The sequence below is a fragment of the Microbacterium sp. CCNWLW41 genome (genome assembly GCF_037083505.1).
The window spans coordinates 509505-566213 of the sequence record NZ_JBAOJP010000004.1; the positions used below are offsets into that span (position 1 = coordinate 509505).

Consider the following 56709-nt stretch of genomic DNA (forward strand, 5'->3'; position numbering starts at 1 on the left):
ACTCGGCACGCCCGATCGCGGCGAGCCAGGCGTGCTCCGGTCCGACGCCCGGGTAGTCGAGGCCGGCGGAGATCGAGTGGGACTCGATGGTCTGGCCGTCCTCGTCCTGGAGGACGAAGGTCCGTGCGCCGTGGAGGACGCCGGGGCGTCCGCGCTCGATGGACGCCGCGTGCTTGTCGGTGTCGACGCCGTCGCCGGCTGCCTCGACCCCGTAGAGCCGGACGCTCTCGTCGTCGAGGAAGGCGTCGAACATGCCGATCGCGTTGGATCCGCCGCCGACGCAGGCGACCACCGCATCCGGAAGGCGCCCCGCCTCCTCGACGAGCTGTGCTCGGGCCTCTTCGCCGATGATCTTCTGGAAGTCGCGGACCATGGCCGGGAACGGGTGGGGACCTGCGGCGGTGCCGAAGATGTAGTTCGTCGTCTCGACGCTGGCCACCCAGTCCCGGTAGGCGTCGTTGATGGCGTCCTTGAGGGTCCGCGAGCCGGTCGTGACCGGCACCACCTCGGCGCCCAGCAGCCGCATCCGCGCGACGTTCAACGCCTGTCGCTCGGTGTCCACCTCGCCCATGTAGATCGTGCAGTCCAGGCCGAACAGCGCGGCCGCCGTGGCCGTCGCCACGCCGTGCTGGCCGGCTCCGGTCTCCGCGATCACGCGCGTCTTGCCGAGGCGCTTGGTCAGGAGCGCCTGGCCGAGCACGTTGTTGATCTTGTGGGACCCCGTGTGGTTGAGATCCTCGCGCTTGAGGAACACCCGGGCGCCACCGGCGTGCTCCGCGAAGCGCGGCACCTCCGTGATCGGCGACGGGCGTCCGGCGTACGAGTGCAGCAGCGCCGTGAGCTCCGCCTGGAAGGCGGGGTCGGCGACGGCCTGTTCGTATGCCTCGGTGAGCTCGTCGATCGCGGCGATAAGCGATTCGGGCATGTATCGCCCGCCGAAGTCGCCGAAAAGGGGTCCGGGCTGGTCGCGCAGGCTCACGCCGTCGCCTCCGTCCGTGTCGCGCGGCGCCTCATGCGTCGCTCGGTCCGTGGTGCGCCCGCCCCTCGCCGGCGGCGAGGAAGGACGCCAGGGTGGCCACCGGGTCCCCGGTGACGAGGGCCTCGCCGATGAGCACGACGTCGGCGCCGGCCTGCCGGTAGTGCCGGACGTCGTCGGGCGTCAGGACCGCGGACTCGGCGATCTTGACCGCGGAGTCCGGGATGCGGTCCACGAGCCGGCCGAACAGGTCTCGGTCCAGCTCGAGCGTGGTGAGGTCGCGAGCGTTGACGCCGATGAGATCGGCGCCGAGGTCGATGGCGATCTCGAGCTCCTCGGCGGAGTGCGTCTCCACGAGCGGCGTCATGCCGAGCTCGCGGATCAGGGCGTAGAGCTCCGCGAGGACGCGGCGGTCGAGCCCGGCGACGATGAGCAGCGCGAGATCGGCGCCCGCCGCCCGCGCCTCGAGCACCTGGTACGGCGTGGCGATGAAGTCCTTGCGGAGAACGGGCAGCGACACCGCCGCCGTGACCGCCTCCAGGTCGGCGAGGCTGCCGCCGAATCGACGCTCCTCGGTGAGGACGCTGATGGCCGAGGCGCCCCCGCGCTCATAGAGCGCGGCCTGCGCCGCCGGGTCCGGGATCTCGGCGAGCCGGCCCCGCGAGGGGCTCGCGCGCTTGACCTCGGCGATGATCTTGACGCGATCGGCCGGAGCGAGGGCCGCGCGCACGTCCGCGGCCGCAGGACGCGCGAGGGCATCGCGCTCCACGACCGCGAGCGGACGCTCCCGCTCGCGTCGGACCGCGTCCTCGACTGCGCCGGCCGTGAGGTCGGCGAGCACCATCAGTGCGCCTTCGGCGAGTACTTCGGGCCCTTCACGCCGTAACCGGCCTTGGCGAGGATCCAGCCCACGATCAGGCCGACGACGATGAGTCCGGCCGAGGCCCAGACGACGGCGGGGATGTCCAGGAAGAACGCGACGGTGCCGATCGTGAAGCCGAGCAGCATGATGACCACGGCGGTCCAGGCGGCAGGCGAGTGTCCGTGGCCGGGATCGGCGATGGGGTTGGTCATGTTCTCCTCCGAACGTGCTCTGGGATCCGGTCCAGTCTATCGGGATCGGCGGGCGGAGCCGTTCGCCCTGCCGGACGCGGGGATCGACCCCGCGGTCAACGGGTCGGGTCGCTCCCGTGGCTGAGCTCGTCCCAGGACTCGACCGCGTCGACGGGACCGTCCGCGGGCCGCGGACTCGTCTCGAAGCGCCGCCCCCCGGTGCGCCAACGCCGCGACGTCAGGAGCACGAGCACGGCCGCGACCGCCAGCAGCGCCCAGGCGAGGCCGGCGAGCCACGGCCAGACCGTCGGGGCGATCCCCTCGACCACGGGACCGAGAGCGGCGTCGCCGGCGAGTCCCGTGACCTCGGTCAGCGCCGGCGCGACCGCCGACAACGGGCGCCGGATCACGATGGTCAGCGTCAGCACCTCGAGGACGATGGCGACGAGCAGACCGATCGCTGCGAACACGTAGCGCAGCACCGGGCCGACGAGGGCGATGGCCGCGCCGAGAGCGAGAACGGTGAGGCTCAGCGGCGCCAGCACCGGCACCGCCGTGGCGCCGGCCACGGGGACCTCCGCCCCGCCGTCCGCGCGAGCGACCGAGAGCCACGTCTGGGTCGACGAGATGATGCCGATGCCGCCGGCGAGGACGATCAGCAGGATGCTGACGGTCTTGCCGGATCGCGACGTCGCGGCGCTCATCCGGCCTCGCCTCCGATACGGGGATGCAGGTCCGTCGAATCGAAGCACGTGCGGGTGCCGGTGTGGCAGGCGACGCCCACCTGATCCACCGCGAGCAGGACCGTGTCGCCGTCGCAGTCGAGTCGCGCGCCCCGGACGTGCTGCACGTGCCCGGACGTGTCGCCCTTGCGCCAGTACTCCCGGCGCGAGCGCGACCAATAGGTGGCACGGCCGGTGGTCAGCGTGCGACGCAGCGCCTCCTCGTCCATCCACGCGAGCATGAGGACCTCGAGGCTGTCCCACTGCTGGACGACCACGGGGACCAGGCCGTCCTCGTTCCAGCGGACCGCCGCGGCGGATTCCGTCTCGACGTTCTCCTCGTCGGTCATCGCACCGTCACCCCCGCCTCGCGCAGCGCCTGCTTCACGTCGCCGACGGTGAGAGCCCCGGAGTGGAACACGCTCGCCGCGAGAACCGCGTCCGCCCCTGCGGCGATCGCCGGGGGGAAGTCCGTCACGACACCGGCGCCGCCGGAGGCGATCACCGGGACGCTGGAGATCTCCCGCATCAGAGCGACGAGCTCCAGATCGAATCCGTCCTTGGTGCCGTCCGCGTCGATCGAGTTGACGAGCAGCTCCCCCGCGCCGCGCTCGATCGCCTCGCGGGCCCACGCCGCCGCGTCGAGGTCGGTCTCGGTCCGTCCGCCGTGGGTGGTGACGACGAAGCCCGAAGGCGTGCGATCGCTGCGCTTGACGTCGAGGGAGAGCACGAGCACCTGCGCGCCGAACCGGTCGGCGATCTCGCCGACGAGCTCCGGGCGCGCGATCGCCGCCGAGTTCACGCCGATCTTGTCGGCGCCGACGGACAGCAGGCGCGCGACGTCCTCCGTCGTGCGCACTCCCCCGCCCACCGTCAGCGGGACGAACACCTGCTCGGCGGTGCGGCGCACCACGTCGTGGGTCGTCGCCCGGCCGTCTACCGTCGCGGTGACGTCGAGGAAGGTGATCTCGTCGGCGCCCTGCGCGGCGTAGTGGCGCGCGAGCTCGACGGGATCGCCCATGTCTCGGAGGTTCTCGAAGTTCACGCCCTTGACCACGCGGCCGTCCGCGACGTCGAGGCAGGGGATCACCCGGGCGGCGAGGCTCATCAGAGCCTCGCCGCGTGGATGGCGGTCACGAGGATCGCGCGGGCGCCGAGCGCGTACAGCTCGTCCATGACCTGGTTCATCCCGGCGCGCGGGATCATGACCCGGACGGCCACCCAGGCGGGATCGCGCAGCGGCGACACCGTGGGCGACTCTCGACCCGAGGCGATCTCGGTCGCCTGGTCGACGAGGTCGGCGGGCAGGTCATAGTCCAGCAGCACGTAGCGACGCGCGACCATCACGCCGCGCAGCCGTCGCAGCAGGGTGTCGGTGCCCTCGACCTCGCCAGGCCGGCTGATGAGCACGGCCTCGGACTCGATGATCACCGGCCCGAAGATCTCGAGTCCGGCCTGGCGGAGCGTGGTGCCGGTCTCCACGACGTCGGCGATCACATCGGCGACGCCGAGGCGGACCGCGGACTCGACGGCGCCGTCGAGCGGGACGAGCTCCGCCTCGACCCCGTGGCCGCGGAGGAAGTCGTCGACGAGACCGGGGTACGCCGAGGCCACGCGCACGCCCGCGAGCTGCTCGATCGAGCGGTAGACCCCGGGGGGCCCGGCGAACCGGAACGTGGAACGGGCGAAACCGAGCTGTTCGATCTCGCGCGCGTCCTCCTGCCGGACGTCGCGGAGCAGATCGCGTCCGGTGATACCCACGTCCAGGGCGCCGGAGGCGACGTACGTGGCGATGTCCCGGGGGCGGAGGAAGAAGAACTCGACACCGTTGTCGGCGTCGACGACGTGCAGGGTCTTGGAGTCCCGCCGACCGGCGTAGCCGGCCTCGGCGAGCATCTCGGCGGCGGTCTCGGACAGCGATCCCTTGTTGGGGACGGCGATGCGGAGCATTCTGGGGTCTTTCCTTCGGAGCGGATCGGGCGGGATCGGCTCAGAGATGTCGGTACACGTCCTCGGTGCTCAGCCCCTTCGCGATCATCAGCACCTGAAGGTGGTAGAGCAGCTGCGAGATCTCCTCGGCAGCGGCGTCGTCGCTCTCGTATTCGGCGGCCATCCAGACCTCGGCCGCCTCCTCGACGATCTTCTTGCCGATCGCATGGACGCCCGCGTCGAGTTCGCGGACGGTGCCGGAACCCTCGGGGCGCTCCGCAGCCTTCCGGCTGAGCTCGGCGAAAAGGTCGTCGAAGGTCTTCACCCGTCCAGGCTACCGGCTCGTGCGAGCTCCCGGAGCCGCGTGACGGCAGCCTCGACGTCCTTCTGCCCGTAGACGGCGGAGCCCGCCACGAAGGTGTCGGCGCCCGCGGCCGCGGCCTGTGCGATGGTGGCGTCGGAGATGCCCCCGTCCACCTGGAACCAGACGTCCGAGCCCCGCCGCCGCGCCTCGGCGACGAGGGCGGCGAGCTTCGGCATCGTCTCGGGCATGAAGCCCTGGCCGCCGAATCCGGGCTCGACGGTCATCACGAGGATCTGATCGAACTCGTCCAGGATGCCGTAGAGCGGCTCCCCCGCGGTGCCGGGCTTGATCGCCACGCCCGCGCGCGCGCCGATCCCCCGCAGCGTCCGGGCGAGGGCGACCGGATCCTGCGCGGCCTCGAGGTGGAACGTGACGCTCGCGGCGCCCAGCTCCGCGTATCCCGGTGCCCAGCGGTCCGGATCCGTGATCATCAGATGGACGTCCAGCGGGATCGGGCTCGTCGCCTGGATCCGCTCGACCATCTGCGGACCGAAGGTGAGGTTCGGGACGAAGTGGTTGTCCATCACGTCGACGTGGGCGAAGTCCGCGGTCGCGATCCTGGCGAGCTCCGCCTGCATGTTGACGAAGTCGGCGGCGAGGATGCTCGGGTTGATCCGCGGAGCGGCGGGCAGGTCGGACGCGTCGATCGGAGAGGCCATGCCCCCATTATCCGGGTGGACGCTCCCCCGATCCGCCGCCGCGCACGCCATCGCGCGTCAGGCGCGCTTGCGCAGGAGCGCCAGGAACATCGCGTCCGTGCCGTGACGGTGGGGCCAGAGCTGGACGTGCCCCCGGCCGGACGCGGGCTCGGGCAGGTCGATCGGCGACCGGGACACCGCGCGCACGACCGCGCGCGCGTCGAGCTCGTCGATGTCCTCGCGTCGGCGCAGGATCTCGTCGACGACGCCGGCGGTCTCGGCGAGGTGCGGCGAGCACGTCACGTACGCGACGATCCCGCCCGGGACGAGCGCGTCCAGCGCCGACGACAGCAGTTCCGCCTGCAGGTCCACGAGCTCCCCGACGTCGGCGGGCGTCTTCCGCCAGCGCGCCTCCGGCCGGCGGCGCAGCGCGCCGAGGCCCGTGCACGGCGCGTCGACGAGGATCCGGTCGTAGGCCCCCGGGCGGTGCGCGGCGAGGACGCGGCCGTCCTCCTCCGCGACGGGGATCTCCGCGGGGATGGGCCGCAGCGCGCGGCGGACCAGGCCCGCGCGGGCGGGGACCACCTCGTTGGCCTCGAGCGAGGCGCCGCGGCGGAGGGCCTCCGCCGCGAGCAGGGCCGTCTTGCCGCCGGGACCGGCGCACAGGTCGAGCCAGCGCTCCCCCGTCCGCACCGGCGCTGCTTCGACGAGAGCCAGGGCGACGAGCTGAGACCCCTCGTCCTGCACGCGGACGCGCCCCTCATGCTCCTGGACCACGGACGCGGGATCGCCGCCCGGGGAGGCGAACGCGGTCGGGGCGTACGGGCGCCGCGGCTCCTGCGGTTCGGCGAGCCCGGGCAGGGCCACCAGCGTCACCTCCGGCGCGGCGTTGTCCGCGTCCAGGAGAGCCGGCAGCTCCTGTGCCCGTCCTTCCGCCGCCAGCGCGCGGCGCAACGCCCGGATGATCCACACCGGGTGGGCGCTGCGCAGTCCCAGGCGCTCGTCGTCGGAGCGTGCGGTGCGATCCAACTCCGTCTCCCACTCCGCCGCGTCGCGTCCGCCGATGCGCCGCAGCACGGCGTTGGCGAACCCCGCTGCTCCGCGCCCGGCCGCGCCCGCGACGAGGGTGACCGACTCGTTCACCGCCGCATGCCGGGCCACCCGCGTCCCGAGGAGCTGGTGGGCGCCCAGGCGCAGCGCGTCGAGCACGGCGGGGTCGATCTCGGTGACGGGCCGATCCGCCGCGTGCGCGATGACCGCGTCGTACGTCCCCCGGCGGCGGAGGGTCCCGTAGGCCAGTTCCGTGGCCAGGCCCGCGTCCTGCGCGGACAGGCCCGCCTCGCGGATCGCGGCGGGAAGCAGCAGGTTGGCGTACGCGTCCGAGTCGCTCACGGCCCTCAGCACGTCGTACGCGACGCGGCGGGCCGGCTGGACATCCCGCGCCTGCTCCCTGCGCGGGTTTCGTCCCGCGCTCGTGCGTCCGGCCGGCGTCGCGCCGGCCGGACGGGCCGAGTCCCGGGCTCGCGAGCGGCGGGAGGAGCGTCCGTCGCGGTCGCTCACGCGCCGGCCCTCGCATCCGTGCGCAGACCGCGGAACCAGTCCGGCGCGGCCATCGCGGCCTTGCCCGCAGGCTGGACGCGCGTCAGCAGGAGCGGATCGGTGGCGGTCCCGACGAGGACGCCGTCCTTGCGGAGGAGGAGCGCTCCGGGCTCCAGCCGGTCGGCGCCCGCCGCACGGCGCAGTTCGCGGACCTTCACCGGCACGCCCGCCACGAGCGTGTGCGCTCCGGGCTCGGAGGTCACGCCCCGGTAGCGGGCGAACACCTCCTCGGCCGGGCGCGTCCAGTCGAGCAGGCCGTCCGAGAGATCGAGCTTGGCGGCTGTCGTCGGCTCCCCCTGCTGCGCCTCCGCCTTCGCTGATCCGTCGGCGATCGAGGTCACCACCTCGCTGACCAGACCTGCGCCGTCGCGCGCGAGCGACGCCAATGCCTCGTCGGCCGTCGCGTCCGGCGGGACCGGGAAGGTCCGCGCCGCGAAAATGTCCCCCGCATCCAGGGCCGGGACCAGCTGGAACACGCTGGCACCGAGCTCCGGGTCGCCGGCGATGAGCGCGCGCTGCACCGGCGCCGCGCCGCGCCAGCGCGGAAGGATCGAGAAATGCAGGTTGATCCATCCCGCCGTCGGCGTCGAGAGCAGGGGCTCGCGCACGAGGCCGCCGTACGCGACGATCACGCCGAGTTCCGGAGCCAGACCCGCGATGCGCGCCGTCGCCTCGTCGTCGAGCCTCGCCGCCCTGATCACGGGGAGGCCGAGCTCCTCCGCGGCCGCCGCGACCGGTGACGGCGTGAGGACGCGCTTGCGCCCGAGCGGTGCGTCCGGGCGCGTGACGACCGCGACCACCTCGTGCTCGCCCGCCAGGCGTCGCAGGGTCGGCACGGCCGCTTCGGGTGTTCCGGCGAAGACGAGACGCATCAGAGGTTCCTTCCGGAAGGGACGAGGGAATCCGGCGAGCGGACGACGGCGGAGGCGGCGCTCACAGGTCGGGCTCCGTGATGTCGAGCCTGATCGAGAGCGTAGTCCGCGGCGTCCGCCCTCGCCCGCGGCGTCGCCCGGTCGCCTCGGCGACCACCGCGGCCCGCAGGGTCGTCGCGACCCGACTGCCGTCGGCGTACGGGAAACGCACGAGGGCGCGCTCGCGGTCCGTCTCGCCGTCCTCCTCGACGGGAACGGGGCCGAGGACCGCGTCGGGCGGGAGCCCGAGCGTCGCGATCTCCTCGAGCGCCCGGCGCATGCCCGCCGGCGACCCCTCGACCTGGGCGACGCGCACCGTCGGCGGCATCCGCAGCGGCGCCCGCTCGCGCAGCTCGGCGCGTGCGTACCCGGCGTGGCTCCAGGTCGCCAGCGCCCGCGCGACCGGCCCGTCGACGCCCACGAGGTGCACCGGCGCCCCGGGGGCCGCCAGCGCCGCGGCGTTCGACCACCACCGCAGACACGACTCGCCGATGCGCAGCTCCGGGGCCTGGAGCATCCGGCTTCCGTCGAGGAGCACGACCGCTCGGTACCCGCCCTCCGCGATCGGCTCGGCGCCCCGGGTGGCGACGACGAGGGCAGGGCGGTCATCCACACGGGCCACCGGATGCGCGCCGTCCGCGACGATCACCCGGACCCCGGGGAAGGCACGCCCCAGCTCCTCGGCGGTCCTCTCGCTCCCCGAGGCCGCGAGGCGGACCGACTCGTTGCCGCACGAGCCGCACGACCAGGACCGCGCGCCGCGCCCGCACCACCCGCAGACCGGCAGCGCGCCGCGGTGCGCGGCGCCGAGGGGACCGCCGCAGTGCGTGCAGCGCGCCGGCGCCCGGCACCCGGCGCACACGAGACTGGGCGAGAATCCGGGACGCGCCACCTGGATCAGCACGGGTCCCGACGCCGTCGCCTCCCGGGCGGTCAGGAAGGCGCGGGACGGCAGCCGGTGCCCCCGCCGATCCAGGTCCTCGACCGAGTCCAGCACCACGCGCGGGGTGATCCGCCGGGTGGCCGTGATCGCCCGAACCCATCCGGACTCCACCAGGCGCTCGACGTCCGTCGTCCGGGTGTGCCCCACGAACAGCAGCGCGCTCTCCTCGCGCTCCTGCCGCTGCAGCGCCGCGTCCCGCGCGTGCACGTAGGGCGCCAGCGGCTCGGCGAGGAGCGGGTCGCCATCGTCCCAGAGCGCGACGAGCCCCGCCCGTACCGGCGCGTAGACGGCCGAGCGGTTGCCGAGCACGATGCACGGCGCCTCCTGCAGGGTGCGCAGATACGCCCGGTAGCGCTCCGGTCCGCTCTGCCGCGCGTCGAGCCGCGCGACCGCATCTCCCGGGACGCGATCCCGGAGGGCCAGCGCGACCAGATCCAGGTCCCGATGGTCGGGGACCACGAGGACCGCCGACGAGCCGCGGACGACCGTGCGGACCGCCGCGGCCGCGAGGAGCCGGGCCCATTCGGACACGCCGTCCTCATGCACCCGCGGAATCGCCTCGACGGCGGCCCGCCCGCCGTCCTCCAACAGGGCGGTGAGCTCGTCGTAGTCCGCGAGGACCTCCGTCGCAGCATCGGCGGACCCGGGCGCGAACTCCTCCCCGCCTGGCGCCGCCTCGGCCCCCGCGGCCAGCCACGCCTTCTCGACGCGGACCTGGCGCTTGGGCACGACCAGGCGCAGGACGTCCGAGGCGCTCCCCGCGGCGCGGTCGGCGACCCGGCGGGCGAGGGCGTAGAGCCGCTCGGGAAGCACGGCGGCCGCCGACACGACGGCGTCCACCTCGGCGAGGGTCCGCGCATCGTCCTCTTCGACGTCGACCTCCACGACATAGGCGTCGAGGAGCCGCCCTGCGGACCGCAGAGGCACGCGCACGCGGACCCCGGGAGCGACCTCGTCGCGCAGCTCCGGCGGGACCGCATAGTCGAACAGGCGATCCAGCTGCGGCAGGGGCGAGTCCAGCACGACCCGGACGATCGGGCGCGTCAACGCCGTCTCCCCCGGTCACCCGCCGAGCGGCGGCGGCCGACCGGGCCCCTGGCGTGCGTCAGCCGGTGCACCACCCCGCGCTCACAGCCCGGCCGCGCGGCGGAGCTCCTCGGCCCGCGTCGTCTGCTCCCAGGTGAAGTCCGGGAGCTCTCGGCCGAAGTGCCCGTACGCCGCGGTCTGGGCGTAGATCGGGCGGAGCAGGTCGAGGTCCTCGATGATCGCCTGCGGCCGCAGATCGAACACGGACTCGATCGCCCGGGTGATGACGTCGTCCGCCACCCGGCCCGTGCCGAACGTCTCCACGTACAGCCCGACCGGCTGGGCGACGCCGATGGCGTAGGCCACCTGGACCTCGAGACGGTCCGCGAGTCCCGCCGCGACAGCGTTCTTGGCCACCCAGCGCATCGCGTAGGCCCCGGAGCGGTCGACCTTCGACGGATCCTTGCCGCTGAACGCCCCGCCGCCGTGACGGGCGGCGCCGCCGTAGGTGTCGATGATGATCTTGCGGCCGGTGAGGCCGGCGTCGCCCTTCGGGCCGCCCGTGACGAACGGGCCCGCCGGGTTGATGTAGTAGGTGACGTCGTCGAGGTCCAGCCCGGTCGTGGCGAGCACCGGGTCGATGACGTGCTCGCGCACCTGCGCCTTGAGCTCGTCCTGGGAGACGTCCGGGTTGTGCTGCGTCGAGAGCACGACCGCGTCCACCGTCTTCGGCGCGAAGCCGTCGTAGCCGAGCGTCACCTGGGTCTTCCCGTCCGGACGGAGGAACGGGAGCACGCCCGAGCGGCGCACCTCCGTGAGGCGTTCGGCGATGCGGTGGGCGGTCCAGGCGGCCATGGGCATGAGCTGCGGGGTCTCGGTGGTCGCGAACCCGAACATGATGCCCTGGTCGCCGGCGCCGAGCAGGTCCCGCGGGTCCGCCGAACCGCCTTCGCGATGCTCGTGCGCCTTGTCCACGCCGTTCGCGATGTCTCCGGACTGCTCCCCCACCGACACGCTCACCCCGCACGACGAGCCGTCGAAGCCCGTGTCGCTCGACGTGTAGCCGATGCCGTTCACGACGTCGCGCACGATCGTCGGGATGTCCGCGTACGCCTCGGTCCGGATCTCGCCGGCGACGTGCACGAGACCGGTCGTGACCAGGGTCTCCACGGCGACGCGCGAGCCGGTGTCCTGGGCGATGAGACCGTCCAGGATGCTGTCCGAGATCTGGTCGCAGATCTTGTCGGGGTGGCCCTCGGTGACGGACTCGGACGTGAAAAGGCGCAGTGCGCTCATCGATGCTCCATCGGTAGCGGGCGGGAGGGCTCGGACCGGGCGCCGGTGGGCGCGATCCGGACGGGCTCCTCCCAGTATGACCGGAGCCGTCGACATCCGCTGCGGGATGACGACGGCTCCGGGACGGACGATCACTCCGCGTGACGGATGCGGAGCTTGTCCTCGTTGATCTCGTGCAGCGCGATCGTCAGGGGCTTGTCCTCGACCGACGAGTCGACCAGCGGCCCGACGTTGTCGAAGAGGTTCCCCTCGTGCAGGTCGGAGTAGTAGTCGTTGATCTGACGCGCGCGCTTGGCCGCGTAGATCACCAGCTCGTACTTCGACTCGACGCGCTCGAGCAGGTTGTCGATGGGCGGATCGATGATGCCCTGGTTGTGGCCGGCCATGGAGGACCTCCTGGTTCAGGCGGCGGGTCGCCGCGGAGAAGACGGTGGGGCGCGCACCCCCTCACAAGCTCGGGGGACGGTTCAGCGCGCAGAGTCCGAGGTCAATTCTACGACCTCTCGGGCAGCGGAGGCGACGTCCTCGTTCACGACACGGTGATCGAACTCGCCCTGTGCCGCCAGCTCGACCTTCGCGGTGCGCAGTCGCCGGGTCCGCTCCGCCTCGTCCTCGGTCCCGCGTCCGACGAGGCGGTGGACCAGCTCGTCCCACGACGGCGGCAGCAGGAACACGAGGGTGGCGGAGGGGTCGGCGGCGCGCACCTGGCGCGCGCCCTGCAGATCGATCTCGAGGAGCACGGTCTTCCCCTCGGCCAGGGCGCGCTCGATCGGCGCCCGCGGCGTGCCGTAGCGGAACCGGTTGTGCACGGTCGCGTGCTCGAGCAGCTCCCCCTCCGCGATCATCCGGTCGAACTCGGCGTCGTCCACGAAGTAGTAGTGCACGCCGTCCTGCTCACCGGGGCGCGGTGCCCGTGTCGTGGCGGAGACGGACAGGTGGATCTCCGGGTGGTGGTCGCGGATGTGGGCCGCGACCGTGCCCTTGCCGACCGCCGTCGGGCCCGCGAGCACGAGCAGGCGGCTGCGGTTCGCACGGGGACGGGGCACGGGGAAGCGGGCGTCGAGCCAGTCCTGCAGCGCTCGACGCTGGCGGACGCCGAGGCCGCCCAGGCGCTTGACCGGGGAGATCTGGAGCTCCGTCATCACGCGGTCGCGCTTGCCGGCCCCGATCGCCGGGAGCGCGGTCAGGAAGTCCGGCACCCGGAGCGTTCCCGCGGTCGAGTCCGGATCCTCGAACGCGCGGGCGACGACGTCCTGCGGGGACACCACGCGCATGGCCAGGTCGCGCTTCAGAGACGCCCGCGCCCGACGGCGCTCCACCGCACGCCGCGCGGCGGCCGCACGGTCGACCTCCGGCACCTCTCGTCTGACGACCTCACTCACCCTGTGCCTCCCGGTACTGTGCGACGCGTTCCTCGATCCTTTTCGCGATCCCCGTGGGCCCTGCCGACAGGATGCTGCGGCTCTCGCTGGCGAGCACGTTCCGCGCCAGCGCTCCGAAGCGGCGTCGGAGATCGGCGGGCTCCGCCCCCTGCGCCCCGAACCCCGGCGCCAGCAGCGGTGCACCGGAGAGCAGTGCGTCGTCGAGCCCGAAGCGCGCTCGGTCGACCGTGGCGCCGACGACCAGACCGATGGCGCCGAGACCGCCCGAGCGGTCGTCGATCGCCGCGGTGTCCTGCGCCACCCGCGCGGCCACGGACACGTCCGAACCTGCGGCGGACGCCGTGCGGGCCCGCTGCACGACCTCGCCGTCCGGATTGCTGGTGGCGGCGAGCACGAAGACGCCCTTGCCTGCGGACACCGCGTGCGTCATCAGATCCCGCAGGGAGTCCGGGCCGAGATAGGGGCTCACCGTCACCGCGTCCGCCTCCAAGGGCGACCCCGCACCGAGCCAGGCAGCCGCATAGCCGTCCATCGTCGAACCGATGTCGCCGCGTTTGGCGTCGGCCACCACGAGGAGCCCGGCCGCACGCGCCTGGGACATCACGTCCTCCAGCGCCGCGAAGCCCCGCGCCCCGAAGCGCTCGAAGAACGACACCTGCGGCTTCACCACCCCGACCCGTCCGGCCGCGGCCTCCACGACGGCGCGCCCGAAGGCGCGCACGCCGTCCGCGTCCTGCGGGAGGCCCCACGCGTCCAGGAGCGCCGCGTGCGGGTCGATGCCCACGCACAGCGGTCCCTTCGCGTCGAGGGCCGCGCGCAGCCGCGTGCCGAAGGCCTCCGTCATCGGGCCGCCGCCATCCGCGCCGCACGGTCGTCGGCGTACTCCTGGAGACTCCGGACCCGGAACCCGTCGTCGATCGCGTCCATCCCGCTCACCGCGGCGCCGAGCGTCGCGATGGTGGTGAACAGCGCCTTGTCGGCGGCGACCGCGGCGGCACGGATCTCGTAGCCGTCCGCACGCGCGGCTCCCCCGCTCGGCGTGTTCACGACGATGTCGATCGAGCCGGCGTTGATGAGGTCGACGATGTTCTCGGCCCCGGACTCCTGGGTCTCGCTGTACTTGTCGACGACCGTGACGGCGATGCCGTTGCGCGAGAGGATCTCCGCGGTGCCCTCGGTGGCCACGATCGTGAAGCCGAGCTGCTGGAGTCGATGGGCGGGCAGGATCACCGCACGCTTGTCCGCGTCCGCGACCGAGATGAACACCGTGCCGGAGGTCGGCATCCCGCCGTACGCGGCGGCCTGGCTCTTGGCGAAGGCCGTCGGGAAGTCGCGGTCGATTCCCATGACCTCGCCCGTCGATCGCATCTCGGGACCCAGCACGGAGTCGACGATCTTGCCGGAGTGGGTCCGGAACCGCTTGAACGGCAGGACCGCCTCCTTCACCGAGACCGGGGAGTCCAGCGGCACACGCGAGCCGTCCTGGGCGGGCAGCAGCCCCTCGGCACGGAGCTCGGCGATGGTGGAGCCGGTCATGATGCGGCTGGCGGCCTTGGCCATCGGGATCCCCAGCGCCTTCGAGACGAACGGCACGGTCCGGCTGGCACGCGGGTTGGCCTCGATCACATAGAGGACGCCGGCGCTGATGGCGAACTGCACGTTGAGCAGCCCGCGCACGCCCACGCCCTCGGCGATCGCCAGGGTCGCCTCACGGACGCGGTCCACGTCGGTGCGCCCGAGCGAGACCGGCGGAAGGGTGCAGCTGGAGTCGCCGGAGTGGATGCCCGCCTCCTCCAGGTGCTCCATCACGCCCCCGATGTACAGCTCGGTGCCGTCGAACAGCGCGTCCACGTCCAGCTCGATGGCGTCGTCCAGGAACCGGTCCACCAGGAGCGGCTTGCCTTCCTCGATGACGACCTCGTCGGCGGTGCGCACGAAGTAGTCGCGCAGCGCCGCGGTGTCGTAGACGATCTCCATCCCGCGCCCGCCGAGGACGAAGCTCGGCCGCACCAGGACCGGGTAGCCGATCTCCTCGGCGATGCGCACGGCGCCCTCGACGTCGATCGCGGTGCCGTTGCGCGGCGCGACGAGTCCGGCGACGTCGAGCAGCCGGGAGAAGAGCTCCCGCTCCTCGGCGAGGTCGATTGCGGCCGGGCTGGTGCCGAGCACGCGGTAGCCCGCCGCCTCGATGCCCTTGGCGAGGCCGAGCGGCGTCTGGCCGCCGAGCTGGCACACCACTCCCAGGATCTCGCCGCTGGCCGATTCGGCGTACAGCACCTCGAGGACGTCTTCGAGCGTCAGCGGCTCGAAGTACAGACGGTCCGAGGTGTCGTAGTCCGTCGACACGGTCTCCGGGTTGCAGTTCACCATGACGGTCTCGAACCCTGCGTCCGACAGCGCGAAGGAGGCGTGCACGCAGGAGTAGTCGAACTCCACGCCCTGTCCGATGCGGTTCGGGCCGGATCCGATGATCACGACCTTGGTGCGGTCGGAGGGCGCGACCTCGGTCTCCAGGTCGTAGCTGGAGTAGTGGTACGGGGTGAGCGCCGGGAACTCCCCCGCGCAGGTGTCGACGGTCTTGTAGACCGGGCGGATGTCCATGCCGTGGCGGACGCCGCGCACCTCCTCCTCGGTGAGGCCGCGCAGCTGGGCGATCTGCGCGTCGGAGAAGCCGTGCTCCTTCGCCTCCCGCAGCACATCGGCGTCGAGCTCGCCCGCGGTCCGCACGAGCTCCGCGACCTCGTTGATGAGCACGATCTGGTCCAGGAACCACGGGTCGATCGCCGTGGCGTCGAAGGCCTGCGCGATCGTCGCGCCCTTGCGCAGCGCCTGCTGCAGCGTCACGATCCGACCGTCGGTCGGCGTCTTCGCGATCTCGAGGAGCTCCTCGACGGAGCGCGGCTCGTCGCCCCAGTGGAAGCTCGATCCCCGCTTCTCCAGGGAGCGCAGCGCCTTCTGCAGCGCCGTCGCGTAGTTGCGCCCGATGGCCATGGCCTCGCCGACGGACTTCATGGTCGTCGTGAGCGTGGCGTCGGCGGCGGGGAACTTCTCGAACGCGAACCGCGGCACCTTCACCACCACGTAGTCGAGCGTGGGCTCGAAGCTCGCGGGCGTGACGCCCGTGATGTCGTTCGGGATCTCGTCCAGCCGGTAGCCGAGGGCCAGCTTCGCGGCGAGCTTCGCGATCGGGAACCCGGTGGCCTTCGAGGCCAGGGCCGAGGAGCGCGATACTCGCGGGTTCATCTCGATGACGATGATGCGCCCGTTCTCCGGATTGACGGCGAACTGGATGTTGCAGCCGCCCGTGTCCACCCCCACTGCACGGATGATGTCGATGCCGATGTCGCGGAGCCGCTGGTACTCGCGGTCCGTCAGGGTCAGGGCCGGCGCGACCGTGATCGAGTCGCCGGTGTGCACACCGACCGGGTCCACGTTCTCGATCGAGCAGACCACCACCGTGTTGTCGGCGGTGTCGCGCATGAGCTCAAGCTCGTACTCCTTCCAGCCGAGGATCGACTCCTCCAGAAGCACCTCGTTGGTGGGCGAGTCGTGCAGGCCCGCCCCGGCGATCCGGCGCAGGTCCTCCTCGTCGTACGCGAAGCCGGAGCCGAGGCCGCCCATCGTGAACGAGGGCCGCACCACGAGCGGGTAGCCGAGCTCCTCCGCCGCCGCGAGCACCTCGTCCATCGAGTGCGCGATGCGGCTGGCGGCCACGTCGGCGCCGGCCTCGATGACGAGCTCCTTGAAGATCTGGCGGTCCTCGCCCTTCTGGATCGCCTCGACCTTGGCGCCGATCAGCTCCACGCCGTACTTGTCGAGGATCCCCTGCTCGTGCAGCGCCATGGCGGCGTTGAGCGCCGTCTGGCCGCCCAGGGTCGGGAGGATCGCGTCGGGCTTCTCCTTGGCGATGATCGTCTCGATCACGGCAGGTGTGATCGGCTCGATGTAGGTGGCGTCCGCGAAGTCCGGATCGGTCATGATCGTCGCCGGGTTCGAGTTGACGAGGATGACGCGCACGCCCTCCTCGCGCAGCACCCGGCAGGCCTGCGTGCCCGAGTAGTCGAACTCGCACGCCTGCCCGATGACGATCGGGCCGGAGCCGATGACGAGGACCGAGGTGATGTCGTCGCGCTTGGGCATTACTGGGCGTCCTTCTCAGAGATGGTCGCGACGACGAGATCGCGGAAGCGGTCGAAGAGGTAGTTGGCGTCGTGCGGTCCCGCGGCGGCCTCCGGGTGGTACTGCACCGAGAACGCGGGGATGTCGAGGGCGCGCAGCCCCTCCACCACGCGGTCGTTGAGACCGACGTGGCTCACCTCCACACGGCCGTAGCCGTTCGGGCTGTCGAACGCGCCGTCCAGCGGCGCCTCTACGGCGAACCCGTGGTTGTGCGCGGTGATCTCGACGCGGCCGGTGGCCTTGTCCAGGACGGGCTGATTGATCCCGCGGTGCCCGAAGGGGAGCTTGTACGTCCCCAGGCCCAGAGCGCGCCCCAGAAGCTGGTTGCCGAAGCAGATCCCGAAGAAGGGCAGCCCCTCGTCGAGCACCTCGCGCAGCACGGCCACGTGGCCGTCCGACGCGGCGGGGTCCCCGGGGCCGTTCGAGTAGAACACCGCGACCGGGGCGACCGCGCGGATGTCGTCGATCGTCGCCGTCTGCGGCAGGACGTGGACGTCGAACCCGCGTGCGGCGAGGTTGTCCAGCGTCGCCTGCTTCACCCCGAGGTCGAGGACCGCGAGGTTCCCGATCCGTGCCACGCCCTCCGCGGCCGGGGTGACCTGGGTCTCGGCGACCGAGACCTCGGCAGACAGGTTGCGTCCGGACATCTCCGGGGCCTCGGTGACGAGGCGCAGCTGCTCCTCGGGGTCGCGCTCGGCGTCCGCGCCGGAGAAGATCCCGCCGCGCATCGAGCCGGCGGCACGGATGTGCCGGGTGACGGCACGCGTGTCGATGCCGCGGATGCCGACGATCCCGTCACGCACCAGCAGGTCGTCGAGCGAGCTGTTCGCCCGCCAGTTCGAGACGACGCGCGAGGGGTCGCGCACGATGTACCCGGACACCCAGATGCGCCGGGACTCCGGGTCCTCCTCGTTCATGCCCGTGTTGCCGATGTGCGGGGCGGTCTGCAGGACGATCTGCCCGGCGTAGGACGGGTCGGTGAGGGTCTCCTGGTAGCCGGACATCCCAGTGGAGAACACCACCTCGCCGAGGGTGACGCCTTCGGCGCCGTAGGGGCGGCCGACGTGGCGGGTGCCGTCCTCCAGGACGAGCACGGCGCGGGCCGGGCCGGGAGTGGTCGGTGCGGGTGTGAGGGTCATTCGTTCGCTCCCTGGTCGGGTGCAGCGCTCTGGCGCTGAAGTTCGGTGATCACGGCGGCCGGGTCGCCGATGAATCGGAGATAGCTGTCCACGATCGTCTCGTCGTCGATACGCCAGGCGACGCGGACGAGGCCTCCCGGTTCGACGACGCGGTCGATCGTGACGGTCGCGCGGTCGACCGCGACGAGGCGGCGAGACGCGAGGAACACGGTCGGGGCGCCGTCGAGGCTGAGCGCGAGACCGCGGTCTGTGACGACCGCCTCGCCGCGCGCCCGATAGACGAGGGGCTTCACCGCCAGACGCTCGAGCGGCTCGTCGTGCCGTGTCGTGGCCACGTAGAGGACCTCGTGGCGACTCGTCACCTCGGCGTGCTCGGGGACGCCGAGCGGCGCCGTTAGCCCGGCGTCACGTCGGAGCCGTGCCCGCCACGCGACCACCATGCTCACGAGGATCAGGGCGGTGACGGCGAGGGTGATGATGAGCGCGAGCTCCCGCGTCATACGTCCAGCTCCTCGACCACCGCGCCGTCCGCCAGCGTCTCGTAGCCGCGGTGCACCGTCCAGCGCACCGACCCGGGAAGGTCGCGGCCGAGGTACGGCGAGTTGACGCTCTGCCCGCGCAGGTCCGCGGTCGTGAACTCTCCCCCGGCGTCGGCGTCGTACAGGGTGAACTCCGCGGGCTCCCCGACCGCGATCGGGGTGCCGTGCCCGGCGAGGGACCCGATGCGCGCGGGGGCCGTGCTCAGCACGCGCGCGACGTCGGTCCAGTCCAGCAGGCCCGTGGCGACCATCGACTGGTGCACCACGCGCAGAGCGCTCTCCAGGCCCACCATCCCGTTCGCAGCCGCCTGCCACTCGCAGGCCTTGCTCTCGTCCGGGTGCGGCGCATGATCGGTGGCGACGATGTCGATCGTCCCGTCGGCGAGCCCCTCGCGGACGGCGAGCACGTCCTCCTCGCGGCGAAGCGGCGGGTTCACCTTGAAACGCGCGTCGTAGCCGCGCACGAGCTCGTCGGTCAGCAGCAGGTGGTGCGGCGTGACCTCCGCCGTGACGGCGATGCCGCGCTTCTTGGCCCACCGGATGATGTCGACCGACCCCGCGGTGGAGAGGTGGCAGACATGCAGCCGGGAGCCGACGTGCTCGGCGAGGAGCACGTCGCGGGCGATGATGGACTCCTCGGCCACCGCCGGCCAGCCGGCGAGCCCCAGCTCCGCGGAGACCACGCCCTCGTTCATCTGCGCGCCCTCGGTGAGCCGCGGGTCCTGCGCGTGCTGGGCGATCACCCCGCCGAACGCCTTCACGTATTCGAGCGCGCGGCGCATGATGAGCGGATCCCAGACGCAGAAGCCGTCGTCGCTGAACACACGGACGTTCGCGCGCGAGGAGGCCATCGCCCCGAGCTCCGCGAGGCGCTCGCCCTTCTGGCCGACCGTGACGGCGCCGATGGGCTGGACCGTGGCGTAGCCGGCGGCTTCGCCGAGCGCGAGCTCCTGCTCGACGACGCCCGCGGAATCGGCCACCGGCGAGGTGTTGGGCATGGCGAAGACCGCGGTGAACCCGCCCGCCGCCGCGGCGCGCGTGCCGGACAGGACCGTCTCCGACGCCTCGTACCCGGGCTCGCGCAGATGCGTGTGCAGATCGACGAGGCCGGGAAGGGCGATGAGGCCCGCCGCGTCCACGATGCGCGCGCCCGCACTGCTCACCCCGGCGCCCACCTCGGCGATGAGACCGTCCCGGACGAGGATGTCCGCGTTCTCGCCTCCGGTGATGCGTGCGCCGCGGTAGATGACATCCGCGCTCATCGGGTCCGCTCCGTCCCGGCCTCGACCATCGCGTCTTCCATCCGTTCTCCCGCCAGCAGCAGGTACAGCACCGCCATTCGCACCGACACTCCGTTCGCGACCTGCTCGAGCACGGTGGATCGCGGGGAATCCGCCGCGGCGGAGGAGATCTCCAGGCCTCGGTTCATCGGGCCCGGGTGCAGCACAATGCTATCGCCCGCGAGTCGCTCCAGCCGCGCCGGGTCCAGTCCCCACCGTCGCGAATACTCCCGCTCACTCGGGAAAAAGGCGGCATTCATCCGTTCCAGCTGGATGCGCAGCATCATCACGGCGTCCGGCTCGTCCGCCAGCGCGACGTCCAGGTCGTAGACGACGCGCACGGGCCACGCGGAGACGTCCTGCGGGATGAGCGTCGGCGGGGTCACCAGGGTCACGTCCGCGCCGAGGGCGGCGAGGAGCCAGACGTTCGACCGGGCGACGCGCGAGTGCAGCACGTCGCCCACGATCACGACCCGCACTCCGGAGAGGTCGCGCCCCCGACTGTCCGCACCGAAGCGGCGCTTGCGGATCGTGAAGGCGTCGAGCAGTGCCTGGGTGGGGTGCTCGTGCGTGCCGTCTCCGGCGTTGACGACGCCGGCCGAGATCCAGCCGCTCGTCGCGAGCGTCTGCGGCGCTCCGGAGGCGGAGTGCCGGATGACGACGGCGTCGGCGCCCATCGCCTGGAGGGTCTGGGCGGTGTCCTTCAGGCTCTCGCCCTTGGACACGCTCGAGCCCTTCGCCGCGAAGTTGATGACGTCGGCGGACAGGCGCTTCGCCGCCGCCTCGAAGGAGATGCGCGTGCGGGTGGAGTCCTCGAAGAAGAGGTTGACGACCGTCTTGCCGCGCAGCGTCGGGAGCTTCTTGACCTCGCGGGACTGGGTGTCGGCCATGTCCTCCGCGACGTCGAGGATCCGCAGGGCGTCCGTGCGCGCGAGCGAGCGCGTGTCCAGGAGGTGCCTCATGCGCGCGCCGCCGGGTCGTCGATGCTCACGTACTCCTCGCCGTCGTCCTCGCGCAGCCGCACATTCACCCGTTCGGTGCGCGCGGACGGGATGTTTTTCCCGATGAAGTCGGGGCGGATCGGGAGTTCCCGGTGTCCGCGGTCGACGAGGATCGCCAGCCGGACGATCGCCGGGCGGCCGATCGACTGCAACGCGTCGAGAGCGGCGCGGATGCTGCGGCCCGAGAACAGGACGTCGTCGACGAGGACGACGGTGCGCCCGTCGATCCCTCCGGCGGGGATCTCCGTCCGCTGCGGGGACCGTGTCGGATGCTTCGCCAGGTCGTCCCGGTAGAGCGTCACGTCGAGGGATCCGACCGGCACGTCCGTCTGGGCGATGCTGCTGATGAGCTGGCCCAGACGCTCGGCGAGGGCGACCCCACGGGTCGGGATCCCCAGGAGGACGAGGTTCTCGGCGCCCCGGTTCGACTCGAGGATCTCGTGGGCGATACGGGTCAGAGCCCGGCGTATGTCGGCTTCCTGCAGCACGATGCGTGCGCTCATCCGCCACTCCCTTCTCCGCCTCACAGGACGGTGTTAAAGGTTGCTGATGCCTCCAGTCTAGCGTCCCGCCCCGGCGCGACCCGCCGCGCCGGCTCAGGCGATCGCGCGAGTTCAGGCCTCCGCGGCGGCGGGGTGCCTGGACTCGCGCGTTCGCCTGTTCTCGCGCGCGGGCTCGCGGAGGCTGCGGCGATCAGGCGCCGATGCGGAGCGCTTCCTCGGTGACCTCGTCCACCTTCGCGGCGCGGATCGGGTGGCCGCTCGTGGAGAGGCAGCGGCCAGTCTTCAGGTCCCACTTCCAGTCGTGCATGGAGCAGGTGAGCACGCCGTCCTCGTCGATCTTCCCGGTGCGGGTCAGGTCGGCGCGCAGGTGCGGGCAGCGGCGCTGCACGACCCAGTCGCCGATCTCGGCGTCCTCGGTCTGGTCCGTCTGCTCCTGGTACCAGTTCTCCACGTACTCGATCCGGTCGGTGGAGAGGCACTTGAGGAACGTGGTCAGGAACTCGTTGAACTTGCCGCTGCGCCCGACGGAGAACTGCATCGACAGGAAGATCGAGTTCGACCAGTCGATCTCGTGATCGCGGATGTTGGTGGAGACGAGGTCTGCGGGGATCGTGTACCAGTAGATGCACTCCTCCCCCGCGTATTCCCGGACCTTCGCCCGCGGGAAGTCCACCACCATGTCCAGCTCGCCGATGCGGAATCGGACGTTGCCCCCGACCCCGAGCCGGATCGTCCGGGACTTCTTCAGCAGCGGCTCCCACCACTCCTTGATGGCCTGGAGCATCTCGGCCGGCGGGATCACGTCGGCGCGCGTCGCCTCCTCGTCGCGCAGCTCCTGCTGACGCGACGCCCGCTGCTCCTCCAGGTAGTCCCACTTCTCGTCGAAGATGTGCCGGATCTCCTCCTCGGAGTACAGCGTCTGCGTCACCGTGAGCTCGCCGCGGTCCATCTCGACGAGCGTGCCGGGGAGGAAGAGGTGCCCGTCGTACTGCGGCGCGAGCTCCTTCATGTGGGCGAGGAACTCCTTCTGATCGGTGAAGATCGCCTCGCCGTTGCGACCGGTGCCGTTGAACTCGAAGAGGTCGTCACGCAGGAACATGGGCGGGCCGGCCATCGGGAACACATGCGGCGCGTCCACCTTCTCGATGTAGTACATCGCGCGCTTGTTCTGCGCCTCCCGCTTCAGCCGGGCGAAGTTCTGCTTCGCGTCCATGGGGAGGTCGTAGACCATCGGCCACCAGATCGCGCCGGACACCTGGGTGAAGTAGGCCTCGGGCTTGCCGAACGCCATGAGCTTCTCGAGGTCGAGCGGGTGGGAGTCGTTCTGGTTCAGGATCGATGCCGTGCCGTCGTCGACGCTCAGCGACGAGTCGCCGATGGGGCCGTCGCTGGGCGCCCGCAGGGGCGTGATCATGATCTTGAGGTCCCCGCGCTCGATGATCTCGCCGGCCGGTGCGTAGGTGATGTTCTCGTAGCCGAGGGCGCGGATGTCGCGCTCGAGGTCGTCGGTCGGGTACTCCGGCAGGAGCACCTCGATGTCCTTGCGGATGTACCGCTCGAGCAGCCGCGGGTCGAAGTGGTCGCGGTGCCGGTGCGAGATGTACAGGAAGTCCGCCTCGCGCCCGAGCCGCTCCCAGTCCAGGCCGCGGTTGTCCGGGAACGGGAACCAGGATCCGTAGAACGAGGGGCCGAGAACGGGGTCACAGATGATGTTCCCGCCCACCGTCTCGATGAACATCCCGGCGTGGCCGAGTCCCGTGATCCGCATGCGTGTCCTCCTGAGCGCCCCGGTGAGGAAGGCGCCGGGGACGCGGACGATTCTACCGGCGCCCTCCTCGGAACCCGCCGAGGCGAGCCGTGACAAACCCGTCCGCCGGGGTCTGCGCGGTCAGTCCTCGAGCAGGCCGCGGATGTCCTCGGCCGTCAGCGCCCCCGCGAAGAGGTCCTCGTCGTCCATGACCGCCGCGAACAGGCGCGACTTGCGCTGCTGGAGCGCCAGGACCTTCTCCTCGATGGTGTCGGCGGCGATCATCCGGTACGCGAAGACCGGCCTGTCCTGGCCGATGCGGTGCGCGCGGTCGATCGCCTGCGACTCCGCCGCGGGGTTCCACCACGGGTCCAGCAGGAACACGTAGTCCGCCTCGACCAGGGTCAGACCCACCCCGCCCGCCTTCAGGCTGAGCAGGAAGACGTCGTGATCGCCCTCGCGGAAGCCTTGCACCACACGATCGCGGTCCCGGGTCGCCCCGTCGAGATAGGCGACGCGCAGACCGGCGCGGCGCAGGCGCGTCTGCGCCAGCCCGAGGAACGACGTGAACTGGCTGAACACGAGGGCCCGGTGGCCCTCCGCCCGCAGCTCCAGGAGCCGTTCCACCAGCGTCTCGAGCTTCCGCGACGCGATCGCGGCGTCCTCCGGGTCGATGAGCCCGGGCGCCAGACTCAGCATGCGCAGCAGCGTCAGCGACCGGAAGACGATGAAGCGGTTCCGGTCGAGATCCGGCAGAAGACCGAGGACCTTCTGGCGCTCGCGCTGGAGCACGGCGTCATATCGGGCGCGATGCGCGGGAGCGAGCTCGACGCGCAGGACCTGCTCCTGCCGCTCCGGGAGGTCCGCGGCCACGAGTTCCTTGGTCCGACGGATGACGAAGGGGCGGACGCGATGGCGAAGACGTTCGATCCGCGCCTGCCGGTACGGCGCGCCCTCCGCGTTCTCCGGGACCTTCCCCTGCTCGATCGGCTGGATGTACTCCTCGCGGAACCGCCGGGCGGACGGGAACAGGCCGGGACTCGTCAGGCTGAGGATCGCCCACAGCTCGGCGAGACCGTTCTCGATGGGCGTCCCCGTGACGGCGTACACCGCCCGTGCGGACAGCGCCGCCGCAGCCTGGTGGACGCGGGTGCCCGGGTTCTTCACGTGCTGGGCCTCATCGAGCACCACGCCGGACCACGTCAGCGGCGCACGGCCTTCGGTCGTGAACTCGTCGGCGTCGATGCGGAGGACGGCGTAGGAGGTCAGCACGACGTCGGCGCCGCGGCGGAGCTCGCTCAGAGGCACGCCGCGACGCGCGCGGGTCCGGTCCGCCACCGCGACGCGAAGACCCGGGGCGTACCGCTCCGCCTCCCGCGCCCAGACGGCGACGACCGAGGTGGGCGCCACGACGAGGAACGGCGGGTCGCTCTCGTGGCCGGGCCCGGCGGGAGCCTCCCGCGCGTGCGCGATGAGGGCGAGGATCTGCAGGGTCTTGCCGAGTCCCATGTCGTCGGCGAGCACCCCGCCGAGCCGATGCCGCCAGAGGAGGGCCAGTCGGCCGAACCCGTCTCGTTGATACGGGCGCAGCTCTGCACGGATGCCGCTCGGGACCGGTGGCGGGTCGGCGGAGTCGGTCGCCCGCAGCTCCGCGACCGCCGCGCGCCAGGTCCGCGCGGGCAGCGCCTCGTGCGCGAGGTCCTCGAAGTCCTCCCACAGCGCGAGGTGCGTCCGGGCGATCCGCGGATCGGTCTCCCACTCCGCGAGCTCCGCGGCCTCGTCCAGGAGCTCCTTCAGTCGGTCGAAGGCGGGGTGGCGCAGCGAGAACCACGACCCGTCGACGAGCTTCAGCTTGCCGTGCCGCAGGCTCAGCGCCCGGAACAGGGGCTGGAACGGAATGCTGCGCCCGTCGATCCGGACCAGCACGCCGAGGTCGAACCAGTCCGGGTCCGTGGACTCGACCGTCGACACGGTGATCTCCGGCTCGCCCGTGAGCCGCGCGTAGGGGCGCCGGGGCCCGACGTGCTCGATCGTCACTCCGCGCGTCTCCAGTGCGGGCACCACGTCGGTGACGAACTCCGCCGCGTCCGCACCGCGTCTCACCCCCTCCGCGGCGAACGGGGGCGGCGTCACCGCCGTCCAGGCCTCGACCAGCTCGGCGACCTCCAGCGCCTCGCGCTCCGGATCCCGCATGTCGCGTCCGCTGACCGGTTCGTCCAGCCCGACGCGTCCGTATCCGGCGTAGTCCCACCAGAACCGGAAGGCCACCGCGTCGTCGTCCCGGCGATGGTCGAGGACCAGCAGCGGCCGTGGGACGGGCGGGGCCGGAAGGGTCACACCCCGCCCGGCGCGCAGATCGGTGCCGCGGCGCAGAAGCGGATAGGCCTCGCGGAAGAACGCCTCCTGCTCACCCGGTGGGACCACGAGCGGCTCCGCGGCGTTCAGCAGCGCGCCCAGGACGGGCGGCACGGCCACGGGGCCCAGCACCAGTTCGATCCGCGCGCCGACGACCCGGTGCGCGTATGCCCCCTCCTCCCCGACCGGATGGACCGTGCCGGCCGGGAAGGTCTCGCCGTCCGCCTCGCCCTCCGCCGCGAGCAGGAGGGCTCCCCCCTCGTCGCGCTCGACCGATGCGCGCACGACCAGGTCGTCGCGCCAGCGCAGGCTCGTCGAGCGCTCGGTCGCGACCAGCGGGATCCGCTCCGCGCGGGCGCGTGCGAGGTGGGACCACAGCACGCCCGAGGAGACCGGATCCAGCAGCAGCCAATCGCCCGCCGTCCCGGACAGGAGCGAGTCGCGGCAGATGCTCAGGAGATCGGCGAACCACCGCGACTGCGCGGCGTCGAACCGGCTGCCCCGACGGCGGACCGCGTCCCAGCTCGCATCGCCCTGGATCCACGCGTCGTCGGCGGCGTTGCGGATCAGCGGACGCACGCCGAGGAACAGCTCCCCCGGGTCCTTGACGAGGTCCCGGGCCGTGGCCGTCCGCAGCGGCCGGGGCGCCCACTGCTGAGCGTCCGCACGAGCGCGCCGGCGCAGCTCCACCCCGAGGGCGAGCGGCGTCCGCGCCTCTCCGGGCGGCGGGATCAAGGACCGCCAGCCGTCGGTCGGTTCAGGAAGGGTCATCGCCGATCATCCTGCCGTTCGCCACCGACATCCCGGCCGCGCGACCGCCGGGTCGGAGCCGGTCAGACCGCGCGGGCCACCCGCGCCAGCACGCCATGGACGAATGCGCCGGACTCGTCCGTGGAGAACTCCTTGGCCAGCTCCACGGCCTCGTCGATCGCCACGGCGGTGGGGACCTCGTCGTTGTGCACGATCTCCCAGACGCCGATCCGCAGCAGCGCGCGGTCGACGGCGGGCATCCGGTCCAGCTTCCAGTCTCGGCTGTGCGTCGTGATCAGCTCGTCGATCTCCTCACGGTGATCGACGATGCCGTCGACGATCTCGCGCGCGTACAGCCACGACGCCTCACGGGCGGGCTCCGCCGCCGCGCGCTTCGCCTCGGCCGCCAGGGTGACGGCGAGCTCGTCGCCGCGGACGTCCGACGAGAAGAGGATGTCGAGGGCGCGCTTGCGCGCCTTGGTGCGTGCGCTCACTCAGATCCGCCGGTCAGTCGTTGACGCGGCCGAGGTAGTCGCCCGAGCGGGTGTCGACCTTGACCTTCGTGCCGGTCTCGAGGAACAGCGGGACCTGGATCTCGTACCCGGTCTCGAGCGTGGCGGGCTTGGTGCCGGCGGACGAGCGGTCGCCCTGCAGACCCGGCTCGGTGTAGGTGACCTCGAGGACCACGGAGGCGGGCAGCTCGATGTACAGCGGGTTGCCGTTGTTCATCGCGATCTGGACCTGCTGGTTCTCCAGCATGAAGTTCTTCGCGTCGCCGACGGTGGCTGCCGGGACGTTGATCTGGTCGTAGTCCTCCTGGTCCATGAAGACGAAGCTGTCGCCGTCCGTGTACAGATAGGTGAAGTCCCGGCGGTCGACGTTCTCGATGTCGACCTTCGCGCCCGCGTTGTACGTGCGGTCGACGACCTTGCCGGTGACCACGTTCTTCAGCTTGGTCCGCACGAACGCGCCGCCCTTGCCGGGCTTGACGTGCTGGAACTCGGTGACGGTCCAGAGCTGGCCGTCGATGGAGAGGACGACGCCGTTCTTGATGTCTGCGGTCGATGCCATGCGCTGAAGGTTCCGTTCGTATCGAAGATCAGGGGCCGTCCCGGCGGTTCCGCGCGGTGCCGACAGTCGATTCTACGGGATGCCCGCGCCCCCGCCTCGCCGGTGCGGCCCGCGGGGCGACCGACGTTCACAGCAGAGGCACCAGGGCACGGACCGCCTCGGCGTAGCCGTCCACGCCGCGCCCGATGATCCGGACCGCCGCGACGTCGTGGAGGAAGGAGAAGCGACGGAACTCCTCCCGCTGGGAGACGTCCGTGATGTGCACCTCGGCGAACGGCAGTGCGACGCCGGTCAGCGCGTCCCGGAGCGATACGGACGTGTGGGTCAGGCCGCCGGGGTTGATCACGATGCCCGCGCAGTCGTCGCGGGCCGCCTGGATCGCGTCGATCAGGACGCCCTCGTGGTTGCTCTGCACCGTCCGGAGCGCGTATCCGCTCTCCGCCGCCGCCTCCATGGTCAGACGCTCCACGTCGGCGAGGGTGGCCGAGCCGTACAGCTCCGGCTCGCGGGTTCCGAGGAGGTTCAGGTTCGGTCCGTTGACGAGCAGGAGACGTCGATGCGGGGTCACGCGTTCACGGTATCAGCGGCTCGGCTCCAGCTCGCGACGCATCACGTACTCCCGGCCGATCGACGCTTCGGCGATCTCCCCGGTGCGGACGAAGCCGTTGCGCGCGTAGGCCGCCTGCGCCCGCGCGTTGTCCACGTGGACGTCGAGGGCGAGCGCGGTCGCTCCCGCGTCGGCCGCCCACCGGGCGGCCTCGTCGAAGAGCGCGTCGATCGTCCCGGTGCCGCGGCGCCCTTCGGCGACGTACACCCCGACGACGAGGCCGGTGCGCTCAGGCCCATCGGCGTGGAGGACCGTCAGCGTCGCGCACCACTGCCCCGTGTCTTCCACGGCGATGAACTGCGCGGCCCCCGTACCGACCGCCGCGTTGGCCGCGCGCAGTCGCCAGAAGTCGTCCGGCTGTGCGGATGCCCCGGCCACGGTGTCCAGGAAGGCGATGCCGGCGGCCGGGTCCGCGAGGGCCCGCAGGCGGAGGTCACGTACCTGCTCCCACTCGTCCATGCGGATCCTGCGGACCTGGACCGTCATGCACCGACCTCCTGGTAGGCCGCGAACAGCAGCGTCTCGTCGGGCGCCTGCAGCACCGTGGGCTTGGCGAGGTCGTCCAGCACGATGAATCGGAGCATGCCTCCGCGGGTCTTCTTGTCGCGCTGCATGGTCGCCAGAAGCTGGGACCATGCGCCGGCGCGGTAGGTGCGCGGAAGGCCGAGGAGGTCGAGGACCGTGCGATGCCGGTCGGCCACGGCGTCCGAGAGGCGACCGGCCAGGCGTGACAGCTCGGCGGCGTACATCATCCCGACGGAGACCGCCGCGCCGTGGCGCCACTGGTAGCGCTCGGAGTGCTCGATGGCGTGTCCGAGCGTGTGTCCGTAGTTGAGGATCTCGCGCTGGCCCGCCTCCCGGAAGTCCTCGGACACGACACGGGCCTTCATGTCGATGGCCAGCTCCACGGCGCGCCGGAACTCGTCCGTGGCGGGATCCAGCGCACGCTGCGGGTCCGCCTCGACGATGTCGAGGATCTCCGGTGCCCAGATGAAGCCGGCCTTGACCACCTCGGCGAATCCGGCGGTGGCCTCGTTGGGGCTGAGACTGGTGAGCTCGTCGAGGTCGCCGACCACGGCGCGCGGCGCCCAGAAGGCACCGACGAGGTTCTTCCCCTCCGCGGTGTTCACACCGGTCTTCCCGCCCACTGCGGCGTCGACGAGTCCCAGCACCGTCGTCGGCACCTGGACGACCTGCACGCCCCGCAGCCACGTGGCCGCGACGAACCCGGCCAGGTCCGTGACCGCGCCTCCGCCGTATCCGATGACGGCGTCCGTCCGGGTGAAGTCCGCCTGCCCCATCACCTGCCAGCAGAAGGCCGCGACCTCGATGCGCTTGCCCTGCTCGGCGTCGGGGATCTCCGCCAGGAGCACCTCGCGCGGGCCGTCGGCGGTGTCGGCGAGCAGACGGTCCCGCAGCTGCGCGGCCCGGCCGGAGAGGGTCGGGGGGTGGACCACGAGGACCTTGCGCACGGCGGGGTCCAGAGCGCGCGAGACGTCGTCGAGGATGCCGCGCCCCACCCTGATGTCGTACGCGTCGCGTCCCGTGACCGGGATCACCGTGCTGTCGCTCATGCTCGTCCTCTCATCCATTCGACGATCTGATCCGCCACCCGCGTCATCGGGACACGGGACGTGTCGAAGACCGCATCCGCCACCTCGGCGTACCACGGGGCCCGCTCCTCGGCGATACGCCGCCACCGCTCCAGCGCCGACTCGGGCGATGCCTCCGTCTCCCCGGCCGCTCCGGAGAGCAGCGGGCGGGACGATCCGGCGATCCGGTCCGCCACCGCCTCCGGCGACACGGTGAGCAACACCACCGGCACGGGACGCAGGAGCTCGCGGACCGACGCCGTCACAACCGCGCCGCCGCCCAGCGAGACGACGCCGCCGCTCTCGAGCGCCTCCGCGACCGCGTCGCGCTCCCAGAGCCGGAACTGCTGCTCGCCATGCTCGGCGAAGATCGCCGGGATCGGGCCGTGCCGCCGGGCGATCGCCTTGTCGGTGTCCGTGAACCGGGTGCCGAGCCCGCGCGCGACGCGACGGCCGACGCTCGTCTTGCCGGCTCCCATCGGGCCCACGAGCACGACGACGTCGTCGGCCGTCGTGCCGGCGCGGGTCTCCCGTCCAGGATCGTCAGTCATCGTGCAGCAGAAGCGCCGCCTCGGACGCCGGTGCGGTGCGCAGCTCCTCGGGGATGGCGGCGAGGTACGACTCCAGGTTGCGGCGGGTCTCCCCGACGCTGTCGCCGCCGAACTTCTCGAGGACCGAGCGAGCCAGCTCGATGGCGACCATCGCCTCGGCCACCACGCCCGCCGCGGGGACGGCGCACACGTCCGAGCGCTGGTGGTGCGCCGTGGCCGGCTCGCCCTCGGCGACGTCGACCGTCCGCAGCGCGTGCGGGACCGTCGCGATCGGCTTCATCCCGGCGCGGACGCGCAGGACCGTCCCCGTCGACATGCCGCCCTCGGTGCCTCCCGCCCGATCCGACCCGCGCGTGATGCCGTCCTCGGCGAGGAAGAGCTCGTCGTGGGCGGCCGATCCGCGCCGCCGCGTGGTTTCGAACCCGTCACCGACCTCGACGCCCTTGATCGCCTGGATGCTCATCAGCGCCTGCGCGAGGCGGCCGTCCAGCCGTCGGTCCCAGTGCACGTGGGAGCCGAGCCCGGGCGGGAGCCCGTACGCCAGCACCTCCACGATGCCGCCGAGCGTGTCCCCGTCCTTGCGTGCCGCGTCGACCTCGGCGACCATGCGCGCGGACGTCTCCGCGTCGAAGCAGCGCAGCGGATCCGCATCGAGCGCCGCGACGTCCGTCGGCGACGGGAGCGGTGCGCCCTCGGGAACCTGCACCGGGCCGATCGAGAGGGTGTGGCTGACCAGCTCGATGCCCAGCTCGGACAGGAAGGATCGGGCGACCGCTCCGAGGGCGACGCGCGCGGCTGTCTCCCGGGCGCTCGCGCGTTCGAGGATCGGGCGTGCTTCGTCGAATCCGTACTTCTGCATGCCGACGAGGTCCGCGTGGCCCGGGCGCGGACGTGTCAACGGGGCGCTGCGGCCCCGGGACCGGTCGGTGATCTCGACCGGCTCGGGGTTCATGACCTCGACCCACTTGGGCCACTCGGTGTTGCCGATCCGCAGGGCGATGGGGCTGCCGAGGGTCTTCCCGTGGCGGACGCCGCCGGAGATCGTGAGCTCGTCCTGCTCGAACTTCATCCGCGACCCGCGCCCGTACCCGAGCTTTCGCCGTGCCAGATCCGCCTGGATGGCCTCGGAGGACAGCGGGACGCCGGCCGGAAGTCCCTCCATGACGGCGATGAGTTCGGGGCCGTGCGATTCGCCGGCGGTCAGGACGCGGAGCATTGCTCTAGTCTCCCATGACGGCGCGGCGCATCTCCGCCACGATGACGTTCTCATTCGGCAGCGGCTCGTCGAGCTCGCCGGAGACGAACACGCGGACCTGGAGCACCGCCTGATGCAGGAGCATCCCGAGACCCGGAAGCGCTGGCGCGTCGTCCCACGCGGAGGCCAGAGCGGACGGCCACGGCGCATAGGCGACGTCGAACAGCGCTCCCCCGGTCGCCGCGAGGCGGGCGGTGGCGCGCGGGTCCAGTGCCGCCCCTCCCGGCAGCGTGGCGATCGTGAGATCGACCGCGTGTTCCGCGGCGTCGAACGGGATGACCTCGACCGGGAGACCCAGCTGCGCCGCGATGCGCCGAAGCGGACCGCCGGCCTCCGGGCGGCGTGCGGCGACCTCCACGCGCTCGGCGCCGAGCTCGGCCGCGGCGACGAGCGCCGACGCGGCCGTCGCCCCCGCGCCGAGGATCCGCACCGAGCCCGCGCCGGAGACTCCGGCCTCGGTCAGCGCGCGGACCAGCCCGCCGACGTCGGTGTTCCAGACGTGTCCTCGTCGCGGCCCCTCGAGGACCACGGTGTTGGCGGCGCCGGTGAGGACGGCGTGCCGGTCGCGGTGCCGAGCCCAGGCGAACGCCTCCTCCTTGAGCGGCATCGTCAGGGAGAGCCCGTGCCAGCGGCCGTCCAGACCGTCCACGGCCACCCGGAAGCCCGCGGCGTCGACCCGACGACGGCCGTAGTGCCAGTCGAGGCCCAGGGCCCGGTAGGCGGCGCCGTGCAGGGCCGGAGACCGGCTGTGGTCGATCGGATCCCCCCAGACCGCCAGCAGACGGGAGGCACGGGACGCGGCCTCCTCGTCGCTCAGCATCCGGAGTCGGGGTTCTCGGTGCACCACTGCCGCCACTTGTCGATGGCTGCCTGGTGCTCCTCGTAGGTCTGCGTGAACACGGTCTCGCCGGTGTCCAGGTTGACGGTCACGAAGTACAGCCACGGACCCGCCACCGGGTGCATCGCCGCGTCGATCGCGAGATCACCGGGGTTCGCGATCGGCGTGGCCGGCAGCCCCTGGACGACGTAGGTGTTCCACGGGTTGTCGTCGTGCTGGGCCTCCTCCGACGTGCTCGCGGATCCCTTGTGCAGCTCGCCGTAGCCGTACTGGGCGGTCGAGTCCATCTGCAGCATCATGTCCTGATCCAGCCGGTTCTGGATCACGCGGGACACCTTGTAGAAGTCGTCCTGCGCGCGGGCCTCGCGCTCGATGATCGACGCGATCGTCAGCACCCGCTGTTCGTCGCCCGCAGGCACTCCGGCGGCCGCCAGCGACTCCCGGGTCCGCTCGACGAGCTTCGCAAGGATGTCGTGCGCGCTCGACTCCGGCGCGAACTCGTACAGGGCGGGGAACAGCCACCCTTCCAGAGACGGCGCATTGACGCCGAACGATGCCGGATCGGCCGCCGCAGCCTGGAGCTGGTCGAGCGGGACCGCGAGGCTCTCCGCGATGGTCTGCAGCGTCGCCTCGACCGTGAGCCCCTCGCGGATCAGCGCCGAGTTCTCCATCTTGTTCTCGCCGGACTGCATGGCCTCGATCACGGCCTTGGCGGTCATCTTCTGCTCGAACTTGTAGACACCCGGGAAGAACGTGAGGGAGGTGCCCTGATCGACCAGGGTGTCGTAGAACACGTCCTCGGTCTTGGTCACCCCGGCGCGGTAGAGCGCGACGGAGACGTCGGCTCCCGAGTCGCCCTCGCTGATGGTGACGAGGGCCTCGCCCGTCGCCTCGCCGGGCTCGTAGTCCTTCGGCGGTCCCCAGCCCATGACCTCGTTGATCTTGTCGCCGTAGGTGTTCATCACCCAGACGCCGCCGACGACGGCGCCTCCCACCAGGACGAGGAGGATGATGAGGGCGATCAGGCAGCCGGCACGGCGTTTGGGCTTGGCCGGCTTCGTCGTCTCCTCCTCCTGGGCGAACAGGTCGTCCAGGGTCGCGCGCGGCTCGGCCGTCACGACGACCGGAGCAGCCTGCGTGGCGGTGTCCACCCGCTTCGCAGTGGTCGGCGTCGTCGTCTCCGTGGCGCCCGATCCGCCGCCCTCCGCCGCGGCGGAGGCCGGCTCCGGAGGCAGCCCCTGCGCGACACGAGCCGCCTGGTCCTTCGCCTCGCGGGCTGCGGCAGCACGCGCGGCCCGCCGCGATCCCGGGGTGGGACCCTCGTTCGCCGACGCCGTCTTCTCCGGCTGCTTCGGGTCCGGCAGCGATCGGAAGAGGTCGTTCAGCGAATCCGCTCCGGACTCAGGGGAAGGATCGGGGCGATCAGGCATGTTCAGGGGGTCTCCTCGTCGAGCGTGATCAGGGTTCCGGTCGGGATGCCGGTGCTCTTCTCGATGTCGACGGCCTGCTGCAGCAGCACCACGGCGGCGACCTGATCCACAATGCCACGAGAACCCCGTTGCGTGCGACCGGACGCCCGCAGGGCGGCGTGCGCCGTCACCGTGCTCAGCCGCTCGTCCACCAGTCGGACCGGCACTCCGGTCCGGCGTGCGACGGCGGCGGCGAAACCGCGCGCGTCCTGAGTGGATGCGGTGTCCTCCCCGCGGAGGTTGATCGGCAGACCCACCACGATCTCGACGGGCTCGTACTCGACGGCGAGCTCGTGCAGGCGGGCGACGGACGCATCGTCGCGCGGAACGGTCTCCACGGGCACCGCGAGCAGACCGTCGGGGTCGCAGCGGGAGACGCCCACACGACTGCGCCCCACGTCGATGCCGAGCCGCACCCCGCGCCGGAACCCGCTCACGCGCGGCGCAGCTCCTGCTCGATCGCCGTGAAGGCCGCGGGCAGCTCCGCACGATGCTGACCGCCGCCCTGGGCGACGTCGTCCCGACCGCCCCCGCCGCCGCCGAGCACGCCGGCGGCGAGCTTCGCGAGGGCCCCGGCCTTCGCACCCGCCGAACGCGCCGTCTCCGTCGTCGCCACGACGACGAGCGGACGCCCGTTGGCGACGCCCGAGACCACGCTCACTCCGGTGTCCGCGGACAGGGCGTCGCGGACACCGATGGCGACCTCGCGGACCTCGTCCGCCGTCTCCACCTCGCCGAGATCGTGCGTCACGAGACGGAATCGCCCGACCTCGGCCGCGGACTGGGCGATCGCCGGCACACGTCCGGCCCGTTCCTTCGCCTCGAACTGGGCGATCCGCTTCTCGGCGGCCTTGAGCTGGGCGGCGATCTCGGCGATGCGCGCAGGGAGCTGCTCCCGCGGCGTCTTGAGCGAGGACGTGAGCTGCGACACGATGGCGCGCTCGGCGGCGAGCTCGCGGAAGGCGTCCGCTCCGACCAGCGCCTCGATGCGGCGGTTAGAGGCGCCGACCGACGACTCGCCGACGAGGTTGATGAGCCCGATCTCCGCGCTCGTGGAGACGTGGGTGCCCGCGCAGAGCTCGCGCGACCACGGCCCGCCGATGTCGACCATCCGGACCCGGTCGCCGTACTTCTCGCCGAACAGCGCCATGGCGCCCGCGGCCTTCGCCTCGTCCAGGGACAGCACGCGGGTGGTCACCTCGAGCGAGTCCTGCACCGCGCGGTTCGCGATGTCCTCGATCTCGCTCCGCGTCTCGGACGACAGGGCCTGCCCCCAGGAGAAGTCGAAGCGCAGATAGCCGGCGCGGTTGAGCGAGCCGGCCTGCGTCGCTGTCGACCCCAGCGTGTCGCGCAGGGCGGCGTGGACGAGATGGGTGGCGGAGTGGGCCTGACGGGCGGCCCGCCGGTTCGCGGCGTCCACCACGGTGGTCGCGGCCGCGTCGACCGAGACCAGCCCCTGGCGCACCTCGACGGTGTGGCTGATCAGACCGGGAACGGGGCGCTGCACGTCGAGCACGTCCAGCACGAAGCCGGCCCCCGTGATCGTCCCCTTGTCGGCGACCTGCCCGCCGGACTCCGCATACAGGGTGGTCTCGGCGAGCACGATCTCGGCCACCTGGCCCTCGCTCGCGCTCGGCGCCGGCTGGCCGTCGACGAGGATCCCCAGCACGCGGGACTCGGTCTCGAGCTGCTCGTAGCCGAGGAAGGCGGTCTCGCCCTGCGCGCGCAGGTCGCGGTAGACGGAGACGTCCGCGAGCTGGCGCTTGCGGCTCTTGGCGTCCGCCTTCGCCCGGGCGCGCTGCTCCTGCATGAGGGTGTCGAAGGCCGTTCGGTCGACGCTGAGCCCGGCCTCCTCGGCGATCTCCAGTGTCAGGTCGATGGGGAAGCCGTAGGTGTCGTGCAGCAGGAAGGCCTCGGAGCCGCTGAGCGTCTGCCCGCCGCCCTTCTTGGTCTCGTCGAGGGCCAGATCCAGGATCGTCGAGCCCGACGCCAGCGTGCGCAGGAACGTCTCCTCCTCAGCGAAGGCGGCCGTGGACAGCTGTGCCCAGTCCGTCTCCAGCACCGGATAGGCGCTCTTCATCGCGTCGCGGGAGACGGCGAACAGCTCCGGGAAGGTGGGCGCGTCCACGCCCAGCAGACGCATCGAGCGGATCGTGCGGCGCATCAGCCGCCGGAGGATGTAGCCGCGTCCCTCGTTGGAGGGGCGCACGCCGTCCGAGAGCAGCATGAGCGAGGAGCGGACGTGGTCGGCGATGACGCGGAACCGGACGTCGTCCTCGTGCGCGACGCCGTAGCGACGACCCGAGAGCTCGACGGCGCGGTCCAGGACCGGACGCACCTGGTCGGTCTCGTACATGTTCTCGACGCCCTGCTTCAGGAAGGCGACGCGTTCGAGCCCCATGCCCGTGTCGATGTTCTTCTGCGGGAGCTCGCCGACGATGTCGAACTCGGTCTTGCTGCGGACGTTCTCGATGAAGTCCTGCATGAACACGAGGTTCCAGATCTCCAGGAAGCGCGAGTCGTCCACGGCCGGCCCGCCGTCCTTGCCGTACGCGGGACCCCGGTCGAAGAAGATCTCCGAGTCCGGGCCGCCCGGGCCCGGCTGCCCGGTGTTCCAGTAGTTGTCGGCGCGGCCGAGGCGCTGGATGCGCTCCGGCTTGAGCCCGATGGCGTCTCGCCAGATGGACTCGGCCTCGTCGTCGGTCTCGAAGACGGTGACCCAGAGGTCCTTCTCGTCGAACCCGAGCCCGCCGTCCGCCTCCGAGGAGGTCAGCAGCTCCCAGGCGTAGCGGATCGCTCCCTCCTTGAAGTAGTCGCCGAACGACCAGTTGCCGAGCATCTGGAAGAAGGTCCCGTGCCGGGCGGTCTTCCCGACCTCCTCGATGTCGTTCGTGCGGATGCACTTCTGGACGTCCGCGATCCGGGGGTGCGGCGCGGGCACGACGCCGGTCAGGTACGGGATGAAGGGAACCATGCCCGCCACCGTGAAGAGCAGGGTGGGGTCGTCGCTGACCAGGGAGGCCGAGGGCACGATCGTGTGCCCGTTCTTCTCGAAATAGGTCAGATAGCGCTGGGCGATCTCCGCGGTCTTCATCGGTGTGTGCAGTGTCCTTCGATCGACGGACGCCCTGGGCGTTCGCGGGTGGGGGGAAGAGGGGCGGTCAGGCGTCTTCGGAGCGCTGCGCCTGGCCGAGGCGCGCCTCCTGCTCACGGAACGCGTCCCCGAGGATGCCGGTGAACTCGCTGATCCGTGCGTCGACCTCGGCGAGGATGTCGTGTCCTCGAGGGTCCTTGTTCATGAAGTGGGCCGCGACGAAGCCGCCGATCACGCCGATCAGCAGCCATAACAGGTTCTTCATCTCGTCACCTCCGGGAGCAGGCCGCGAAGCACGGCGTCCTCCATCGTATGCGGAAACGGCGGAAGGCGCCGGGTTCCCCCGGCGCCTTCCGTCTGTGCGCTGCTCTGCGAGCCGCACGACCCTTAAGAGTCGCTCAGCGAGCCGCGTAGTACTCGACGACGAGCTGCACGTCACAGGTCACGGGGACCTCTGCGCGCTTCGGGCGACGCACCAGGCGCGCCTCCAGCTTGTCGAGGGCCACCTCGAGGTAGGCCGGAACCGGGGGGAGGACCTCCGCGTGGCCGCCGGCCGCCGCGACCTGGAAGGGCTCCAGCGACTCCGACTTCGGCTTCACGTGGATGAGCTGGCCCGGCTTCACGCGGAACGACGGGCGGTCGACGAGCTGGCCGTCGACGAGGATGTGGCGGTGCACGACCAGCTGGCGGGCCTGGGCCGTGGTGCGGGCGAAGCCGGCGCGCACGACGAGGGCGTCCAGACGCATCTCGAGCAGCTCGACCAGGTTCTCACCGGTCAGGCCGTCCTTGCGGCGAGCCTCGTTGAACGCGATGCGCAGCTGCTTCTCGCGGATGCCGTACTGCTCGCGCAGACGCTGCTTCTCACGCAGACGGACGGCGTAGTCGCTGTCGGCCTTGCGCTTGGTGCGGCCGTGCTCGCCCGGAGCGTAGGGACGCTTCTCGAGGTAGCGGGCGGCCTTCGGGGTGAGGGCCACGCCGAGGGCGCGGGACAGACGGACCTTGCGGCGGTCCTGGGACTTCGTGACCACGAAGCATTCCTTCCGGTGACGCGGCCGTGTCTCTCACGGCTCGCGGACGTATCGTCTCGATTCCGCCCTTCCCAGGCGCACGCCGGGGCGCATGGAAAGGTGGTGCAGGAGTGGAGAGATGCCCGAAAACTCGGTTTCGAGCCGCTCAAGCCTATCAGAATGCGGGACGCGCCCGCCCCTCAGGCACCGGGCACCGGGACTCGGTCGGCGTCGGAACGGCGCGATCGCGTCGCACGACCGGCACCGGGGCCCCCGGCGGTCAGCCAGCCGAGGACGGCCGCCAGCAGGGCGAGCGCCCCGGCCGTGCCCGGGACGAGGTAGCCCTGGGTGAGCACCCAGCCGACGCTGCCGACGACCCCGAAGGTCGCCGCGATCGCCGCCCACAATGGCATCGCGCGGTCCCGCTCCGGCGGCCACCGCCGCTCCCACCGCGGCACGACGAGGCAGAGTCCGGCGATCACGAGCACGATCGCGAGGAACCAGGGGATCCTCGTGAGCCACCAGGGCGTGGACAGCACCGCGGGGAACGGCAGCCCCAGCGCGAGCTGGATGCCGACCACCACGGCCATCGCGACCGTGTGCCAGAGATAGATCGTCATCCCGTGCATGCCGAGGGCGCCGACCGCCAGCAGGGCGGGGCGACGACGCATGATCGCCCGGATGGCGGGCTGCAGCAGGGTGAAGAGGCATACCTGGGCGAGCCCGAGCAGGAGCAGCAGCACCGTCGGCGGATTGAGGTTGTCGATCATGTCGGCGGAATAGCCCAGCCCGAACACCGCGACCGCCATCAGCGCGTAGGCCCCTCCGGCGAGGGCGAGGAGCACTGCCCTCGGCCGCCGCGAGAACCACTGATCCCGCACGCCGAACCCCAGCTGCTGGACGAACAGCCACACGAACAGCCAGTTGAGGGCCCCGACCGGCACGCCCGCGGCGCGGTCGACGAGGTCGACGATCACCGCCAGCCCCGCGAGGCACAGGTAGGTGGGCCACGCGGCGCGGTGGTGCAGCCACGCCATCAGAGGGACGAACGCGGTGCAGATCGCGTACACCGCGATGAACCACAGCGGCTCGGCGAGCCGGAACGCGAAGGTCCGGAGGAACTCGGCGTCCGCCCCGCACAGCGCCAGGACCCCCAGGGTCGCGAGGACCCCCAGCATCGCCGATAGCACCGGCCGGGCCAATCGCAGCGTCCGCACCCGGATGTACTCCGCGGCGGACTGGCCGTGGTGGCGGAGCCGTCGCCAGGTCGTGATGCCCGCGAATCCCCCGGCGATGAAGAACGTGGGCATGATCATGCCCACCCAGGTGATCGCGGCCAGCGGCGGCCAGTCCGCCAGCGCGTTGAACGCCCGTGGCGGGTTCCCATCGATGCCCATCTGCAACGCATGCAGCACGACGACGACGGGGAGGCACACCGCGCGGACCGCGTCGATGGACAGGTCGCGGTCGGGCGGGATGCGCGGGATCGCTCTGGTCACGCGCCCACTCTAGGACCCCGGTCCGCCGGCGCCCGGCCCCCACCGTTCGCCGAGAATCCGACGGATCTTCTCCAGCCGCGCGTGCACGTCCCGCTCGGCTCCGAGCTGCTTGGGCTCGTAGTACCGGCGACCGCGGAGTTCGTCCGGCAGGTACTGCTGTGGCACGATGCCGGCCTCGGTGTTGTGGGGATAGGCGTACCCGCGACCGTGGCCCAGGCGCTTGGCGCCGGGATAGTGCGCATCGCGGAGATGAACCGGCACCCGCCCGAACCCGCCCGCACGCACGTCGGCGATCGCGGCGTCGATCCCCACGTACGCAGCGTTCGACTTCGCGGTGGTCGCCAGATAGATGGTCGCCTCCGCCAGGGGGATCCGTCCCTCGGGCATTCCGATGAACGCGACCGCGTCCGCGGCGGCCACCGCGATGCCGAGCGCCTGAGGGTCGGCGAGCCCGACGTCCTCCGCCGCCGAGATCACGATCCGTCGCGCGATGAAGCGCGGGTCCTCCCCCGCCTCGATCATGCGCGCGAGATAGTGCAGCGCGGCATCCACGTCGGAGCCGCGGATGGACTTGATGAAGGCGCTGATCACGTCGTAGTGCTCGTCGCCCTGGCGGTCGTACCTCAGCAGCGCACGGTCCACGGCCTGCGCGACGTCGTCCGCCGTCACCTCGGGCGTCGCGCCGTCCTGAAGGCGCTCCGGTGACGAGGCCACCGCCACCGCGGCCTCCAGCCCCGTGAGGGCGCGCCGCCCGTCCCCGGACGCGAGACGGATCAGCGCCGAGCGCGCCTCGTCCTGAAGGACCACGGCATCGTTGAAGCCGCGCGGGTCGGCGACGGCCCTGTCCACGAGCGTCCCGATGTCATCGTCGGTCAACGGCTGCAGCGTGAGCAGCAGCGAGCGCGACAGCAGCGGTGAGATCACGGAGAACGAGGGGTTCTCCGTGGTCGCGGCGATGAGGATGACCCAGCCGTTCTCGACGCCGGGCAGAAGGGCGTCTTGCTGTGCCTTCGTGAAGCGATGGATCTCATCGAGGAACAGGATGGTGCTCTGCCCGTACAGGTCGCGCTGCGTGAGGGCGTCCTGCATCACCTCGCGGACGTCTTTGACGCCGGCCGTGATCGCGGACAGCTCGACGAATCGACGCCCCGAGGAGCGTGCGATGGCCTGCGCGAGGGTCGTCTTCCCCGTGCCCGGCGGGCCCCAGAGGATCATGGAGACCGACCCCGCGTTTGTCGCCGCGGGATCGGCGAGCGTGACGATCGGGGACCCCGGCCGGAGCAGATGACCCTGGCCCGCCACCTCGTCCAAGGACACGGGGCGCATCCGCACGGCCAGGGGCGTCTGGCCGGACAGGAGGGGCGCGGGCGTGGTCATTCCCCCAGGCTAACGCGCGGCACCGACAGCGCCGCCGGCACGCATCGCGGTCCGTGCACGGTCCCGCTGACGCGTCGCGATAGGCTCGATCCCCGACACCCAGGAGGATCCATGGCCGGACGCCGCCCCCGCAACGCCCGTGACCGACAGGCACGCGTGGACCAGGAGCGGGCACGACTGCACGCCGCACGGACGCGGTGGCGCGAGGGCGTCATCTCCCGCCGCCGCCGCGACAACCTGGTCGCCGTCGTCGCGGGCGCCGCCATCGTGATCGCGGCCGTGGTCAGCCAGGCCGTGCACGCCCAGGTCGCGTCCCCTGCCCCCACGCCGACGCCGACCACCTCCCCCACGCCGACGACGTCGCCGAGTCCGTCCCCGACCACGACCGGCACCCCTTCCCCGGCGCCATCGGGCTCGCCGACTCCGTCCGGGACCCCGACGCCCGCGGCCACGCCGTCCGCGACGCCGACGACGGCTCCTGCCCCGACGCCCACCCGCACGTCCGCCGACTGATCCTCGTCACGGCGTCCTGTGCCGCGTCCGTCCGCCGTATTAGGCTGAGCCTTGTCCTTTCCGCCTCCCGCGGTCCTGCCGCGCAAGGAGTTCCCATCGTGTCTGCCGAAGAGTCCGCGAACAGCCCCGTCCCCGCCCCGCCGAGGATCCCGCGGCCGAGTCCGTCCGCACTGAAGCCCGCCGCTGCCGCGGTTCCCGCGGCGCCGGTCGTCCCGGCCGTGCCGTCCGCCGACGCCTCGGAGTGGGGTCGTGTCACCGACGACGGGACCGTCTCCGTCCGAGAAGGCGACGACTGGCGCGTGGTCGGCCAGTATCCGGACGGCACGCCGGCCGAGGCGCTGGCCTATTTCGCCCGCAAGTACGAGGACCTGGCCTTCAAGGTGCGCGCGCTGGAGCAGCGGCATCAGGCCGGGGGCGCCGCCGCCGGCGACCTCGCGAAGCAGGCCCGCCATCTTCTCGGCGAGGTCACCGACGCAGCGGCCGTGGGCGATCTGGCCGGCCTCCGGGCACGACTCGACGCCCTCGTCGCCTCGCTGGCCGACGCATCGGCTGCGGAGGCCGAGGAGGCCAAGGCCGCGCTCGACCAGGCCATCGCGGACCGCACCGCCCTCGTGGAACGGGCCGAGGCCATCGCTGCGCAGGACCTCTCCTCCGTGCAGTGGAAGAAGGTCACCGCCGAGGTGACCGAGCTCTTCGACAGCTGGCAGGCTCAGCAGCAGTCGGGGCCCCGCCTCCCCAAGGGCGTGGCGAACCAGCTGTGGAAGCGTTTCCGTGACGCGCGCGCGACGGTCGACCGCCAGCGGCGGGCCTTCTACGCCGAGCTCGACGAGAACCACAAGGCGGCCCGCGACCGGAAAGCGCGCCTCGTCGAGCGCGCCGAGGCGCTCGCGCCCCGCGGCGTGGACGGCATCCCCGCGTACCGTGGTCTGCTCGACGAGTGGAAGGCCGCGGGTCGCGCCGGACGCAAGGCCGACGACGCCCTCTGGGCGAAGTTCAAGGCCGCCGGCGACGCCCTCTACGCCGCCCGCGCCGAGCAGTCCGCTGCCGAGGAGGCCGAGTCCGCTCCGCGCATCGAGGCCCGCACAGCGCTGCTCGAACAGGCGAAGGCCGTGGCCGACGAGGCCGACCTCGGCAAGGCGCGGGCTCTGCTCACGCGCATCCAGCGCCAGTGGGACGAGGTCGGGCGCATCTTCCCGCGGGACAAGGAGCGCGCGCTCGACGACAAGCTGCGCGTCATCGAGCAGGCGCTGAAGACCCGCGAGGACGTGGACTGGAAGCGGAACAACCCCGAGACGAAGGCACGGGCCGGCGACATGAGCCGTCAGCTCGTCGAGGCGATCGAGAAGCTCGAGTCCGAGCGCGCCGCCGCGGAGGCGGCGGGCGATGCCAAGGCCGTCGCGGCCGCCGACGAGGCGCTGTCGGCCCGGCGTGCCTGGCTGCGGGCGCTCGAGGGCTGAATCCCTCGCGCGGTCGGCTGTCCACAGGGCGGGGGTCTTCGGACCACCCGCCCTGCGCGTGTGCGGCACACTGAGCGGATGCATCCCGTCTTCCTCTATCGTCCGGGCGACCGCCTCTCCGAGGCCGAGCTCTGTGCCGCCCGGCTGGACGGCGACGTCATCGACATCGACGACGTGTTCGTGCCGGCGGATCTCGTCGACTCTCCCGCGCTGCGGGCGGCGGTCCTCGTCGCCCACCGGCAGGGACGAGAGCGGCTCGCCTTCACCGGCGCCAGCGCGGCATGGGTCCACGGGGCCGGCGATCGGCCGCCGCACCGACACGAGGTGCAGCCCGTCGGCGACCGGCGGGTACGGATCCCCCCGTCGCCACGGGTGCTCCTGCACGACCTGCGCCTGGATCCGCGCGACACGGTCGCGATCGGCGGAGCCCTCGTCGCGACGCCCGTGAGGACCCTCCTCGACCTCGTCCGCGGCATCGCGAGGCGCCCCGGAAACGCGGTCTGGGCACGCGCGCTCATGTCGGTGCGGCCCGACATCCTGGACGAGACCGCCGACCGCCTCGACGCCTATCGCAGGACCCCTGGTCATCGCCAGGCGCGAGCGTTCCTCGACGCCGGCCTCCGGGAGCCCTCAGCGGCGCGGCCGCCTCAGGACGACGTGACCCGGTAGACGTCGTAGACGGCATCGATCCTCCGCACCGCGTTCAGCACGCGGTCGAGGTGCACGGTGTCGCCCATCTCGAACACGAACCGGCTCAGAGCCAGGCGGTCGGACGTGGTCTGCACCGTCGCCGAGAGGATGTTCACGTGGTGCTCGCTCAGCACACGGGTCACGTCGGAGAGCAGCCCGGAACGATCCAGCGCCTCGACCTGGATCTGGACGAGGAACACGCTGCGGGTGGTCGGGGCCCACTCCACGTCCACGAGCCGATCCTTGTCGGCGGACAGGGCCTTGACGTTGACGCAGTCCGCCCGGTGCACCGACACGCCGCTGCCCCGGGTGACGAAACCCACGATGTCGTCACCGGGCACGGGGGTGCAGCACTTGGCCAGCTTGACCAGGATGTCGGCCGCACCGCGCACGAGGACGCCGGAGTCCGCCTCGCGGGGGATCCGAGCACGACCGGGCGCCGGGATGTCGATCGCACCGGTGTTCGTGTCCTCGTCGCCGCCGACGAGGGCCGTCACCTTCTCCAGCACGGACTGGGTGGAGACGTGCCCCTCCCCGACCGCGGCGTACAGGGCCGAGACGTCCTCGTAGCGCAGCTGCTGCGCGACCTCGGCGAACGACTCCTGGCTCATGAGCCGCTGGAGAGGCATGTTCTGGCGACGCATCGCCCGGGCGATCGCCTCCTTGCCCTGCTCGATCGCCTCTTCGCGCCGCTCCTTCGTGAACCACCCGCGGATCTTGTTTCGCGCGCGCGTGCTCCGGACGAACGTGAGCCAGTCCTGGCTCGGGCCGGCGTCGGGGTTCTTCGAGGTGAACACCTCCACCACGTCGCCGCTCTTGAGCACCGACTCCAGCGGCACCAGCCGCCCGTTCACCTTCGCGCCCATCGTCCGGTGGCCGATCTCGGTGTGCACGGCGTACGCGAAGTCGACGGGTGTGGCGCCGGAGGGCAGGCCGATCACGCGGCCCTTCGGGGTGAAGACGTAGACCTCCTTCGCCCCGATCTCGAAGCGGAGGGAGTCCAGGAACTCGCTGGGATCGGCCGTCTCGGCCTGCCAGTCCGAGATGTGCGCCAGCCACGCCATGTCGGTGTCCGAGGCACGCAGCTCGGTGCGTCCGCCGTTCATCCGTTCCTTGTACATCCAGTGCGCCGCGACGCCGAATTCCGCCTGCTGGTGCATCTCGTGCGTGCGGATCTGGATCTCGACGGTGCGTCCGCCCGGACCGATGACCGTCGTGTGCAGCGACTGGTAGAGATTGAACTTCGGCGTCGCGATGTAGTCCTTGAACCGGCCGGGCAGCGGCGTCCAGCGGGCGTGGATGGCACCGAGGACGGCGTAGCAATCGCGCACGGTGCCGACCAGCACCCGGATCCCGATGAGGTCGTAGATGTCGTCGAACTCGCGCCCGCGCACGACCATCTTCTGGTAGACGGAGTAGAGCTGCTTCGGGCGGCCCGCCACCTTGCCGCGCACGCGGAGATCGCGCAGGTCGCTCTCGACCGCCTCGACGACCTCGCCGATGTACTTCTCGCGCTGCGGTGTGCGCTGTTTGATGAGACTGTCGATCTCCGCGTAGATCTTCGGGTGCAGGACTGCGAACGAGAGGTCCTCGAGCTCGGACTTGATCGCCTGGATACCGAGGCGGTGCGCGAGCGGGGCGTAGATCTCCAGCGTCTCGGTCGCCTTGCGCGCCGCCTTCTCAGGCGGCACGAAGCCCCAGGTGCGGGCGTTGTGCAGCCGGTCGGCCAGCTTGATGAGCAGGACCCGGATGTCCTTGGACATCGCGACGATCATCTTGCGGACGGTCTCCGCCTGCGCGCTGTCGCCGTACTTCACCTTGTCGAGCTTGGTGACGCCGTCGACCAGCATCGCGACCTCGTCGCCGAACGTCGCCGTCAGCTCCGTGAGGGCGTAGCCGGTGTCCTCCACCGTGTCGTGCAGCAGCGCCGCCGCGATCGCGCGCGGCCCGAGACCGAGCTCGGCCAGGATCTGCGCGACCGCCATCGGGTGCGTGATGTAGGGCTCGCCGCTCTGGCGCTTCTGTCCCTCGTGCTTCTCCGCCGCCACCGCGTAGGCGCGCTCGATGATCGCGAGATCGCCGCGGGGATGGTTCTGCCGGACCGTGCGGATCAGGTTGTCGAGGTCGTTGATCCGCGGGGCGCGCGAGAAGATGCGCGGAACCAGCCGGCGCAGGCTCGATCCCTGCGCGGTGCTCGCCTCGCTCATGCGCCCACCTCCCCGAGAGTGAACATCCTACGCGCGCGCGACACCGCGAGGACCGCCGGCACCGATCAGGCCTGCGCCGTCGTGACCGCGCGTTCCCGCGCCTCGGCCACCCGCCGGTCGTGCTCCGCGATCGACCCCTCCTTCTCACGGAACAGCGAGTACAGCGGCGCTGCCACGAACAGGGTCGAGTACGTCGCGACGAGGATGCCGACGAAGATCGACAGCGAGATGTCGGTGAGCGTCTCCGCCCCGAGCCACACGGCGCCGATGAACAGGATCGCCCCGACCGGGAGCGCCGCCACGATCGACGTGTTGATGGAGCGGATGAGCGTCTGGTTCACGGCGAGGTTCACCGACTCCCCGAAGGTCCGACCGGATCTGATCCCCTCCTCGGACGTGTTCTCGCGGATCTTGTCGAACACGACCGTGGTGTCGTACAGGGAGTAGGCGAGGATCGTGAGGAAGCCGATGACGGCCGCCGGCGAGATCTCGAAGCCGAAGGCGGCGTAGACGCCGACCGTGATGACGAGCACGTCCAGCAGACCGATGATCGCCGCGGCGGACATCTTCCACGTCCGGAAGTAGATCGCCAGGATCAGGAAGGTCAGGGCCAGGAAGATGGCCAGGCCCCACAGCGACTGCCGGGTGACGCTCTCCCCCCAGCTGGGTCCGATGAACGACGAGTTGACGGCGTCCGGCTCGACCCCGTAGGCCGAGGCCAGCGCCTCGGCGACCTCGTGGGTCTCCGCGTCGGTCATCTGGTCGGTCTGGACGCGGATGTCCTTGCCGCCGACCGTGGTGACCTTCGTGGTCGCACCGGGCACGACCGTCCGGACGGCCTCGCCGGCCAGGGACTGGTCCGTGGTGGACGGGGCCTCGACCGTGAACTGCGAGCCGCCCGTGAACTCGATCGAGAACTGGATCGGCCGGAACAGCGGCACGAGGGCCGATCCGACCACCAGGAGGATGGCGAGGACGAACCACAGCCGGCGCTTGCCGACGAACGGGAACGAGGTCTTGCCGCTGTAGAGGTCGTTTCCGAACTGATTCATGGACCGCATCAGGCGTTCTCCTCCGGGCCGCCCGCGGCGGGTCTGTCGTTCACGAGGGTCTCCGCGCGCTTGCGCTCCGCGATCGTCTGGCGACGCTCCGCCTCGCCGCGCGAGCGCCCTGCCCGCGCCGCCTTGCCCATCGAACCGGCGGCGACCGCCCGGTACTGGGTGCGGGTGCGATACACGGCGCCGAGGGCCTCGGGGTCCATGCCGGAGAGGGGGTGGCCGTCGCCGAAGAACCGCGTGCGGGCCAGCAGCTGCATAACCGGGTGCGTGAAGATCACGAAGATGAACACGTCGATGATCGTCGTCAGGCCGAGAGCGAAGGCGAAGCCCTTCACCGTGGCGTCCGCGAGGATGTAGAGGACCACGGCTGCGAGGATGTTGATCGACTTGGAGATGTAGATCGTCCGCTTGGCACGGCCCCAGCCGTCCTCCACCGCGCTCGTGATGGACTTGCCGTCGCGCAGCTCGTCCCTTATTCGCTCGAAGTACACGATGAACGAGTCGGCGACGAATCCGATGGACACGATCAGACCGGCGACGCCGGCCAGGGAGAGCCGGAATCCGAGGCGCCATGCCAGGATGCAGACGATGATGTACGTCAGCACCGCCATCACGGCGATCGAGGCGATGATGACGAAGCCGAGGGCGCGGTAGCTCAGCAGCGAGTACACCGCGACCAGGCCCAGGCCGATCAGGCCCGCGATCAGGCCGATCTGCAGCTGCTGGGATCCGAGGGTGGCCGAGACCGTCCCCGAGCTCTGCACCTCGAAGCTCAGCGGCAGGGCGCCGTAACGCAGCTGATCCGCGAGCGTCTTCGACGTCTCCTGCGTGAACGACCCGCTGATCGACGGCTTTCCGTTGAGGATGATCCCGTTCATCTGCGGGGCGGAGATCACCTTGCCGTCGAGCACGAAGGCGAACTGGTCACGGGGCGTGAGTCCCTGACCCTTGTAGCCGAACAGACGCTGGCTCACGTCCGCGAAGGCCTTTGTGCCCTTGTCGTCGAACGTCAGGTTGACGACCCAGCGGCCCGAGTCCTGCTCGCGACCGTTGGTCGCGTCGTCGATGGACGAGCCGTCGAGTGCCACCGGTCCGAGCAGGTACTTGACCTGACCCGCCGGGTCGCACGAGATCAGCGGCTGGTCCCCCGGTGCGCCCGCCGGGTCCTGGTCCGTGGCGGAGCACGGTGTGGACAGGAACTCCGCCTGGAGCTTCTCGGTGATCCACGCCAGGTCGCTGCCGTCCGTCGGCTCCGGGGAAGGCGTCGACGGCATGGTCTCGTTCGGCGTCGGGTACGCGGTCTCGTTGCCGTCCTCGCCCACGAACGACGTCGCCGGGCTGGTGGCGGCGAGAACCGGGCGCAGCTCGAGCTTCGCCGCGGACTGGATGCGGTTGCGCGTCTCCTCGTCCGCGGTGCCGGGGATCTGGACGACGATGTTGCGCCCGCCCTCGGTGGTGATGTCCGACTCGCCGACGCCCGCGGCGTCCACGCGCTGGCGGATGATCGCGGCGGCCTGGTCCAGCTGCTCCTGGCTGGGGTCGGCGCCGTCCTCGGTCTGGGCGCCGAGGATGATCTGCGTCCCGCCCTGGAGGTCGAGCGCGAGCTCGGGGGTCCACGAGCTCTTTCCGAAGCCGTACACGCCGATGGCGTTGATGCCGAACAGCACGGCGGTGGCGATCAGGAGGCCGAGCAGGACCCGCCAGGCGTGCTTGACGGGAGAGGAAGATGCCACGGAGTCTCAGGGCTTTCTGTGCGGGGCGTGCGCGCGAGTCACTTGTCGTCGTCGGAGTCGCGCTCCAGGCGGGCGCGCGTCTCCTCCGGCGTCTCGACGCTCGGTTCGGCCGGAGCGTCGCCGGACGGCTCGCGCTCGTCGAGCGGCGTCACCGGCGTCTGCGGCGCCGGCTCGTCCGTGACGACGCGCAGGATCGCCTGGGAGTGGACGTCGATGACGACGCCCGGGGCGACCTCGATGCGCGCCGGCCGGTCCAGGTTCTCCGGGTCGAACTCGACGATCGTCCCGTAGAGCCCGCCCTGCAGGAGCACGCGGGCGCCGGGGACGCTCTCGCGCTGCTTCTCCTCCTGCTCCGCCTTCATCTTCTGGTTCCGCTTGCGCGTCGAGAAGATCATGAAGACGAGGAGGAGGGCCAGTACGAAGAAGAGGCCGTACTGGGAGAGGAAGGTCATGAAGGCGTTGTCCATGCGAGTGCGTGGCCTTTCAGCGCGTGCGCGCCGCCCTTGGCGGGCATCGGGGAACGAGGGGTGAAGTCTTCAGCGATTATAGGTCATCGAACAACGCGGACCCCTCGGGATGCGCCACGCCCAGGTGCGCGTACGCCGCGGGCATCGCGATCCGCCCTCGCGGCGTGCGGCCCATGAAGCCGATCCGCACCAGGTACGGCTCGACCACGCTCTCGACGGTGTCCGCCTCCTCGCCGACGGAGACGGACAACGTACTGAGCCCCACCGGGCCGCCGCGGAAGCGGCGCACCAGGGCGTCCAGCACCGCCCGGTCGAGACGGTCGAGCCCCAACGGGTCGACGTCGTACAGCTCGAGGGCGGCGCGGACGTCCTCGAGCGTGGCGGCGTCTCCCCCGCCGTGCACCAGGGCGTAGTCGCGCACGCGCCGCAGCAGTCGGTTCGCGATGCGCGGGGTGCCCCGGGAGCGGCGCGCGATCTCCGTACGCGCCGCGGACGGCACCTGCACGCCCATCACCACCGCCGACCGCTCGACGACCTGTTCCAGCTCATCGGCCTCGTAGTACTCCAGGTGGGCGGTGAAGCCGAACCGGTCGCGCAGCGGGTTCGGCAGGAGGCCCGAACGGGTCGTCGCGCCCACGAGCGTGAACGGCGCGAGCTCCAGCGGGATGCTCGTCGCACCGGCGCCCTTGCCCACCATGATGTCGATCCGGAAGTCCTCCATCGCGAGGTACAGCATCTCCTCCGCGGAGCGCGCCATGCGGTGGATCTCGTCGATGAAGAGCACCTCGCCCGGGGTGAGGCTGGACAGCAGCGCGGCGAGATCCCCCGCATGCTGGATCGCCGGGCCGCTCGAGAGCCGGAGCGCACGTCCGCTCTCGTGCGCGACGATCATCGCGAGCGTGGTCTTGCCCAGTCCGGGAGGCCCCGAGAGCAGGATGTGATCCGCCGGTCGGCTCTGGATCCGGGCGGCCTCCAGCAGCAGCTTCATCTGCCCGCGGACCTTCTGCTGGCCGACGAACTCCTCGAGGCTGGTGGGCCGCAGCGCCCCCTCCATCGCCAGCTCGATCTCGTCGACGGCCTCGCCCACGTCGCGCGGATCAACCACGGCCGCTCCCCGGTGCAGGCTGCTGGGCCGGCCCGAGCGTCGCCAGCGTCCGCCGGAGCAACAGCGAGACGGAGCCGAGCTCGGTGACGCTGGCGCCGTCGGTGCTCTGCGCGGCCGCCTCCGCGGCGACCTTCTCCGACCACCCCAGCCCCACGAGCGCCGCCACCAGCTGCTGCACGATCTCCGTGGGCGCGGACGAGGCGGCCGGCGCAGGAGCCGGTGGCGCGAGCTTGCCCGCCAGCTGGACGACGATCAGCTTCGCGGTCTTCGGCCCGATTCCGGACACGCGACGGAACGGCGCATCGTCGTCGTCCGCTACGGCCGCGGCGATCTGGTCGACGGAGAGGTGCGAGAGCACGCCGAGCGCGGACTTCGGCCCCACGCCGGTGACGCTGAGGAGGTGCCCGAACACCTCCAGCTCGGTCGCCTCCGCGAAGCCGAACAGCGACAGGGAGTCCTCCCGCACGATGAGCGAGGTGTGCAGCAGGATCTGCTCGCCCACCCGCGCCGTGTGCGCGACGTCGCCGGGGACCGCGACCGAGAACCCGACGCCGCCGACCTCGACGACGACCGAATCGGAGGCCGTGGCCAGGACGGTGCCACGCAGGGAGGAGATCATCGTCCCAGTCTAGGCCCTGGCTCGTACGTATGTTCGAGCGACACGCTCCGCCTCGGCCCAGGCCTTCTGGGCGGGCGTCGCGGCGACGTCGGATCCGGTCGCCGCCCCCCGCCGCCACGCGTGGCACAGGGCGATCGCGAGAGCGTCCGCCGCGTCGGCCGGCTGAGGCGGCGCGTCGAGGCGGAGGATGCGGGCGATCATCGCCTGCACCTGCTTCTTGTCCGCGGACCCGTATCCCGTCACCGCCGCCTTTACCTCGCTGGGTGTGTGCGTGGCCGCCGGGAGGCCCGCCTCGGCCGCCACGAGCAGCGCCACGCCGCTCGCCTGCGCCGTTCCCATCACCGTCTGCCGGTTCTGCTGGGCGAACACCCGCTCCACGGCCACCGCATCCGGACGATGCACGGCCATGACCTCGCGGATGCCGGCGGCGACGGCGGCCAGACGCTCGCCGATCGGGGCGTCCACCGGGGTTCGGATGACGTCGACGTGCACCAGCGTGCCGCGCCGCCGCGCGTCGACGTCGACGATGCCCACACCGCAACGGGTGAGACCGGGGTCGATGCCGAGGACGCGTCTGCTCACCGTCCCAGGCTAGGCGCGCCGCCGCCCACCGGGGCGACGGCGCGCCCGTCGCGGTCGTCAGGAACGCACGCCGCGCGGTCCCGCCGGATCCGGGGTCCGCCGCGCCGCCTCCGCGTCAGTCGTCGTTCTCCAGCTCGGACTGCACCTCGGGCGTGAGGTCGAAGTTGCTGAAGACGTTCTGCACGTCGTCACTGTCCTCGAGCGCGTCTATGAGGCGGAACACCTTCCGCGCCGTCTCGGCGTCGACCTCGACCTTGAGGTTCGGCACGAACTCGACGTCGGCGGACTCGTACTCGATGCCCGCCTCCTGGAGCGCGGTGCGGACGGTGACCAGATCCGTCGCCTCGGTGATGACCTCGAACCCCTCGGCGTGGGGCTCGACCTCCTCGGCGCCGGCCTCCAGCACCGCCATCATCACGTCGTCCTCGGTGGTTCCCTCGGAGCCCACGACGATGACGCCCTTGCGGGTGAAGTTGTAGGCGACGCTGCCGGGGTCGGCGAGCGTGCCGCCGTTGCGGGTGAGCGCCGTGCGCACCTCCGCGGCCGCGCGGTTCTTGTTGTCGGTCAGACACTCGATCATCAGCGCGACGCCGTTCGGGCCGTAGCCCTCGTACATGATCGAGGTGTACTCGACGGCCTCGCCGCCGATGCCCGCGCCGCGCTTGATGGCACGGTCGATGTTGTCCTTCGGGACCGAGGTCTTCTTCGCCTTAAGGACGGCGTCGAAGAGGGTCGGGTTGCCCTGGAGGTCGGGGCCGCCGAGCTTCGCCGCCACCTCGATGTTCTTGATGAGCTTCGCCCACGACTTCGCACGGCGCGCGTCGATGACCGCCTTCTTGTGCTTGGTCGTGGCCCACTTGGAATGCCCGGACATAGATCTCCGCTCGTCTTCGGCCTGCGGGTCCGCCCGCAGGGCGTCGTCCATTCTAAAACGTCCGGGCGCGCCGTGCGGGGATCCCGGGGTCACGACGGAAACCGCGCACTCGTCCGGTCCGTCATAGGATCGCGGGATGCGCATGGGTGCCGAACGTCTTCGACCGGAGTGGAGTGCTCTCCCGGAGGGGCTGCGTGCGCGGATCCTCGCGGCCCTCGGCGGGACCTATGTCTCGGACGCGCCCGCACACGGCGGATTCAGCGCCACCTACGCCGGCGTCGTCCGCACGACCGGGGGCGTCGGCTTCGTCAAGGCGATCGGCCATGGCGGCCACGCCGACTCCCGGGACTTCCTCCGGCAGGAGATCGCCGTCCTCACCCGGACGGAGGTATCGACCGCTCCGGGCTTGCGAGCCGGGATCGACGACGACTCGGGGATCGCCCTCGTGACGGAGGCGATCGACGGCGTGCATCCGGGGTCGCCCTGGACGCCGGCCCAGCTCCATGCCGTCGCCGAGGCCCTGCGCACCGTGGCCGAGTCTCCCGCGCCGGCGGGGCTTCCCGAGGCCGCCTCGTCGATGCCGTCCCGCTTCCGGCGCTGGGGCCGGATCTCCGCCGACGCGGACCTGCGACAGGGGCTTCCGGACGCGGTGCGGCGCCGCCTCCCGGACCTCGTCCGCATGGAGCAGCGGTTCCCGGAGGCCGTGGCCGGCACCCGCCTCGTGCACGGCGATCCGCGCGCCGACAACATCCTGCTCCAGGGGACACGCGCTCGCCTCCTCGACTGGCCGCATGCCCTGGCCGGCGCGCCGTGGCTCGACCTCCCCCTCCTCCTGCCGTCCGTGGAGGCGGGCGGCGGGCCGCGGTGCGAGGAGGCGTGGGAGACCTTCCGGCAGCACGGCGCACCGGCCGCGTCGGAGCTGCTGCCGATGATCTCCGCCTTCGCCTCGTTCCTGTGGTTCGAACAGGCGCAGGCGGAGATCCCCGACCTGCCCGGGCTGCGCGCCTTCCAGCGGGCGCAGGCGGTGCCCGCCCTGCGCTGGATCGGCGACCTGCTCTGACCGCGGTCCGGATGGCTCGTCAGACGGCCGCGCGGACCTGATCGAGGAAGCGCCGGTGGAACCAGGTCTCGCCGTTCATCTCCGGGTGGAAGCTCGAGCCCAGGAGGGCTCCCTGCGCGACGGCGACGACCCGACCGTCGGGGAGCGCTGCGACGGGCCGCGCGCGGGTCCCGACGTCGGTGACGAGCGGAGCGCGGATGAAGGTCGCCGACACCGGGGCCTCCGCGCCGTCGACCTCCAGCAGCGTCTCGAAGGACTCGACCTGCGCGCCGAAGGCGTTGCGGGCCACCGTCACGTCGAGCCCGCCGAAGGTGCGTTGCCCGTCGATCCCTCCCGTGATCCGGTCGGCGAGCAGGATGAGCCCGGCGCACGTTCCGTACATCGGCATCCCCGCCCGGACGGCGGCGCGGATCGGGCCGTCCAGGCCGAACGTGCGCGACAGCTTGTCGATGACGCTGGACTCGCCCCCGGGAAGCACCAGTCCCCGCACCAGGGCGAGGTCGGCGGGGCGCCGCACGAGGACGACCTCCGCGCCGAGGGCGTGCAGCACCGCCCCGTGCTCGCGGACGTCGCCCTGGAGCGCGAGGACGCCGACGACCGGTGTGGTCACCGCGTCACCAGCCGCGCTCGGCCAGGCGGTGCGGCGCCGGCAGGTCGGACACGTTGATGCCGACCATCGCCTCGCCGAGGCCCCGGGACGCCGCGGTGATCGCCGCGGCGTCGTCGTACGCGGCGGTGGCCGTGACGATGGCGGCGGCGCGCGCTGCGGGGTCTCCCGATTTGAAGATCCCGGACCCGACGAAGACGCCGTCCGCTCCGAGCTGCATCATCATCGCGGCGTCGGCGGGCGTCGCCACTCCCCCGGCGACGAACATCACGACGGGCAGCCGTCCTGCGGCCGCGACCTCGGCGACGAGCTCATAGGGCGCCTGGAGCTCTTTGGCAGCGACGAAGAGCTCGTCCTCGGCGAGCGATCCGAGTCGGGCGATCTCGCCGCGGATCGTGCGGATGTGCTTCATCGCCTCGGACACGTCGCCCGTGCCGGCCTCGCCCTTGGAGCGGATCATCGCCGCCCCCTCCGTGATCCGCCGCAGCGCCTCACCCAGGTTCGTCGCACCGCAGACGAACGGGACCTCGAAGCGCCACTTGTCGATGTGGTTGACGTAGTCCGCCGGCGAGAGCACCTCCGACTCGTCGATGTAGTCGACGCCGAGCTCCTGGAGCACCTGGGCCTCGACGAAGTGGCCGATCCGCGCCTTCGCCATGACCGGGATCGAGACCGCGTCGATGATGCCGTCGATGAGGTCCGGGTCGCTCATCCGTGCCACGCCGCCCTGCGCGCGGATGTCCGCGGGGACCCGCTCCAGGGCCATGACCGCGACGGCGCCCGCGTCCTCCGCGATCTTCGCCTGGTCCGCGGTGACCACGTCCATGATCACCCCGCCCTTGAGCATCTCCGCGAGCCCCCGCTTCACGCGAGAGGTCCCGGTCGTCGTCTGATCTGGGCTCTCATTTGTCATAGGCCAAAGCATAGCTTGACTGCAGCGCGCCACGCCACGCGACAGACAGATCACGGAATGTGCGGCGACGACGCTCACGGGGTGCGAGGATCGGAGGATGAGCATCCTCTCGATCCAGTCCGCGGTCGCGTACGGCCACGTCGGCAACTCCGCCGCGGTCTTCCCTCTCCAGCGCATCGGCGTGGAGGTGCTGCCGGTCTACACGGTGAACTTCTCCAACCACACCGGGTACGGAGCGTGGCGCGGCCCCCTGATCTCCCCCGAGGACGTGCACGAGGTCATCCTGGGGATCGAGGAGCGCGGCGCGTTCGCGGGCGTGGACGCCGTGCTCTCCGGCTATCAGGGCGGCGAGGGCATCGGGGACGTGATCATCGACGCGGTCGCCAGGGTGAAGGCCGCCAACCCGTCGGCGGTGTACGCCTGCGACCCGGTGATGGGCAATGCCAAGTCCGGCTGCTTCGTCGCCCCGGCGATCCCGGATCTGCTGCGCGACCGGGTCGTCCCGGTCGCCGACATCATCACGCCGAATCAGTTCGAGCTCGGATACCTCACCGGCACGCAGCCGGACACGCTGGAGTCCACGCTGGCCTCCGTGGACGCCGCGAGGGCCATGGGGCCGCGCACCGTGCTCGTCACGAGCGTGGAGCGCCCCGACCGCCCTGAGGGGACGATCGAGATGCTCGCGGCGGACGACGACGGCGCGTGGCTCGTGCGCACGCCGCACCTGCCGATGAAGGCGAATGGCTCCGGCGACGTCACCGCCGCGCTGTTCACCGCGCACTATGTGCGCAGCGCCTCCGCGGCCGAGGCGCTCCGCAAGACGGTGTCGAGCGTCTTCGACCTCCTGAGGACGACCTTGGACGCCGGCGCCCGCGAGCTGCAGCTCATCGAGGCGCAGGACTTCTACGCGAACCCCCGCGAGCAGTTCGAGGTCGTCAAGGTCCGCTGACGCCCGCCCCGGGCGACGCGCGGGTCAGCGGGGCCAGGCGGCGGCCAGCGTGTGCCGGACCTCGCCGAGCAGCTGCGGCAACGCCTTCGTCTTGGCGATGATCGGGAAGAAGTTCGCGTCCGACGTCCACCGCGGCACGACGTGCTGGTGCAGGTGGGCGTCGACGCCGGCGCCGGCGACCGCGCCCTGGTTCATGCCGATGTTGAACCCGTCGCAGCGGGAGACCTCACGGAGCACGCGCATCGCCGTCTGGGTCAGGTCGCCGATCTCCGCGACCTCCTTCTCGGTCGCCTGGTCGTACGTCGCGATGTGCCGATACGGGCAGACCAGGACGTGGCCGGAGTTGTACGGGAAGAGGTTCAGCAGCACGTACGCGGTCTCGCCGCGGGCCACGATCAGACGCTCGGCGTCCTCGTGCTTCGGCGCCTCGCAGAACGGGCACTCCTCGCGCAGCGGCTCGGGCCCGGCCTGGATGTACGCCATGCGGTGCGGGGTCCACAGTCGCTGGAACTCGTCCGGGACCCCCGCGAGGTGTGCGGCGTCCTCCGCGGGCGCCGCGGGCGGACCGTCCGGCCCCTGGTCGGTCGCCCGGTCGGTCACGCCGACGCCCCCTCCGGCCGCAGGTCGGCGGCGGAGGAGACCAGCGCGTGGGCGTCGACCGCCCGGCGGACGAGCTCCACGGCGTCCGCCAGCGGGACGCCGTTCTCCTGCGAGCCGTCGCGGAAGCGGAACGACACCGTGCCGGCCGCACGGTCCTGTTCTCCGGCGATGAGGATGAGCGGGACCTTGCCCGTGGTGTGCGTGCGGATCTTCTTCTGCATGCGGTCGTCGGAGTGGTCGACCTCGGCGCGGACGCCCGCGGCGCGGAGGGCCGCCACCGCGTCGTCCAGGTAGTCCGCGTACTCGTCGGCCACCGGCACGCCGACGACCTGGACCGGGGCGAGCCAGAGCGGGAAGTCACCGGCGTAGTGCTCCAGCAGGATCGCGAAGAATCGCTCGATCGAGCCGAACAGCGCGCGGTGGATCATGATCGGACGCTTCTTCTCACCGTCCCGGTCCGTGAACTCCAGTTCGAACCGCTCCGGAAGGTTGAAGTCGAGCTGCACGGTCGACAGCTGCCACGAGCGGCCGATGGCGTCCGTCACCTTGAGGTCGATCTTCGGGCCGTAGAACGCGGCCTCAC

The 56709-nt window shown here is 71.6% G+C and carries 56 protein-coding genes (2 of these 56 running past the window's edge); 5 read left to right on the plus strand and 51 right to left on the minus strand.

The features are described from left to right. The 39 genes from trpB to V6R91_RS17815 form a co-directional block, all read right to left on the minus strand. A protein-coding gene (gene trpB, locus V6R91_RS17625) for a tryptophan synthase subunit beta (protein WP_336396263.1) crosses the window boundary here: on the minus strand, window positions 1-979 show its 5' portion. 236 nt of this gene lie to the left of the window's left edge; the window shows 979 of its 1215 coding nt (coding positions 1-979); its start codon is at window positions 977-979; its stop codon lies beyond the left edge, outside the window. A 31-nt stretch (window positions 980-1010) separates the two neighbouring features. Then, the gene (gene trpC / locus V6R91_RS17630; RefSeq protein ID WP_067243414.1) at window positions 1011-1817 is read right to left on the minus strand and encodes an indole-3-glycerol phosphate synthase TrpC; all 807 of its coding nucleotides are present in this window, start codon (window positions 1815-1817) and stop codon (window positions 1011-1013) included. A 2-nt stretch (window positions 1818-1819) separates the two neighbouring features. Next, window positions 1820-2050 carry a DUF6704 family protein gene (locus tag V6R91_RS17635; protein ID WP_067243358.1) on the minus strand — a complete coding sequence of 77 codons (231 nt, stop codon included), beginning with the start codon at window positions 2048-2050 and terminating at the stop codon, window positions 1820-1822. 95 nt (window positions 2051-2145) lie between these two features. Continuing rightward, on the minus strand, window positions 2146-2733 hold the full coding sequence (locus V6R91_RS17640) for a Trp biosynthesis-associated membrane protein (RefSeq protein ID WP_336396264.1): 588 nt from the start codon (window positions 2731-2733) through the stop codon (window positions 2146-2148). Next, a complete protein-coding gene (gene hisI / locus V6R91_RS17645) occupies window positions 2730-3101 on the minus strand; it encodes a phosphoribosyl-AMP cyclohydrolase (RefSeq protein WP_271060838.1) in 372 nt (123 codons plus the stop codon). The genes V6R91_RS17640 and hisI overlap by 4 nt, the downstream gene beginning before the upstream one ends. Next, on the minus strand, window positions 3098-3859 hold the full coding sequence (gene hisF / locus V6R91_RS17650; protein ID WP_336396265.1) for an imidazole glycerol phosphate synthase subunit HisF: 762 nt from the start codon (window positions 3857-3859) through the stop codon (window positions 3098-3100). Before hisF ends, hisI begins: the two co-directional genes overlap by 4 nt. Next, entirely contained in the window at window positions 3859-4701 is an 843-nt protein-coding gene (gene hisG, locus V6R91_RS17655; protein WP_067243354.1) for an ATP phosphoribosyltransferase, read from the minus strand. The genes hisF and hisG overlap by 1 nt, the downstream gene beginning before the upstream one ends. A 40-nt stretch (window positions 4702-4741) precedes the next feature. After that, window positions 4742-5005, minus strand: coding sequence for a phosphoribosyl-ATP diphosphatase (locus V6R91_RS17660; RefSeq protein ID WP_067243353.1), 264 nt, complete (start codon window positions 5003-5005; stop codon window positions 4742-4744). Further along, on the minus strand, window positions 5002-5703 hold the full coding sequence (rpe, locus tag V6R91_RS17665; protein WP_336396266.1) for a ribulose-phosphate 3-epimerase: 702 nt from the start codon (window positions 5701-5703) through the stop codon (window positions 5002-5004). The genes V6R91_RS17660 and rpe overlap by 4 nt, the downstream gene beginning before the upstream one ends. Before the next feature lie 57 nt (window positions 5704-5760). Beyond that, window positions 5761-7242 carry an RsmB/NOP family class I SAM-dependent RNA methyltransferase gene (locus V6R91_RS17670; protein WP_336396267.1) on the minus strand — a complete coding sequence of 494 codons (1482 nt, stop codon included), beginning with the start codon at window positions 7240-7242 and terminating at the stop codon, window positions 5761-5763. Beyond that, window positions 7239-8153 (minus strand): methionyl-tRNA formyltransferase, encoded by a 915-nt coding sequence (gene fmt, locus V6R91_RS17675; protein WP_336396268.1) that lies wholly within the window; start codon window positions 8151-8153, stop codon window positions 7239-7241. The genes V6R91_RS17670 and fmt overlap by 4 nt, the downstream gene beginning before the upstream one ends. Before the next feature lie 61 nt (window positions 8154-8214). Then, window positions 8215-10182 carry a primosomal protein N' gene (locus tag V6R91_RS17680; protein ID WP_336396269.1) on the minus strand — a complete coding sequence of 656 codons (1968 nt, stop codon included), beginning with the start codon at window positions 10180-10182 and terminating at the stop codon, window positions 8215-8217. 81 nt (window positions 10183-10263) lie between these two features. Further along, entirely contained in the window at window positions 10264-11457 is a 1194-nt protein-coding gene (gene metK, locus V6R91_RS17685; RefSeq protein WP_336396270.1) for a methionine adenosyltransferase, read from the minus strand. Window positions 11458-11588: 131 nt separating this feature from the next. Then, on the minus strand, window positions 11589-11843 hold the full coding sequence (rpoZ, locus tag V6R91_RS17690; RefSeq protein WP_067246927.1) for a DNA-directed RNA polymerase subunit omega: 255 nt from the start codon (window positions 11841-11843) through the stop codon (window positions 11589-11591). An 81-nt stretch (window positions 11844-11924) separates the two neighbouring features. Further along, window positions 11925-12839 carry a guanylate kinase gene (gmk, locus tag V6R91_RS17695; protein ID WP_067246930.1) on the minus strand — a complete coding sequence of 305 codons (915 nt, stop codon included), beginning with the start codon at window positions 12837-12839 and terminating at the stop codon, window positions 11925-11927. Further along, a complete protein-coding gene (gene pyrF / locus V6R91_RS17700) occupies window positions 12832-13683 on the minus strand; it encodes an orotidine-5'-phosphate decarboxylase (protein WP_336396271.1) in 852 nt (283 codons plus the stop codon). The genes gmk and pyrF overlap by 8 nt, the downstream gene beginning before the upstream one ends. Next, window positions 13680-16979 (minus strand): carbamoyl-phosphate synthase large subunit, encoded by a 3300-nt coding sequence (carB, locus tag V6R91_RS17705; protein WP_336396272.1) that lies wholly within the window; start codon window positions 16977-16979, stop codon window positions 13680-13682. Before carB ends, pyrF begins: the two co-directional genes overlap by 4 nt. After that, window positions 16979-18157, minus strand: coding sequence for a glutamine-hydrolyzing carbamoyl-phosphate synthase small subunit (carA, locus tag V6R91_RS17710; protein WP_336396273.1), 1179 nt, complete (start codon window positions 18155-18157; stop codon window positions 16979-16981). Before carA ends, carB begins: the two co-directional genes overlap by 1 nt. Next, window positions 18154-18657, minus strand: a complete 504-nt coding sequence (locus tag V6R91_RS17715; RefSeq protein ID WP_336396274.1) for a PH-like domain-containing protein — start codon at window positions 18655-18657, stop codon at window positions 18154-18156. The genes carA and V6R91_RS17715 overlap by 4 nt, the downstream gene beginning before the upstream one ends. Then, window positions 18654-19958: a dihydroorotase gene (locus V6R91_RS17720; protein WP_336396275.1), complete on the minus strand. Its 1305-nt coding sequence runs from the start codon at window positions 19956-19958 to the stop codon at window positions 18654-18656. The genes V6R91_RS17715 and V6R91_RS17720 overlap by 4 nt, the downstream gene beginning before the upstream one ends. Then, complete coding sequence (locus V6R91_RS17725) at window positions 19955-20938, minus strand: aspartate carbamoyltransferase catalytic subunit (RefSeq protein ID WP_067246951.1); 984 nt, start codon at window positions 20936-20938, stop codon at window positions 19955-19957. The genes V6R91_RS17720 and V6R91_RS17725 overlap by 4 nt, the downstream gene beginning before the upstream one ends. Then, window positions 20935-21480 (minus strand): bifunctional pyr operon transcriptional regulator/uracil phosphoribosyltransferase PyrR, encoded by a 546-nt coding sequence (gene pyrR / locus V6R91_RS17730; protein WP_219084719.1) that lies wholly within the window; start codon window positions 21478-21480, stop codon window positions 20935-20937. The genes V6R91_RS17725 and pyrR overlap by 4 nt, the downstream gene beginning before the upstream one ends. Window positions 21481-21670: 190 nt before the next feature. Beyond that, window positions 21671-23248 (minus strand): Rieske 2Fe-2S domain-containing protein, encoded by a 1578-nt coding sequence (locus V6R91_RS17735; protein WP_067246957.1) that lies wholly within the window; start codon window positions 23246-23248, stop codon window positions 21671-21673. A 120-nt stretch (window positions 23249-23368) separates the two neighbouring features. Beyond that, window positions 23369-26353: a DEAD/DEAH box helicase gene (locus V6R91_RS17740; RefSeq protein WP_336396276.1), complete on the minus strand. Its 2985-nt coding sequence runs from the start codon at window positions 26351-26353 to the stop codon at window positions 23369-23371. A 62-nt stretch (window positions 26354-26415) separates the two neighbouring features. Next, on the minus strand, window positions 26416-26826 hold the full coding sequence (gene nusB / locus V6R91_RS17745) for a transcription antitermination factor NusB (RefSeq protein ID WP_067246965.1): 411 nt from the start codon (window positions 26824-26826) through the stop codon (window positions 26416-26418). 13 nt (window positions 26827-26839) lie between these two features. After that, window positions 26840-27403, minus strand: coding sequence for an elongation factor P (efp, locus tag V6R91_RS17750; RefSeq protein WP_271061766.1), 564 nt, complete (start codon window positions 27401-27403; stop codon window positions 26840-26842). A gap of 127 nt (window positions 27404-27530) precedes the next feature. Continuing rightward, window positions 27531-27971 (minus strand): type II 3-dehydroquinate dehydratase, encoded by a 441-nt coding sequence (locus V6R91_RS17755; protein WP_271061765.1) that lies wholly within the window; start codon window positions 27969-27971, stop codon window positions 27531-27533. A gap of 12 nt (window positions 27972-27983) precedes the next feature. After that, complete coding sequence (locus V6R91_RS17760; RefSeq protein ID WP_336396277.1) at window positions 27984-28496, minus strand: GNAT family N-acetyltransferase; 513 nt, start codon at window positions 28494-28496, stop codon at window positions 27984-27986. After that, window positions 28493-29584, minus strand: coding sequence for a 3-dehydroquinate synthase (gene aroB, locus V6R91_RS17765; RefSeq protein WP_271061763.1), 1092 nt, complete (start codon window positions 29582-29584; stop codon window positions 28493-28495). Before aroB ends, V6R91_RS17760 begins: the two co-directional genes overlap by 4 nt. Beyond that, on the minus strand, window positions 29581-30153 hold the full coding sequence (locus V6R91_RS17770; protein WP_336396278.1) for a shikimate kinase: 573 nt from the start codon (window positions 30151-30153) through the stop codon (window positions 29581-29583). Before V6R91_RS17770 ends, aroB begins: the two co-directional genes overlap by 4 nt. Continuing rightward, window positions 30146-31369 carry a chorismate synthase gene (aroC, locus tag V6R91_RS17775; RefSeq protein ID WP_219084724.1) on the minus strand — a complete coding sequence of 408 codons (1224 nt, stop codon included), beginning with the start codon at window positions 31367-31369 and terminating at the stop codon, window positions 30146-30148. Before aroC ends, V6R91_RS17770 begins: the two co-directional genes overlap by 8 nt. Before the next feature lie 4 nt (window positions 31370-31373). Further along, window positions 31374-32228 (minus strand): shikimate dehydrogenase family protein, encoded by an 855-nt coding sequence (locus V6R91_RS17780; protein ID WP_271061760.1) that lies wholly within the window; start codon window positions 32226-32228, stop codon window positions 31374-31376. Beyond that, the gene (mltG, locus tag V6R91_RS17785) at window positions 32222-33676 is read right to left on the minus strand and encodes an endolytic transglycosylase MltG (protein ID WP_336396279.1); all 1455 of its coding nucleotides are present in this window, start codon (window positions 33674-33676) and stop codon (window positions 32222-32224) included. Before mltG ends, V6R91_RS17780 begins: the two co-directional genes overlap by 7 nt. Before the next feature lie 2 nt (window positions 33677-33678). Beyond that, window positions 33679-34152, minus strand: a complete 474-nt coding sequence (ruvX, locus tag V6R91_RS17790; protein ID WP_336396280.1) for a Holliday junction resolvase RuvX — start codon at window positions 34150-34152, stop codon at window positions 33679-33681. Continuing rightward, entirely contained in the window at window positions 34149-36809 is a 2661-nt protein-coding gene (alaS, locus tag V6R91_RS17795) for an alanine--tRNA ligase (protein WP_336396281.1), read from the minus strand. The genes ruvX and alaS overlap by 4 nt, the downstream gene beginning before the upstream one ends. 67 nt (window positions 36810-36876) lie before the next feature. Further along, entirely contained in the window at window positions 36877-37074 is a 198-nt protein-coding gene (locus tag V6R91_RS17800; RefSeq protein ID WP_067246992.1) for a hypothetical protein, read from the minus strand. A gap of 133 nt (window positions 37075-37207) precedes the next feature. Beyond that, a complete protein-coding gene (gene rpsD / locus V6R91_RS17805) occupies window positions 37208-37837 on the minus strand; it encodes a 30S ribosomal protein S4 (RefSeq protein WP_219084729.1) in 630 nt (209 codons plus the stop codon). A gap of 179 nt (window positions 37838-38016) precedes the next feature. After that, a complete protein-coding gene (locus tag V6R91_RS17810) occupies window positions 38017-39315 on the minus strand; it encodes an acyltransferase family protein (RefSeq protein ID WP_336396282.1) in 1299 nt (432 codons plus the stop codon). A 9-nt stretch (window positions 39316-39324) separates the two neighbouring features. Next, on the minus strand, window positions 39325-40692 hold the full coding sequence (locus V6R91_RS17815; RefSeq protein ID WP_336396283.1) for a replication-associated recombination protein A: 1368 nt from the start codon (window positions 40690-40692) through the stop codon (window positions 39325-39327). A 111-nt stretch (window positions 40693-40803) separates the two neighbouring features. Between V6R91_RS17815 and V6R91_RS17820 the strand changes: the two genes are divergently transcribed. The 3 genes from V6R91_RS17820 to V6R91_RS17830 all read left to right on the plus strand — a co-directional run bounded on the left by V6R91_RS17820 (window position 40804) and on the right by V6R91_RS17830 (window position 43331). Further along, entirely contained in the window at window positions 40804-41205 is a 402-nt protein-coding gene (locus V6R91_RS17820; protein WP_336396284.1) for a hypothetical protein, read from the plus strand. A gap of 98 nt (window positions 41206-41303) precedes the next feature. After that, window positions 41304-42662 carry a DUF349 domain-containing protein gene (locus V6R91_RS17825; RefSeq protein ID WP_271062693.1) on the plus strand — a complete coding sequence of 453 codons (1359 nt, stop codon included), beginning with the start codon at window positions 41304-41306 and terminating at the stop codon, window positions 42660-42662. Between the two features lie 78 nt (window positions 42663-42740). Next, window positions 42741-43331 (plus strand): hypothetical protein, encoded by a 591-nt coding sequence (locus V6R91_RS17830; RefSeq protein WP_336396285.1) that lies wholly within the window; start codon window positions 42741-42743, stop codon window positions 43329-43331. Here V6R91_RS17830 and V6R91_RS17835 read toward each other — a convergent pair. The 8 genes from V6R91_RS17835 to V6R91_RS17870 all read right to left on the minus strand — a co-directional run bounded on the left by V6R91_RS17835 (window position 43310) and on the right by V6R91_RS17870 (window position 51997). Beyond that, window positions 43310-45559, minus strand: a complete 2250-nt coding sequence (locus tag V6R91_RS17835) for a RelA/SpoT family protein (RefSeq protein ID WP_271062691.1) — start codon at window positions 45557-45559, stop codon at window positions 43310-43312. The two genes, V6R91_RS17830 and V6R91_RS17835, sit on opposite strands and share 22 nt — an antisense overlap. A 65-nt stretch (window positions 45560-45624) precedes the next feature. Beyond that, a complete protein-coding gene (gene secF / locus V6R91_RS17840) occupies window positions 45625-46620 on the minus strand; it encodes a protein translocase subunit SecF (RefSeq protein ID WP_336396286.1) in 996 nt (331 codons plus the stop codon). Then, the gene (gene secD / locus V6R91_RS17845) at window positions 46620-48350 is read right to left on the minus strand and encodes a protein translocase subunit SecD (protein WP_336396287.1); all 1731 of its coding nucleotides are present in this window, start codon (window positions 48348-48350) and stop codon (window positions 46620-46622) included. Before secD ends, secF begins: the two co-directional genes overlap by 1 nt. 38 nt (window positions 48351-48388) lie before the next feature. Then, on the minus strand, window positions 48389-48802 hold the full coding sequence (locus tag V6R91_RS17850) for a preprotein translocase subunit YajC (protein ID WP_336396288.1): 414 nt from the start codon (window positions 48800-48802) through the stop codon (window positions 48389-48391). 91 nt (window positions 48803-48893) lie between these two features. After that, the gene (gene ruvB / locus V6R91_RS17855; RefSeq protein WP_378818837.1) at window positions 48894-49922 is read right to left on the minus strand and encodes a Holliday junction branch migration DNA helicase RuvB; all 1029 of its coding nucleotides are present in this window, start codon (window positions 49920-49922) and stop codon (window positions 48894-48896) included. Beyond that, on the minus strand, window positions 49915-50541 hold the full coding sequence (gene ruvA, locus V6R91_RS17860) for a Holliday junction branch migration protein RuvA (protein ID WP_336396289.1): 627 nt from the start codon (window positions 50539-50541) through the stop codon (window positions 49915-49917). Before ruvA ends, ruvB begins: the two co-directional genes overlap by 8 nt. A 9-nt stretch (window positions 50542-50550) precedes the next feature. Beyond that, complete coding sequence (gene ruvC, locus V6R91_RS17865; RefSeq protein ID WP_336396290.1) at window positions 50551-51123, minus strand: crossover junction endodeoxyribonuclease RuvC; 573 nt, start codon at window positions 51121-51123, stop codon at window positions 50551-50553. A gap of 115 nt (window positions 51124-51238) precedes the next feature. Then, window positions 51239-51997: a YebC/PmpR family DNA-binding transcriptional regulator gene (locus tag V6R91_RS17870; protein ID WP_336396374.1), complete on the minus strand. Its 759-nt coding sequence runs from the start codon at window positions 51995-51997 to the stop codon at window positions 51239-51241. Window positions 51998-52133: 136 nt separating this feature from the next. Between V6R91_RS17870 and V6R91_RS17875 the strand changes: the two genes are divergently transcribed. After that, the gene (locus tag V6R91_RS17875; RefSeq protein WP_336396291.1) at window positions 52134-53057 is read left to right on the plus strand and encodes a phosphotransferase; all 924 of its coding nucleotides are present in this window, start codon (window positions 52134-52136) and stop codon (window positions 53055-53057) included. 19 nt (window positions 53058-53076) lie between these two features. On the opposite strand, the gene pdxT is transcribed toward V6R91_RS17875, so the two are convergent. After that, complete coding sequence (gene pdxT, locus V6R91_RS17880; protein WP_336396292.1) at window positions 53077-53667, minus strand: pyridoxal 5'-phosphate synthase glutaminase subunit PdxT; 591 nt, start codon at window positions 53665-53667, stop codon at window positions 53077-53079. Between the two features lie 4 nt (window positions 53668-53671). Next, window positions 53672-54577 carry a pyridoxal 5'-phosphate synthase lyase subunit PdxS gene (pdxS, locus tag V6R91_RS17885; RefSeq protein WP_336396293.1) on the minus strand — a complete coding sequence of 302 codons (906 nt, stop codon included), beginning with the start codon at window positions 54575-54577 and terminating at the stop codon, window positions 53672-53674. Between the two features lie 97 nt (window positions 54578-54674). Here pdxS and pdxY point away from each other — a divergent pair, with 97 nt between their 5' ends. Beyond that, a complete protein-coding gene (pdxY, locus tag V6R91_RS17890) occupies window positions 54675-55526 on the plus strand; it encodes a pyridoxal kinase PdxY (protein ID WP_231820825.1) in 852 nt (283 codons plus the stop codon). Between the two features lie 24 nt (window positions 55527-55550). On the opposite strand, the gene V6R91_RS17895 is transcribed toward pdxY, so the two are convergent. Both V6R91_RS17895 and thrS read right to left on the minus strand, forming a co-directional pair. Beyond that, complete coding sequence (locus V6R91_RS17895) at window positions 55551-56126, minus strand: HIT family protein (RefSeq protein WP_336396294.1); 576 nt, start codon at window positions 56124-56126, stop codon at window positions 55551-55553. Beyond that, window positions 56123-56709: the end of a threonine--tRNA ligase gene (gene thrS / locus V6R91_RS17900; protein WP_336396295.1), read on the minus strand. Its footprint extends 1423 nt past the window's final position; only the last 587 of its 2010 coding nucleotides appear in the window; its start codon lies beyond the right edge, outside the window — the gene reads right to left on this strand; the stop codon is at window positions 56123-56125. Before thrS ends, V6R91_RS17895 begins: the two co-directional genes overlap by 4 nt.

Coding starts and splice junctions, on each gene's coding strand:
- V6R91_RS17635 (WP_067243358.1), bottom strand. CDS start 2,050: ATGACCAACCCCATCGCCGATCCCGGCCACGGACACTCGCCTGCCGCC.
- V6R91_RS17640 (WP_336396264.1), bottom strand. CDS start 2,733: ATGAGCGCCGCGACGTCGCGATCCGGCAAGACCGTCAGCATCCTGCTG.
- hisI (WP_271060838.1), bottom strand. CDS start 3,101: ATGACCGACGAGGAGAACGTCGAGACGGAATCCGCCGCGGCGGTCCGC.
- hisF (WP_336396265.1), bottom strand. CDS start 3,859: ATGAGCCTCGCCGCCCGGGTGATCCCCTGCCTCGACGTCGCGGACGGC.
- hisG (WP_067243354.1), bottom strand. CDS start 4,701: ATGCTCCGCATCGCCGTCCCCAACAAGGGATCGCTGTCCGAGACCGCC.
- rpe (WP_336396266.1), bottom strand. CDS start 5,703: ATGGCCTCTCCGATCGACGCGTCCGACCTGCCCGCCGCTCCGCGGATC.
- fmt (WP_336396268.1), bottom strand. CDS start 8,153: ATGCGTCTCGTCTTCGCCGGAACACCCGAAGCGGCCGTGCCGACCCTG.
- metK (WP_336396270.1), bottom strand. CDS start 11,457: ATGAGCGCACTGCGCCTTTTCACGTCCGAGTCCGTCACCGAGGGCCAC.
- rpoZ (WP_067246927.1), bottom strand. CDS start 11,843: ATGGCCGGCCACAACCAGGGCATCATCGATCCGCCCATCGACAACCTG.
- pyrF (WP_336396271.1), bottom strand. CDS start 13,683: ATGACGGAGGCCTTCGGCACGCGGCTGCGCGCGGCCCTCGACGCGAAG.
- carB (WP_336396272.1), bottom strand. CDS start 16,979: ATGCCCAAGCGCGACGACATCACCTCGGTCCTCGTCATCGGCTCCGGC.
- carA (WP_336396273.1), bottom strand. CDS start 18,157: ATGACCCTCACACCCGCACCGACCACTCCCGGCCCGGCCCGCGCCGTG.
- V6R91_RS17715 (WP_336396274.1), bottom strand. CDS start 18,657: ATGACGCGGGAGCTCGCGCTCATCATCACCCTCGCCGTCACCGCCCTG.
- V6R91_RS17720 (WP_336396275.1), bottom strand. CDS start 19,958: ATGAGCGCGGATGTCATCTACCGCGGCGCACGCATCACCGGAGGCGAG.
- V6R91_RS17725 (WP_067246951.1), bottom strand. CDS start 20,938: ATGAGGCACCTCCTGGACACGCGCTCGCTCGCGCGCACGGACGCCCTG.
- pyrR (WP_219084719.1), bottom strand. CDS start 21,480: ATGAGCGCACGCATCGTGCTGCAGGAAGCCGACATACGCCGGGCTCTG.
- V6R91_RS17735 (WP_067246957.1), bottom strand. CDS start 23,248: ATGCGGATCACGGGACTCGGCCACGCCGGGATGTTCATCGAGACGGTG.
- V6R91_RS17740 (WP_336396276.1), bottom strand. CDS start 26,353: ATGACCCTTCCTGAACCGACCGACGGCTGGCGGTCCTTGATCCCGCCG.
- efp (WP_271061766.1), bottom strand. CDS start 27,403: ATGGCATCGACCGCAGACATCAAGAACGGCGTCGTCCTCTCCATCGAC.
- V6R91_RS17760 (WP_336396277.1), bottom strand. CDS start 28,496: ATGACGGTCCAGGTCCGCAGGATCCGCATGGACGAGTGGGAGCAGGTA.
- aroB (WP_271061763.1), bottom strand. CDS start 29,584: ATGAGCGACAGCACGGTGATCCCGGTCACGGGACGCGACGCGTACGAC.
- V6R91_RS17770 (WP_336396278.1), bottom strand. CDS start 30,153: ATGACTGACGATCCTGGACGGGAGACCCGCGCCGGCACGACGGCCGAC.
- aroC (WP_219084724.1), bottom strand. CDS start 31,369: ATGCTCCGCGTCCTGACCGCCGGCGAATCGCACGGCCCCGAACTCATC.
- V6R91_RS17780 (WP_271061760.1), bottom strand. CDS start 32,228: ATGCTGAGCGACGAGGAGGCCGCGTCCCGTGCCTCCCGTCTGCTGGCG.
- mltG (WP_336396279.1), bottom strand. CDS start 33,676: ATGCCTGATCGCCCCGATCCTTCCCCTGAGTCCGGAGCGGATTCGCTG.
- alaS (WP_336396281.1), bottom strand. CDS start 36,809: ATGAAGACCGCGGAGATCGCCCAGCGCTATCTGACCTATTTCGAGAAG.
- V6R91_RS17800 (WP_067246992.1), bottom strand. CDS start 37,074: ATGAAGAACCTGTTATGGCTGCTGATCGGCGTGATCGGCGGCTTCGTC.
- V6R91_RS17815 (WP_336396283.1), bottom strand. CDS start 40,692: ATGACCACGCCCGCGCCCCTCCTGTCCGGCCAGACGCCCCTGGCCGTG.
- V6R91_RS17820 (WP_336396284.1), top strand. CDS start 40,804: ATGGCCGGACGCCGCCCCCGCAACGCCCGTGACCGACAGGCACGCGTG.
- V6R91_RS17830 (WP_336396285.1), top strand. CDS start 42,741: ATGCATCCCGTCTTCCTCTATCGTCCGGGCGACCGCCTCTCCGAGGCC.
- V6R91_RS17835 (WP_271062691.1), bottom strand. CDS start 45,559: ATGAGCGAGGCGAGCACCGCGCAGGGATCGAGCCTGCGCCGGCTGGTT.
- secF (WP_336396286.1), bottom strand. CDS start 46,620: ATGCGGTCCATGAATCAGTTCGGAAACGACCTCTACAGCGGCAAGACC.
- V6R91_RS17850 (WP_336396288.1), bottom strand. CDS start 48,802: ATGACCTTCCTCTCCCAGTACGGCCTCTTCTTCGTACTGGCCCTCCTC.
- ruvA (WP_336396289.1), bottom strand. CDS start 50,541: ATGATCTCCTCCCTGCGTGGCACCGTCCTGGCCACGGCCTCCGATTCG.
- V6R91_RS17870 (WP_336396374.1), bottom strand. CDS start 51,997: ATGTCCGGGCATTCCAAGTGGGCCACGACCAAGCACAAGAAGGCGGTC.
- V6R91_RS17875 (WP_336396291.1), top strand. CDS start 52,134: ATGCGCATGGGTGCCGAACGTCTTCGACCGGAGTGGAGTGCTCTCCCG.
- pdxS (WP_336396293.1), bottom strand. CDS start 54,577: ATGACAAATGAGAGCCCAGATCAGACGACGACCGGGACCTCTCGCGTG.
- pdxY (WP_231820825.1), top strand. CDS start 54,675: ATGAGCATCCTCTCGATCCAGTCCGCGGTCGCGTACGGCCACGTCGGC.